General features: G+C 45.6%; 59 protein-coding genes, 2 tRNA genes, 1 pseudogene and 2 riboswitches (1 of these 64 only partly in view). Of the genes and pseudogenes, 29 read left to right on the plus strand and 33 right to left on the minus strand.

All coding sequences use genetic code 11. The features are described from left to right. Positions 1-130: 130 nt before the first annotated feature. From OWN49_RS16270 to OWN49_RS16285, 4 genes are all read right to left on the minus strand, one after another. Positions 131-204: transfer RNA gene (locus OWN49_RS16270), tRNA-Gly, on the minus strand. A gap of 8 nt (positions 205-212) precedes the next feature. Then, positions 213-289 (minus strand) — tRNA-Arg (locus OWN49_RS16275). Positions 290-592: 303 nt separating this feature from the next. After that, positions 593-2,011, minus strand: a complete 1,419-nt coding sequence (locus OWN49_RS16280) for a sugar porter family MFS transporter (RefSeq protein ID WP_172614489.1) — start codon at positions 2,009-2,011, stop codon at positions 593-595. A gap of 430 nt (positions 2,012-2,441) precedes the next feature. Next, a complete protein-coding gene (locus OWN49_RS16285; RefSeq protein ID WP_176283138.1) occupies positions 2,442-3,443 on the minus strand; it encodes an NADPH:quinone oxidoreductase family protein in 1,002 nt (333 codons plus the stop codon). A 127-nt stretch (positions 3,444-3,570) separates the two neighbouring features. Between OWN49_RS16285 and OWN49_RS16290 the strand changes: the two genes are divergently transcribed. From OWN49_RS16290 to OWN49_RS16315, 6 genes are all read left to right on the plus strand, one after another. Then, positions 3,571-4,032 (plus strand): SRPBCC family protein, encoded by a 462-nt coding sequence (locus tag OWN49_RS16290; protein ID WP_176283137.1) that lies wholly within the window; start codon positions 3,571-3,573, stop codon positions 4,030-4,032. A gap of 111 nt (positions 4,033-4,143) precedes the next feature. Then, positions 4,144-4,998, plus strand: a complete 855-nt coding sequence (locus OWN49_RS16295; RefSeq protein WP_040238461.1) for a manganese catalase family protein — start codon at positions 4,144-4,146, stop codon at positions 4,996-4,998. 237 nt (positions 4,999-5,235) lie between these two features. Next, positions 5,236-6,798 (plus strand): APC family permease, encoded by a 1,563-nt coding sequence (locus tag OWN49_RS16300; protein ID WP_007409293.1) that lies wholly within the window; start codon positions 5,236-5,238, stop codon positions 6,796-6,798. Between the two features lie 116 nt (positions 6,799-6,914). After that, positions 6,915-7,496: a TetR family transcriptional regulator gene (locus OWN49_RS16305; RefSeq protein ID WP_014304461.1), complete on the plus strand. Its 582-nt coding sequence runs from the start codon at positions 6,915-6,917 to the stop codon at positions 7,494-7,496. Positions 7,497-7,568: 72 nt separating this feature from the next. Beyond that, positions 7,569-7,898 carry a DMT family transporter gene (locus tag OWN49_RS16310; protein ID WP_003156023.1) on the plus strand — a complete coding sequence of 110 codons (330 nt, stop codon included), beginning with the start codon at positions 7,569-7,571 and terminating at the stop codon, positions 7,896-7,898. Beyond that, a complete protein-coding gene (locus tag OWN49_RS16315) occupies positions 7,898-8,212 on the plus strand; it encodes a DMT family transporter (RefSeq protein ID WP_003156024.1) in 315 nt (104 codons plus the stop codon). The genes OWN49_RS16310 and OWN49_RS16315 overlap by 1 nt, the downstream gene beginning before the upstream one ends. Before the next feature lie 59 nt (positions 8,213-8,271). Here OWN49_RS16315 and OWN49_RS16320 read toward each other — a convergent pair whose 3' ends face one another. The 3 genes from OWN49_RS16320 to OWN49_RS16330 form a co-directional block, all read right to left on the minus strand. After that, positions 8,272-9,486 (minus strand): CynX/NimT family MFS transporter, encoded by a 1,215-nt coding sequence (locus OWN49_RS16320; protein ID WP_015416938.1) that lies wholly within the window; start codon positions 9,484-9,486, stop codon positions 8,272-8,274. Continuing rightward, complete coding sequence (locus tag OWN49_RS16325) at positions 9,476-10,162, minus strand: FadR/GntR family transcriptional regulator (RefSeq protein WP_003156026.1); 687 nt, start codon at positions 10,160-10,162, stop codon at positions 9,476-9,478. The genes OWN49_RS16320 and OWN49_RS16325 overlap by 11 nt, the downstream gene beginning before the upstream one ends. A gap of 121 nt (positions 10,163-10,283) precedes the next feature. Next, positions 10,284-11,000, minus strand: a complete 717-nt coding sequence (locus OWN49_RS16330; RefSeq protein ID WP_007409298.1) for a GntR family transcriptional regulator — start codon at positions 10,998-11,000, stop codon at positions 10,284-10,286. Between the two features lie 177 nt (positions 11,001-11,177). Further along, a riboswitch (purine riboswitch) is annotated at positions 11,178-11,277 on the plus strand. A 54-nt stretch (positions 11,278-11,331) separates the two neighbouring features. Between OWN49_RS16330 and OWN49_RS16335 the strand changes: the two genes are divergently transcribed. Continuing rightward, a complete protein-coding gene (locus tag OWN49_RS16335) occupies positions 11,332-12,492 on the plus strand; it encodes an MFS transporter (protein ID WP_015388619.1) in 1,161 nt (386 codons plus the stop codon). Positions 12,493-12,543: 51 nt separating this feature from the next. Here the strand turns inward: OWN49_RS16335 and OWN49_RS16340 are convergent, their stop codons facing one another. Next, positions 12,544-13,110 (minus strand): YdhK family protein, encoded by a 567-nt coding sequence (locus OWN49_RS16340; RefSeq protein WP_077723137.1) that lies wholly within the window; start codon positions 13,108-13,110, stop codon positions 12,544-12,546. Between the two features lie 196 nt (positions 13,111-13,306). Here OWN49_RS16340 and OWN49_RS16345 point away from each other — a divergent pair, with 196 nt between their 5' ends. Beyond that, positions 13,307-13,480 carry a hypothetical protein gene (locus OWN49_RS16345; RefSeq protein ID WP_003156030.1) on the plus strand — a complete coding sequence of 58 codons (174 nt, stop codon included), beginning with the start codon at positions 13,307-13,309 and terminating at the stop codon, positions 13,478-13,480. 52 nt (positions 13,481-13,532) lie between these two features. Here the strand turns inward: OWN49_RS16345 and OWN49_RS16350 are convergent, their stop codons facing one another. Continuing rightward, positions 13,533-14,891, minus strand: a complete 1,359-nt coding sequence (locus tag OWN49_RS16350) for a serine hydrolase (protein WP_077721876.1) — start codon at positions 14,889-14,891, stop codon at positions 13,533-13,535. Positions 14,892-15,027: 136 nt separating this feature from the next. After that, a complete protein-coding gene (locus OWN49_RS16355; RefSeq protein WP_015416934.1) occupies positions 15,028-15,297 on the minus strand; it encodes a hypothetical protein in 270 nt (89 codons plus the stop codon). Positions 15,298-15,530: 233 nt separating this feature from the next. Between OWN49_RS16355 and OWN49_RS16360 the strand changes: the two genes are divergently transcribed. Beyond that, positions 15,531-15,785 (plus strand): hypothetical protein, encoded by a 255-nt coding sequence (locus OWN49_RS16360; protein WP_015416933.1) that lies wholly within the window; start codon positions 15,531-15,533, stop codon positions 15,783-15,785. Between the two features lie 57 nt (positions 15,786-15,842). Here OWN49_RS16360 and OWN49_RS16365 read toward each other — a convergent pair whose 3' ends face one another. Together OWN49_RS16365 and OWN49_RS16370 are read right to left on the minus strand one after the other, a co-directional pair. Then, entirely contained in the window at positions 15,843-17,036 is a 1,194-nt protein-coding gene (locus tag OWN49_RS16365; RefSeq protein ID WP_077721875.1) for a macrolide family glycosyltransferase, read from the minus strand. Positions 17,037-17,175: 139 nt separating this feature from the next. Further along, positions 17,176-17,862: a GntR family transcriptional regulator gene (locus OWN49_RS16370; RefSeq protein WP_060386780.1), complete on the minus strand. Its 687-nt coding sequence runs from the start codon at positions 17,860-17,862 to the stop codon at positions 17,176-17,178. A gap of 182 nt (positions 17,863-18,044) precedes the next feature. On the opposite strand from OWN49_RS16370, the gene OWN49_RS16375 reads away from it, so the two are divergent. Together OWN49_RS16375 and OWN49_RS16380 are read left to right on the plus strand one after the other, a co-directional pair. Beyond that, positions 18,045-19,100 (plus strand): tartrate dehydrogenase, encoded by a 1,056-nt coding sequence (locus OWN49_RS16375; protein ID WP_077721874.1) that lies wholly within the window; start codon positions 18,045-18,047, stop codon positions 19,098-19,100. 21 nt (positions 19,101-19,121) lie between these two features. Next, positions 19,122-20,027 carry an alpha/beta fold hydrolase gene (locus OWN49_RS16380; protein ID WP_077721873.1) on the plus strand — a complete coding sequence of 302 codons (906 nt, stop codon included), beginning with the start codon at positions 19,122-19,124 and terminating at the stop codon, positions 20,025-20,027. Between the two features lie 131 nt (positions 20,028-20,158). Here OWN49_RS16380 and OWN49_RS16385 read toward each other — a convergent pair whose 3' ends face one another. The 3 genes from OWN49_RS16385 to OWN49_RS16395 all read right to left on the minus strand — a co-directional run bounded on the left by OWN49_RS16385 (position 20,159) and on the right by OWN49_RS16395 (position 22,850). After that, the gene (locus OWN49_RS16385; protein ID WP_176283143.1) at positions 20,159-20,776 is read right to left on the minus strand and encodes an NUDIX hydrolase; all 618 of its coding nucleotides are present in this window, start codon (positions 20,774-20,776) and stop codon (positions 20,159-20,161) included. Between the two features lie 165 nt (positions 20,777-20,941). Beyond that, positions 20,942-21,814, minus strand: coding sequence for a DMT family transporter (locus OWN49_RS16390; RefSeq protein WP_077721872.1), 873 nt, complete (start codon positions 21,812-21,814; stop codon positions 20,942-20,944). Between the two features lie 214 nt (positions 21,815-22,028). Further along, entirely contained in the window at positions 22,029-22,850 is an 822-nt protein-coding gene (locus OWN49_RS16395; RefSeq protein ID WP_077721871.1) for a MerR family transcriptional regulator, read from the minus strand. A 132-nt stretch (positions 22,851-22,982) separates the two neighbouring features. Between OWN49_RS16395 and OWN49_RS16400 the strand changes: the two genes are divergently transcribed. Both OWN49_RS16400 and OWN49_RS16405 read left to right on the plus strand, forming a co-directional pair. Continuing rightward, the gene (locus OWN49_RS16400; RefSeq protein WP_003156050.1) at positions 22,983-23,441 is read left to right on the plus strand and encodes a GNAT family N-acetyltransferase; all 459 of its coding nucleotides are present in this window, start codon (positions 22,983-22,985) and stop codon (positions 23,439-23,441) included. Between the two features lie 158 nt (positions 23,442-23,599). Further along, the gene (locus OWN49_RS16405; RefSeq protein ID WP_044803008.1) at positions 23,600-24,343 is read left to right on the plus strand and encodes a sulfite exporter TauE/SafE family protein; all 744 of its coding nucleotides are present in this window, start codon (positions 23,600-23,602) and stop codon (positions 24,341-24,343) included. Positions 24,344-24,384: 41 nt separating this feature from the next. On the opposite strand, the gene OWN49_RS16410 is transcribed toward OWN49_RS16405, so the two are convergent. Next, on the minus strand, positions 24,385-25,224 hold the full coding sequence (locus tag OWN49_RS16410) for a helix-turn-helix transcriptional regulator (protein ID WP_014417044.1): 840 nt from the start codon (positions 25,222-25,224) through the stop codon (positions 24,385-24,387). Positions 25,225-25,332: 108 nt separating this feature from the next. On the opposite strand from OWN49_RS16410, the gene fabF reads away from it, so the two are divergent. Next, positions 25,333-26,568, plus strand: a complete 1,236-nt coding sequence (gene fabF / locus OWN49_RS16415; RefSeq protein ID WP_043866871.1) for a beta-ketoacyl-ACP synthase II — start codon at positions 25,333-25,335, stop codon at positions 26,566-26,568. A gap of 28 nt (positions 26,569-26,596) precedes the next feature. On the opposite strand, the gene OWN49_RS16420 is transcribed toward fabF, so the two are convergent. Beyond that, positions 26,597-27,808: a Bcr/CflA family efflux MFS transporter gene (locus OWN49_RS16420; RefSeq protein ID WP_025853711.1), complete on the minus strand. Its 1,212-nt coding sequence runs from the start codon at positions 27,806-27,808 to the stop codon at positions 26,597-26,599. Between the two features lie 146 nt (positions 27,809-27,954). Beyond that, positions 27,955-29,088, minus strand: a complete 1,134-nt coding sequence (locus OWN49_RS16425; protein ID WP_014304447.1) for a glycerol dehydrogenase — start codon at positions 29,086-29,088, stop codon at positions 27,955-27,957. A 282-nt stretch (positions 29,089-29,370) separates the two neighbouring features. Between OWN49_RS16425 and OWN49_RS16430 the strand changes: the two genes are divergently transcribed. The 4 genes from OWN49_RS16430 to OWN49_RS16445 all read left to right on the plus strand — a co-directional run bounded on the left by OWN49_RS16430 (position 29,371) and on the right by OWN49_RS16445 (position 33,640). After that, positions 29,371-30,228, plus strand: coding sequence for a YitT family protein (locus OWN49_RS16430; protein WP_003156057.1), 858 nt, complete (start codon positions 29,371-29,373; stop codon positions 30,226-30,228). 118 nt (positions 30,229-30,346) lie between these two features. Beyond that, the gene (locus OWN49_RS16435) at positions 30,347-30,874 is read left to right on the plus strand and encodes a GNAT family N-acetyltransferase (protein WP_176283136.1); all 528 of its coding nucleotides are present in this window, start codon (positions 30,347-30,349) and stop codon (positions 30,872-30,874) included. A gap of 278 nt (positions 30,875-31,152) precedes the next feature. Further along, on the plus strand, positions 31,153-32,781 hold the full coding sequence (abc-f, locus tag OWN49_RS16440; RefSeq protein WP_077721868.1) for a ribosomal protection-like ABC-F family protein: 1,629 nt from the start codon (positions 31,153-31,155) through the stop codon (positions 32,779-32,781). Between the two features lie 136 nt (positions 32,782-32,917). Further along, on the plus strand, positions 32,918-33,640 hold the full coding sequence (locus OWN49_RS16445; RefSeq protein WP_077721867.1) for a gamma-glutamyl-gamma-aminobutyrate hydrolase family protein: 723 nt from the start codon (positions 32,918-32,920) through the stop codon (positions 33,638-33,640). A gap of 33 nt (positions 33,641-33,673) precedes the next feature. On the opposite strand, the gene OWN49_RS16450 is transcribed toward OWN49_RS16445, so the two are convergent. From OWN49_RS16450 to OWN49_RS16460, 3 genes are all read right to left on the minus strand, one after another. After that, entirely contained in the window at positions 33,674-35,827 is a 2,154-nt protein-coding gene (locus tag OWN49_RS16450) for an MMPL family transporter (protein ID WP_077721866.1), read from the minus strand. A gap of 98 nt (positions 35,828-35,925) precedes the next feature. Then, positions 35,926-36,561, minus strand: a complete 636-nt coding sequence (locus OWN49_RS16455; protein ID WP_014304442.1) for a response regulator transcription factor — start codon at positions 36,559-36,561, stop codon at positions 35,926-35,928. Then, positions 36,554-37,714, minus strand: a complete 1,161-nt coding sequence (locus OWN49_RS16460) for a sensor histidine kinase (RefSeq protein ID WP_176283142.1) — start codon at positions 37,712-37,714, stop codon at positions 36,554-36,556. The genes OWN49_RS16455 and OWN49_RS16460 overlap by 8 nt, the downstream gene beginning before the upstream one ends. A 467-nt stretch (positions 37,715-38,181) precedes the next feature. Here OWN49_RS16460 and OWN49_RS16465 point away from each other — a divergent pair, with 467 nt between their 5' ends. From OWN49_RS16465 to OWN49_RS19560, 6 genes and pseudogenes are all read left to right on the plus strand, one after another. After that, positions 38,182-38,427 carry a spore gernimation protein GerQ gene (locus OWN49_RS16465; RefSeq protein ID WP_070081430.1) on the plus strand — a complete coding sequence of 82 codons (246 nt, stop codon included), beginning with the start codon at positions 38,182-38,184 and terminating at the stop codon, positions 38,425-38,427. A gap of 17 nt (positions 38,428-38,444) precedes the next feature. Further along, positions 38,445-38,813 (plus strand): spore coat protein, encoded by a 369-nt coding sequence (locus OWN49_RS16470; RefSeq protein WP_070081429.1) that lies wholly within the window; start codon positions 38,445-38,447, stop codon positions 38,811-38,813. An 18-nt stretch (positions 38,814-38,831) separates the two neighbouring features. After that, entirely contained in the window at positions 38,832-39,968 is a 1,137-nt protein-coding gene (locus OWN49_RS16475) for a zinc-dependent alcohol dehydrogenase (protein WP_077721863.1), read from the plus strand. An 18-nt stretch (positions 39,969-39,986) separates the two neighbouring features. Next, positions 39,987-40,184: a hypothetical protein gene (locus OWN49_RS16480; RefSeq protein WP_003156073.1), complete on the plus strand. Its 198-nt coding sequence runs from the start codon at positions 39,987-39,989 to the stop codon at positions 40,182-40,184. A gap of 14 nt (positions 40,185-40,198) precedes the next feature. After that, positions 40,199-40,498 carry a spore coat protein gene (locus OWN49_RS16485; protein ID WP_016937108.1) on the plus strand — a complete coding sequence of 100 codons (300 nt, stop codon included), beginning with the start codon at positions 40,199-40,201 and terminating at the stop codon, positions 40,496-40,498. Positions 40,499-40,549: 51 nt separating this feature from the next. Beyond that, a pseudogene (locus tag OWN49_RS19560) lies at positions 40,550-40,627 on the plus strand (hypothetical protein); the annotation flags it as partial. A gap of 63 nt (positions 40,628-40,690) precedes the next feature. Here OWN49_RS19560 and OWN49_RS16490 read toward each other — a convergent pair. Continuing rightward, complete coding sequence (locus tag OWN49_RS16490; RefSeq protein ID WP_102422381.1) at positions 40,691-41,269, minus strand: TetR/AcrR family transcriptional regulator; 579 nt, start codon at positions 41,267-41,269, stop codon at positions 40,691-40,693. Between the two features lie 244 nt (positions 41,270-41,513). On the opposite strand from OWN49_RS16490, the gene OWN49_RS16495 reads away from it, so the two are divergent. Together OWN49_RS16495 and OWN49_RS19475 are read left to right on the plus strand one after the other, a co-directional pair. Continuing rightward, on the plus strand, positions 41,514-42,704 hold the full coding sequence (locus OWN49_RS16495; protein ID WP_077721862.1) for an MFS transporter: 1,191 nt from the start codon (positions 41,514-41,516) through the stop codon (positions 42,702-42,704). A 216-nt stretch (positions 42,705-42,920) separates the two neighbouring features. Then, positions 42,921-43,283: a hypothetical protein gene (locus OWN49_RS19475; RefSeq protein WP_077721861.1), complete on the plus strand. Its 363-nt coding sequence runs from the start codon at positions 42,921-42,923 to the stop codon at positions 43,281-43,283. Positions 43,284-43,331: 48 nt separating this feature from the next. Here the strand turns inward: OWN49_RS19475 and OWN49_RS16500 are convergent, their stop codons facing one another. Beyond that, complete coding sequence (locus OWN49_RS16500; protein ID WP_060675340.1) at positions 43,332-43,952, minus strand: FMN-binding negative transcriptional regulator; 621 nt, start codon at positions 43,950-43,952, stop codon at positions 43,332-43,334. A 118-nt stretch (positions 43,953-44,070) separates the two neighbouring features. On the opposite strand from OWN49_RS16500, the gene pdxR reads away from it, so the two are divergent. Next, positions 44,071-45,453, plus strand: coding sequence for a MocR-like pyridoxine biosynthesis transcription factor PdxR (gene pdxR, locus OWN49_RS16505; RefSeq protein WP_176283135.1), 1,383 nt, complete (start codon positions 44,071-44,073; stop codon positions 45,451-45,453). A 37-nt stretch (positions 45,454-45,490) separates the two neighbouring features. On the opposite strand, the gene OWN49_RS16510 is transcribed toward pdxR, so the two are convergent. Together OWN49_RS16510 and OWN49_RS16515 are read right to left on the minus strand one after the other, a co-directional pair. Continuing rightward, on the minus strand, positions 45,491-46,780 hold the full coding sequence (locus OWN49_RS16510) for a Na+/H+ antiporter NhaC family protein (RefSeq protein WP_077721859.1): 1,290 nt from the start codon (positions 46,778-46,780) through the stop codon (positions 45,491-45,493). Positions 46,781-47,003: 223 nt separating this feature from the next. After that, positions 47,004-47,408 (minus strand): MerR family transcriptional regulator, encoded by a 405-nt coding sequence (locus OWN49_RS16515; RefSeq protein ID WP_007409338.1) that lies wholly within the window; start codon positions 47,406-47,408, stop codon positions 47,004-47,006. A 159-nt stretch (positions 47,409-47,567) separates the two neighbouring features. Here OWN49_RS16515 and OWN49_RS16520 point away from each other — a divergent pair, with 159 nt between their 5' ends. Then, positions 47,568-48,617, plus strand: coding sequence for an NAD(P)-dependent alcohol dehydrogenase (locus OWN49_RS16520; protein WP_176283134.1), 1,050 nt, complete (start codon positions 47,568-47,570; stop codon positions 48,615-48,617). Positions 48,618-48,675: 58 nt separating this feature from the next. Here OWN49_RS16520 and OWN49_RS16525 read toward each other — a convergent pair whose 3' ends face one another. The 8 genes from OWN49_RS16525 to OWN49_RS16560 all read right to left on the minus strand — a co-directional run bounded on the left by OWN49_RS16525 (position 48,676) and on the right by OWN49_RS16560 (position 55,409). Continuing rightward, entirely contained in the window at positions 48,676-49,638 is a 963-nt protein-coding gene (locus OWN49_RS16525) for an arsenic resistance protein (RefSeq protein WP_176283133.1), read from the minus strand. 188 nt (positions 49,639-49,826) lie between these two features. Then, positions 49,827-51,062 (minus strand): HAD-IIA family hydrolase, encoded by a 1,236-nt coding sequence (locus OWN49_RS16530; RefSeq protein ID WP_060675336.1) that lies wholly within the window; start codon positions 51,060-51,062, stop codon positions 49,827-49,829. After that, entirely contained in the window at positions 51,043-51,891 is an 849-nt protein-coding gene (gene thiD / locus OWN49_RS16535) for a bifunctional hydroxymethylpyrimidine kinase/phosphomethylpyrimidine kinase (protein ID WP_100261619.1), read from the minus strand. The genes OWN49_RS16530 and thiD overlap by 20 nt, the downstream gene beginning before the upstream one ends. 14 nt (positions 51,892-51,905) lie before the next feature. Continuing rightward, the gene (locus OWN49_RS16540) at positions 51,906-52,664 is read right to left on the minus strand and encodes a class I SAM-dependent methyltransferase (protein WP_014417013.1); all 759 of its coding nucleotides are present in this window, start codon (positions 52,662-52,664) and stop codon (positions 51,906-51,908) included. Beyond that, positions 52,661-53,671 carry a thymidylate synthase gene (locus OWN49_RS16545; protein WP_176283132.1) on the minus strand — a complete coding sequence of 337 codons (1,011 nt, stop codon included), beginning with the start codon at positions 53,669-53,671 and terminating at the stop codon, positions 52,661-52,663. Before OWN49_RS16545 ends, OWN49_RS16540 begins: the two co-directional genes overlap by 4 nt. Further along, entirely contained in the window at positions 53,671-54,132 is a 462-nt protein-coding gene (locus OWN49_RS16550; RefSeq protein WP_077721853.1) for a nucleoside 2-deoxyribosyltransferase, read from the minus strand. Before OWN49_RS16550 ends, OWN49_RS16545 begins: the two co-directional genes overlap by 1 nt. Before the next feature lie 77 nt (positions 54,133-54,209). Next, a riboswitch (TPP riboswitch) is annotated at positions 54,210-54,313 on the minus strand. Positions 54,314-54,430: 117 nt separating this feature from the next. Then, positions 54,431-54,811 carry a hypothetical protein gene (locus OWN49_RS16555; RefSeq protein WP_014417010.1) on the minus strand — a complete coding sequence of 127 codons (381 nt, stop codon included), beginning with the start codon at positions 54,809-54,811 and terminating at the stop codon, positions 54,431-54,433. Between the two features lie 55 nt (positions 54,812-54,866). Further along, complete coding sequence (locus tag OWN49_RS16560) at positions 54,867-55,409, minus strand: dihydrodipicolinate synthase family protein (RefSeq protein WP_229153763.1); 543 nt, start codon at positions 55,407-55,409, stop codon at positions 54,867-54,869. A 97-nt stretch (positions 55,410-55,506) separates the two neighbouring features. On the opposite strand from OWN49_RS16560, the gene OWN49_RS16565 reads away from it, so the two are divergent. Further along, on the plus strand, positions 55,507-55,935 hold the 5' portion of the coding sequence (locus tag OWN49_RS16565) for a DinB family protein (RefSeq protein ID WP_229153753.1). 99 nt of this gene lie beyond the right edge of the window; 429 of the gene's 528 nt are visible here — the first part of the coding sequence; the start codon lies at positions 55,507-55,509; its stop codon lies beyond the right edge, outside the window.

Below are 55,935 nucleotides of genomic sequence, written 5' to 3' on the forward strand. Positions count from 1 at the left end.
AGTAACGTCTGTGTGATCTGCATCGTGCAGACCTTAGTTTGACTGACTACGCACATCGCTGTGCGATTTATTTAAAACTTTGAATTAACAGGTACGTTTTGTCTTGTTTAGTTTTCAAAGATCATTATGATGGAGCGGGTGATGAGAATCGAACTCACGACATCAGCTTGGAAGGCTGAGGTTTTACCACTAAACTACACCCGCATTTGAATTGGCGCGCCCGAGAGGAGTCGAACCCCTAACCTTTTGATCCGTAGTCAAACGCTCTATCCAATTGAGCTACGGGCGCTTATCAGACGACTTAACTATCATACTACCAATCAGTTATGATGTCAAGTGTTTTTTCATTTCTTTTCGAAGTCTTTTTTCTCGACTTCATTTATTATACACGCTTTTGAGAATTTGTAAAGTCTTTTTTCAAAAGATCATTTTCTCATTTGTCGTTATCGCTTAGTTCATCAGCGACGTTTAATAATATACCACGCACTTTAAATTAGGTCAACACTTTTATGAAACTTTTTTTCCCGCTTATTATTCCCTTCTATATAATAAATAAAAAGCAGGATTCCCAGGAACCCCGCGTCTATTCAGATTATCCGCTCACCTCGGCTTCTGCGCTATTACGATCTGTTTTTTCATAGGCACGGAAGTTTTGTTCAAGCTGTTCGAGCGACAGACCTTTCGTTTCCGGAAGGAACCTTTTCACAAATATAACGGACGCTATCCCTAACAGGACAAAAATGAAGAAGGTTGCAGACAATCCGATGTTTGCGAGCAGGATCGGAAAAGTTAAACCAACAATGAAGTTCACGATCCAGAGGCAGAAGACAGTGACCCCCATACCAAGCCCCCGCAATCGCAGCGGGAATATCTCCGACAGCATCAGCCAGGTCACCGGAGAGACAGCCCCCTGCTGAAACGCAAGGAAAGTGACTGTTAATGAAAGAACCACATAAGGAAGAGCAGGCGATCCTTTCAGCACGACAGACAGAACTCCGATCAAAAGCAGCACCGCAGTCGTTCCGATCAGCCCCGTCATAAGCATCGGGCGGCGGCCGACTTTGCCGAGAAGCCATATTCCCACAAAAGTCGCGAGCACTGAAATCACACCGTTAGCGATATTGCCGATTAATGCGGCTTTTGTCTCGAAACCGGCATCTTTTAAAATTTGAGTTCCATAATACATAATTGAATTCACGCCGGTGAGCTGCTGCACTACCGCAATTCCGATCCCGATAAACACAATGCGGCGCACCCACGGAACGGCAAGATCCTTAAAGGTCGCCTGCTCCATCTGAGCTTCCTTATGAAAGGCAGATTCAATCTCAGCGAGCTCAGACTTCGCTTTCTCTTCATTCCTTATTCGCCGGAGAACGTGCAAAGCATCTTCTTTTCTTCCTTTAGAAACCAGCCAGCGCGGACTTTCAGGAACTTTCAGCATACCGAAAAACAAGAATACCGCCGGAAGGGCCGCGATAACGAGCATATAGCGCCAAGCGTGAGAGGTATCACCAAGCACATTGCCGATGATAGCATTACACGTGAAGGCAAGCAGCTGACCCGTTACAATCATCAATTCATTTTGGGTAACCATTCTCCCTCGGCTTTCCGCCGGCGACATTTCAGCCAAATATGCCGGTACGGTTACGGATGCTCCCCCGACGGCAAGCCCCAGCAGAAAACGGGAGATGATCATAACCGATACGTTAGGCGCCAGTGTACATCCAAGCGTCGCTGCAAAGAACAAAACGGCAAGGATAAGGATATTTTTACGTCTGCCGTTATAGTCCGACAATCTCCCTCCGAAAACCGCGCCGATCGCAGCCCCCAAGAGCAGGGAGCTCGCCACCATCCCTTCAGTCAAAGCGGTAAGATTAAGCTGGTCAGCTTCCGCCATAAACGGCAGCGCCCCATTAATCACACCGGTATCGTAGCCGAAAAGAAGCCCCCCGAATGTCGATACTAAAATGATGGTTCTCAAAAATGAATGCTGGCTGCTATTTTTATTCATCTTCAAATCCTCCTAGTTTTTACACAGAGATAATATCGGAATATTCAGTTATCAATATTTACACCTCTAACATCTGCATACAAGTTCTGACCGTCCAAAACAGTTATATAAGAAGAAAATGTTCCGAAAGCGTTATCATTTATAGTGATTATTCGCTCTCCCCCTCTCGTCATATTGTTATTTTATAGTTACTTTGTAGTGAAGTTATAATGATATTATTGGCACTCATGTTATTATCATAATTTTAAAAGCGCTTTCAGTCAATAAATATTTCAGGAAATTTTATAACTCACCTTTATATTACCTATATATAATCAATTTTCGTTTTATATCAATTTATTTCCATAACATACTCAATGAATTACCCCTATTATAATCAATAATTGATTACATATTGAAAACCCCCAACTGCTGATTGGGGGTTTTTGTTTTATTCTTTGTTTATTGTAACAATCGTTCTCCCTCTCGCTTCTCCTTTTAAAAGGGCAGGAAGCGTATCCGGCAGCTCTTCAAGTGTAATTTCCTTTTGAATAAAGGCCTCCAGATCTGCAGGCTTGAAGTCATCAGCTAAACGCTGCCATATTTTCTTTCTTGTCTCCATCGGACAGAATACGGAATCAATTCCCAAGAGACTGACGCCGCGCAATATAAACGGAAAGACTGTAGCCGGGAGTTTCGTTCCCGCTGTCAGTCCGCTCACAGCAACTGATCCGCCGTACTGAATCTGACTGAGAACTGAAGCAAGCGGCTCACCTCCGACCGGATCGACGGCCGCTGCCCATTTTTGTTTTTGCATCGGTTTTAACGTGCCGTTATACACTTCGTCACGGTGAATGACCGTCTTTGCTCCGAGGCTCTTCAAATAGCCGCTTTCTTCTTCTTTTCCCGTACTGGCCTCGACCTCATAACCTAAGGTTGAAAGAATGGAGACGGCAAAGCTTCCGACGCCGCCTGTCGCTCCCGTCACCAGCACCTTCCCTTTTTCAGGAGCGGCATGGTTTTCTTCAAGACGCTGGACGGACAATGCGGCAGTGAAGCCGGCGGTTCCGATCGTCATGGCTTCTTTAAGTGTCAGACCTTCAGGCAGCGGCACGATCCAATCTGCCGGAATGCGGGCCATCCCGCTATAGCCGCCAAAATGGGAAACGCCTATGCCGTAGCTTGTCGCAATGACTTTGTCCCCTTCTTTAAAACGGGCGTCCTCTGAAGAAACGACGATTCCCGCTAAATCAATTCCCGGCACGAAAGGATACGAGGTTACGATCTTGCCGTCAGGAATGGCAGCCAAGCTGTCTTTATAATTCACCCCTGAGTAGCAAACCTTAATCAGCACTTCACCCTCGGGAAGGTCCTGAACCGCCAGCTCCCGTACGCTGACTGAAAACCGGTCTTCATGTTGATCGACTACTAACGCTTTAAATTGATCTGTCATCACTACGTCTCCTTAAAATGAATTGAATGGCTTTGGAAAAGCATAAAATAAGTTTGATTTGTTTTCAAATGTCCTGCCCTGTGTAGTATGATCAAAAGTAAAAACAGCGAAAGAGTGGTTACGCATCATGTCTGATAAACAAAACAAAGATAACAAAAACAACAGCAATCAGCCATTACCGGACATTATTCATACCGCCGTTTTCAAGGCGCCGATACAAGTTGTCTGGGATACGGTCTCTACGGCGGACGGCCTGTCTCTCTGGTTTATGCCGAATGATTTCACACCTCAAGAAGACAGTGAGTTTCAGCTGGAATCTCCGTTCGGTCCGTCTCCGTGCAAGCTGCTGGATATTGAAGCGCCGTACCGCCTTTCTTTTTCATGGGATACGGAAGGCTGGATCGTTTCTTTTGTCTTAAAGGAAACGGAAAGCGGGGATACGGAATTCACTCTCATTCACGGCGGATGGAAAGAGCCGGAAGCCGTCATCAATAAAGTCAATCGGAAAAGCTCCGAGATTCACAGTACGATGGATCAAGGATGGAACGGGCTTGTCAACACGAAACTTCGCGGGGCGGTTGAGGCTTAACACAAAAGGACGGACACGCTTTCCGTCCTTTTTTTGATGCCGATACATAAAAACTGAATTTGCAAAGACACTAACAGAAGAACCGAAAACTTCTTTCAGGGGGCGCTGTTTATGTATTATTACAAAGAAGAGCTGATCAATATCATTAAACCGGACAAGCCGGACCCGGCCGCGGCCAAGGTGCTTCAGGAAATTTTAGGCGGGCATTACGGGGAAATGCGGACGATGATGCAATACTTTTTCCAAAGCTCTAATTTCAGAGGAAAAGAAAAACAGTTCCGTGACCTGCTTCGCGGTGTATTTTTAGAAGAGATCGCACACGTTGAGCTCGTCCAGCATACGATTAATGCGCTGCTCGATGAAAGCGGCGCTGAGGGCGCCGGAAATCAGGCAGCAGATCAGGCGCCGCTTGACGAAGCAGTTAAACACGCCAATCCGCACCATTTTATCATCGGGGCGCAAAGTTCTCTTCCTGTAGACGCCGGCGGCAATCCATGGAACGGGTCTTGGGTATACAACCACGGGAATCTGATTTCCGATCTATTGGACAATGTCGTGCTGGAATCAACCGGCGTGCTGCAAAAGACGCGCATTTATGAAATGAGTTCAAATCAGACGTTCAGAGAAACACTCGGTTTTCTGATCGTCCGTGACAACGCCCATCAAAATGCATTTACAAAAGCGCTGGAAACACTGGGTGTCGAATGGGGCAAATTATTTCCCGTGCCGAATTATGATATTGAAAAATACCCGGAATGCCGGAAATTCGTTGAAATGGGTTATCATAATACCCAATTTAATTTCAGACTGGATCCGACACGGATCGGAGAAATTCTGCAGGGAACGACGCCGAGCCGAAACGGCGGCGAATTAAGTGTGTCCGAGCCTCCTAAAGGTTTCCCCGTCCCGGAACTTCCCGAGCTTCCGAATGAGCACAGCCCCGGACTGAAAGATATGAACTTGTAACAAAAAACGCCTGTTTCGGGCGTTTTTTGTTTTTCTGAATATGAGGTTTGAATGTGTTCAAAACGGGGAATATAAGCCGGGAGATCTTGCCATACGGCCGTTATTTTGATGTGAGCACATTTCTGTACATACTTCGTTTCGAAAGTTGTCCTAATTTTCCAGCCGGCCGGCTGGGTATGTTTGAATGATAATGGGAATTATGTAAAGAGAACAATGTCTTTTTTAAGGAGGCAGCGAATGTCTAAGCAAGGAAACTTCCAGAAAACTATGTCACTTTTTGATCTTATTTTAATCGGCATGGGAGCCATATTCGGTTCGGCATGGCTGTTTGCCGTCAGTAACGTCGCCTCTAAAGCGGGCCCGTCAGGCGTTTTTTCCTGGCTGATCGGCGGGGGAATCATCTTATTGATCGGCTTAGTTTATGCGGAACTGGGCGCCGCGCTGCCGCGGACCGGGGGAATTATCCGGTATCCCGTATATTCACACGGACACCTGGTCGGATATTTAATTTCCTTTGTCACCATTGTGGCATACACGAGTCTTATTTCAATAGAAGTCACGGCAGTCCGCCAATACGTAGCGTATTGGTTTCCCGGTTTGACCGTAAAAGGCTCTGATTCGCCGACAATTGCCGGATGGATATTGCAATTTGCGCTGCTTTGCCTGTTCTTCCTCCTCAATTACTGGAGTGTCAAAACCTTTGCGAAAGCAAACTTCATTATTTCGATTTTTAAATATGTCGTACCGATTACGGTAATTGTTGTACTGATTTTTCATTTTCACCCGGGCAATATGACCGTTCACGGATTCGCGCCTTTTGGTTTCACCGGAATTCAGGCCGCGATTTCCACAGGCGGCGTCATGTTTGCATACCTTGGGCTGCATCCGATTGTGGCTGTCGCGAGTGAAGTGCAGAATCCGAAGCGGAACATTCCGATTGCATTGATTGTTTGTATTATCGTTTCTACTATTATTTACACCGTGCTGCAGCTCACTTTTATCGGGGCGATCCCGGCGGATACCCTGAAGCACGGATGGCCGGCTATCGGGACTGAATTCTCCCTTCCGTTCAAAGATATCGCCGTTTTGCTCGGTTTGGGGTGGCTGGCGACATTGGTTATTTTAGATGCGATTTTATCACCGGGCGGTAACGGAAATATCTTTATGAATACGACTTCACGTCTCGTCTATGCCTGGGCCAGAAACGGAACATTATTCAGCATTTTTTCTAAAGTCAATAAAGAAACCGGGACACCGCGCGCCTCCCTTTGGCTTTCGTTCGGTCTGGCTGTTTTTTGGACGCTTCCGTTCCCTTCTTGGAACGCTCTTGTCAACGTATGCTCCGTCGCATTGATTCTGTCTTATGCGATTGCGCCGATTTCTTCTGCGGCGCTGAGAGTCAACGCGAAGAACATTAACAGACCGTTTTATTTAAAAGGGATGAGCATCATCGGGCCGCTGTCGTTTATTTTTACCTCTTATATTGTATATTGGTCCGGATGGCGCACCGTATCCTGGCTTCTCGGTTCTCAAATTGTCATGTTTCTGATCTATCTCTGTTTCAGTAAATATGCTCCCAAAGATGATGTCAGCATACGCCAGCAGCTGAAATCAGCATGGTGGATCGTCGGCTTTTATGTCATGATGCTGATTTTCTCCTATCTCGGCTCGTTCGGCCACGGATTGGGCATTATCAGCAATCCGCTTGACCTGATTCTGATCGCCATCGGTTCGCTCGGTATTTATTACTGGGCAAAATATACAGGTCTGCCGAAGGCTATGATCGACAGTGATAAATGACGAATGCCGGAAAGAAGTATGGTCTTCTTTCCGGTATTTTTATGTTAAGGGGTGACAAAAAAGCGAATATGCGATAAAATGAATGACAGTCATTCATAAAAGGAGGAACCCCTCTATTGGCAAAACAAAGCTCGGGAAAATACGAAAAGATCCTGCAAGCCGCGATTGAAGTCATTTCTGAAAAAGGATTAGACAAAGCATCCATTTCAGAAATCGTCAAAAAAGCCGGAACGGCCCAAGGTACGTTTTATTTATATTTTTCTTCTAAAAACGCACTGATATCCGCGATTGCAGAAAACCTGCTCGACACTACGCTGGACAGAATAAAAGGGAAAACGGACGGTTCTGAAGATTTTTGGACGTTGCTGGACATTTTGGTAGATGAGACATTTCACATCACCCGGCTTCATAAAGATATTATCGTCCTCTGTTATTCCGGTCTTGCCATCGATCATTCAATGGAGAAATGGGAAGCCATTTATCAGCCTTATTATTCCTGGCTGGAAGGCGTGATCAATACGGCCATTGAACAGGGTGAGGTCATCAGCGGCATTCATGTCAGATGGACGGCCAGAACGATTATCAACGTTGTCGAGAACGCGGCTGAACGGTTTTATATCGGCTGTGAACAGGATGTCGATCTCGAAGTATATAAAAAAGAAATATTCAGCTTTCTCAAAAGAAGCTTGCAGAAATGATTGGCGGAGACCGATCATTTTTGACCGCCGTAAAAATGACTGACATTCATTCATAACTGAGGTGACTGTATCATGTATTGGCTGCTTGTATTGATAGCCGGACTGTTAGAAGTAGTTTGGGCGTCCGCCCTGAAGCATGCGGACTCGCTCTTTGATTGGATTGGTATTTTCCTTTTGATTGCCGTCAGCTTTCTGATGCTGATCCGCTCTTATAAAAAAATTCCGATGGCTGCCGCATATACCGTTTTTGTCGGAATAGGCACCGTCGGCACATATGTAACGGGCGTCATTTTAGGCGAATCGTTTTCAATCGGGCAAATATTCTTTTTGGCTTTGCTGTTGTCCGGCATTTTAGGAATGAAGGTATTTACGAAAGAAACTGAAACAAGGGGTGAACATTAATGGCATGGCTGCTGTTATTTATTGCCGGAGCGGAGGAAGTTGTAGCGGCCGTTGCCATGAAACATATTGACGGTTTTAAAAAAAAGTGGCCGCTGATTGTCATGGTAACAGGCTTTATGCTTTCATTCTTTTGCCTTTCCGGAGCGATGCAGGTTCTTCCCACAGGTGTCGCGTATGCGGCTTGGACCGGCATGGGAAGCATCGGCGTTTCGGCCGTGGGCATACTTTGGTTTAAAGAAAAATTCAATCTGTCACAATTGGTGTCTCTGGGGCTTATCCTCATCGGTGTCATCGGCTTAAAACTGACAGCGTGACGGCCTGAGACAGCTTTTTAAACAAAAAACAAAGGACCCTAAACGGGCCCTTTGTTTTTTTATGCTGTTTTGATCTGTTCCGCTTTTCCCGCTCCGACTCCGAAAATGAAAATCAGAACGGAGACTGCGATCAGCATGAATAACGGAACCGTCCAGCCGTGCGTGATGTCATGCAGCAAACCGAATACAAGCGGTCCGAACGCGGCAAGCAGGTATCCGAATGACTGGGCCATGCCGGAAAGCGCCGCGGCTTCATGAACATGCCGGGTCCGCAGGCTGAAGAACATCATCGCCAGACTGAACGCACAGCCTCCCGCAATTCCGATCAAAATGACCCATAGCGGAGTGAGAGCCGGGCTTCCGAAAAGAACGCCGGCAATGCCGATAAGGAAAAATAAAGCCGTCAGTCCGGCGAGTGCGCGCTGATTTTTCATTTTAGCGGCAGCGATCGGCACGATAAAAGTAATAGGCAGGACTGAGAATTGCATTAATGAAAGCATCCATCCCGCCTTACTTGAGCTGAGTCCATTCTGCTGAAGAATTTCCGGCAGCCAGGCGATGACGGTGTAAAAAATAAGGGATTGCAGCCCCATGAACATCGTCACCTTCCAAGCCAGCGGAGACCGCATCAGACTGTTTTTCTTCTCTCCGTTTGTCCCAGTCGTGCGGACGGGCAGTTCACGTCCTCGCATTTGCGGAATCCACATGACGAACGCAATAAAAGAAAGGATAGCCCAGCAGCCGAGCGCGCCTTTCCAGCCTAACCCCGCTGAAGAGGCGATCGGCACGCTGATGCCGGATGCAATCGCACCGCACAGATTCATAGAAACCGAGTAGACGCCGGTCATGATGCCTAAATTTCCGGGAAACTTATGTTTAATGAGACTCGGCAGCAGGACATTGCATACGGCGATCGACAATCCCAACAGGATCGTTCCGAAAAAGAGAGTGCCGATTCCGGCGATGGAGCGCAGCAGAGTTCCGGCTGTCAGGACAATTAATGATGACAGTAAGACAATCTCGGTCCCGAAGCGCCGGGACAATAAAGGAACAAACGGCGACAGACATGCAAAGGCCAAAAGCGGCACTGTCGTAATGGTGCCGGCAGCCGCATTGGTCATGCCGAGGCTGTCCCGAATTGAGGAAACGAGCGGCCCGACCGATGTCAAAGGCGCTCTGAGGTTGGCCCCTATCAATATGACTCCGATGACCAGCAATATCAGTTTTTTACGATGACTTGCTTGCAGAATTTGATGTTCGTCTTCAATTTTCATGTTCATCCTCCATGTGTATTGTATCTTTAAATACTGTGATGTATTGGTTGACGGCCTCCATGGCCTGATCCGGTTTCTGTCCGATAATCGCGGCGGCAAGCTGGGTGTGGATCCGGATAGCAGGGGTGATTTCCAACAGGTTATGGACTGACGCACAAAGCGCCTCCGTCATATGCTCGTATAGATCAGAAAGCATGTTGTTATGGGCCGCCTGTACAATTGTTTTGTGCAGCTTAATGTCGGCTTCGGCATACCGTTTTCGATCTTCATTTTGCAAGGCCGCTTCACATTCATCCAAGCATGCCTTCAGTGCTTTCAGGTCTTCGTCATTACGCCTTTCCGCCGCCAATCGTGCAGCTTCTCTTTCGAGTGCGTATCTGACTTCTAATGTTTCAAGCAAATTTGATTTTTTAATATGGCGGTAAAATGCCGCGCCGAGAACACTGGATGAGCTGACATACGTACCGCTCCCCTGCCTTGTCTGCAGCAGGCCGGCATGTACGAGCGCCCGAATGGCCTCACGCAACGTGTTTCGGCTCACATCAAATTGCTTCATTAAATCCAGCTCAGGGGGAATGCGCGTCCCGACCGGCCATTTATCCGATTGAATTAACGATTCAATTTGCGCCACCACTTGTTCTACGAGCGACAGTCTGCTTGTTTTGGATATCTCCATCAAAACACCTCTGAAATTTGTAGGATGATTCTATCATTGGGTAATATAACATAAAAGAAGCGACGATGTAAATCAGCGGCAACAAAAAAAGAGTGAGTTTTTCTCTCACTCTTCGGCGCTTTTATGAACGTTTTATATTGACTGAGGTCACGACAAACTTGTCATGACGGTGGCGGGAAAATGAATATTCAAAGGGAGTGCCGTTGTCCAAAAAGCCTACATGCTCGACTTCAAGTATCGGGTCATCCGGCCGGCAGCCGAGATATTGCTGATCCATGTCATCCGACTTGCACGCTCTGATTTTTCTGTGTGAGCCCGCGATTTTGAGCTGCAGTTCCCGCGTAATATGATCGTAGATGGAATGGTTGAGCACCTCGTCATTAATGCCGGGTATAAGGCTCGCCGGCATGTATGTTTTTTCAAGAACGTACGGTTCGCCTTCAACAATTCTGAGCCTCACTACATAATAGACGGGAGTCTTTTCATCGATGGCCAAATGTGCGGCGACATCTTGAGACGGAAACTGCACTTCAAACCGGATGACCTTGCTCTTGATATTTTTGCCTTTTAACAAATTGCTCAAGCCGAGAATTTCGTTGCTGACTACGTGAACGTGCTCATCCTGCATGGCTGATTGGATGATAAATGTGCCGTGCCCTCTTTTTCTGAAAAGCATCCCTTCAGCCGCAAGTGTATCAAGCGCCCGCTTCATCGTCATCCGGCTGCACCCGAACTCCGCAGCGAGCGTCTTTTCATCCGGGATCGGCTGATCTATGTCATATACACTGCTTTTAATCCTCTTTCTCATTTCGTTGGCGATTTTTTCGTACTTATTCATCGGTTTCCTCCGGCTGTATAATGTTTGATCTGTATAGACTCCTTACGGTTATCATAAATTTTTTTCCCTGCTTCATCAATGACGTTACAGCCGCCGATATTGAAATTGAAAGGATTTCCTCGAATTTTCTATGGAATCTCCCTCACTATTATGGTAGAATTTTTTGCAGAAACGGACACAGCCGAATATTGCATACATTGTATAACCTCAATGATATGGTTTGAGGGTGTCTACCAGGAACCGTAAAATCCTGATTACAAAAATTGTCCCGTACACTTTTTGTAATCAGGATTTTTTATTTTCTAAAAAATAAAAAAAGGAGTATCTGTACATGAATTTCAAAGTATTTCTGCTTGCAGCATCTACCATCGCAGTCGGATTGGTTGAATTAATTGTGGGCGGTATTCTTCCGCAAATCGCTTCCGACTTAGATATATCCATCGTCAGCGCGGGGCAGCTGATCAGCGTGTTTGCGCTCGGTTACGCGGTATCCGGCCCGCTGCTTTTGGCAGTGACGGCAAAGGCTGAACGAAAGCGGCTTTATTTAATCGCACTGTTTATTTTCTTCCTAAGTAATCTGGTCGCTTATTTCAGTCCCAATTTCGCCGTTCTTATGGTGTCACGGGTGCTCGCTTCCATGAGCACAGGGCTGATTGTCGTCCTTTCTTTAACGATTGCTCCTAAAATCGTGGCGCCTGAATACAGAGCGCGGGCGATCGGCATCATTTTCATGGGGTTCAGCTCCGCAATCGCTTTAGGCGTGCCTGTCGGCATTATCATCAGCAATGCCTTCGGTTGGCGTGTTCTGTTCTTGGGAATCGGCGTATTATCTCTCATTTCCATGCTGATTATCAGCGTCTTTTTTGAAAAAATACCTGCTGAAAAAATGATTCCGTTTCGTGAGCAGATCAAGACGATCGGGACCGCCAAAATTGCCAGCGCACACCTTGTCACCTTGTTTACATTGGCGGGGCATTACACACTCTATGCCTACTTTGCGCCTTTTTTGGAAAGAACGCTTCATTTGAGTTCCGTTTGGGTCAGTGTATGCTACTTTTTGTTCGGTCTGTCAGCGGTATGCGGCGGCCCGTTCGGAGGCTGGCTGTATGACCGTTTAGGAGCATTTAAAAGCATCATGCTTGTGACCGTTTCTTTCGCTCTGATCCTGTTTATTCTTCCGCTGACAACGGTTTCTTTAATCATTTTCCTGCCTGCGATGGTGATCTGGGGATTGCTCAGCTGGAGCCTTGCGCCGGCGCAGCAAAGCTATTTAATCAAAATTGCGCCTGAGTCTTCCGATATTCAGCAAAGCTTCAACACGTCCGCTTTGCAGATCGGCATCGCGCTCGGGTCAGCCATCGGCGGCGGCGTGATCGGACAAACCGGTTCTGTCACAGCAACAGCCTGGTGCGGCGGTTTGATTGTCATTATCGCTGTCGCTTTAGCTGTATTCTCTTTAACGAGACCTGCCTTGAAAAGAAAATCCGCATAAATGTGAGACCGCAAAAAAGCCAAAGGAGTTCCTTCGGCTTTGGCGGTCTTTTTATTTTGCGGCAGCAAGCTCGTCTTCTGTCACCCATTTATGATTGGTTACTTTTTGGCCGCCGTCAGTCGGTGTATAGTCGACCATATAAACGGTTGTCTTTTTGGCTGAATCAATAACGGCTTCGGCACCCTTCATGCCTTTCATATGGGATGCCTCGATCACGGCCTTGTCACCCGGTTTTAACGTTTGATCACCGGTGCCCTTCAGCTCTTCCTGAATGACCCATTTGTGATCTTCGACGCGCTTTCCTCCCGTTTCCGGAGTGTAAGATACACTGTAAACCGTTGTATCATAAGCACCTTTTACGGTTCCTTGCGCATTTTTCATGCCTTTCATATGAGAAGCTAAAATCATGACGTCACTGCCGACTTTATAAGTCGGATTTTCGGCCTTCTTTAAACCTTTCGGCACCTCGGATGAACCTGAGTGATTCATGTCTTCGTGAGAGTGCGTTTCTTTGTCTTTCGCTTTTTCGCTTCCTCCTGAAGATTGGCTGTTGCATCCGGCAAGCGCCAGAACGGGGATCAGGAGAAACATGCTGAATAAAAATAGTCTCGCTTTCATTTCAAGAACTCCTTTGCCTTTTTGATTTTTCATTTTCCCTTTCGTTTCTTCGGTAAAACAAAAAGATGGCCTGTCATTTCTCCTAATTCTTCAACTCTCTCTTTATTGCCTTTTATCAGGTGAAATTGTTCACAAAATGTACACATTAATAGAGATGCAGTATAATTCAATTATCAGATAATAGGGGGAACTCATCATGAAAACGAAGGTTTTTGCGGTGGTATTGGGCGCTGTTTTAATGATTGCGGGGTTGGTTTTGGCAGAAGTTTCGCTTTATATGGAATACATCACAATGGTCGGAGCTATGATTTTTTCTTCTATATTTATGTCAGAGCCGAAAAGAAAATTTCGCGTCATCAAAGGGGTTTGACTTCTCTATTACCGCCGTCTTCTCAGGACGGCGGTTTTGTTTTGCATGTCACTCAGTCTATCCGCAAAGCCGTTTCTTCTGTGCCGTCCTGATATAAAACGAAATGCGGGGCTGTTTGTGCTTTATCACCTGCAAATTCAATTTCAAGCGGCAGCGCCCTGACAAAATAACGGGTTTCCGTCATTGGGAATAATTCGAATGGTGTCTGCCCGTCTATTGTAAGATACAATCGGTTTTCTTTTACCGTCACCGATGCATGTGTGTCATCCTGAAATGAGTAATTGCCGGTAAATCTGCTGTAAATCGCAGGATCGATATCTGCTTTTTTCTGATCCGCCGGACGTTTCGGAATCACGTATGGCTGATCAAATAAGATGTTTACGGCCGCGGCAATCACAGCTTGTTCAAATTGATACGATTGTTCCATATTGCTGAGATAAATCAGTGTTTTGTTCTGGTCAATATACCGGATCATCAGAGTTGAATAGCCCGGCCAGCCTCCGTCGTGACTGATAACCTTCCCTTTTTGGCGGCTGTTTTGAATCATCCAGCCAAATCCGTATCCGAATTGCTCTTCTTCATTCCAATAGCCCGGCGTAAACGCTTGATCTTTAGACTCTTTGCCGATGATTTCTTCCGTATAAAGAGCCTGATCAAACAGATATAAATCTCTAATAGTGGAGTTAACGGTTCCGTCACCTTGAATCCCGTCAAGAAAGACGACATAATCGGTTTCCTCAAGTTCATCCGGCAGCACATATTCTCCGGAATGAACATCATACACATAGCCATATGCATAGTTCGGAATGTTTTCTTTACTCAGCCTTCTGTTATAAATCCGCGTATCGTGCATACGAAGCGGATGAAATACGGCTTGTTTCATAAATTCAGCAAAACTCATGCCTGATACAATTTCTATAATAACCGCTAACACCGCATACCCCGTATTACTGTAAAGCCAATCCTTGCCCGGCGGGAAATAAGCATCCGGTTTATGCTGCTTAAGCATATCGATCACATCTTGATTAACGGCAATTCTGTCCCGGTCCCAATGTGTTAAAAATAACTCCATATAGTCCGGCAATCCTGACGTATGATGGAGTAGTTGCCGAATGGTAATGCCCGGATAAGGAAAATCAGGAAGCCACCGCTCTATCATATCGTCATAACGCAGCTTCCCTTGCTGCTCTAAAATGATAACGCCTAAAGCTGTAAACGGCTTCGATACTGAGGCCAATTCAAAGACCGATTGGTCATTCAGCATCCTCTTTGTTTTCAGTTCTGCAGCGCCGAATGAACCCTGATATAAGATGCGGCCGTTTTCCGCTGCCAATACAGCTCCGTTTATTTCATGTCTTCCGTCTAAAGTGCTGAAAAGCTGTTCAAAAGCTTGTTTTTTCTTATCGTTCATTTCACGAACCTCCATATACAAGCTGATTTACTCTTTTATACGAACAGCCGCTTTAGAAGTTTCAATATTTTTCCTTACTGGAACACCAGTCAGTAAACTGCCGTTCAGGCAGCCGCGGGGGTTTGATGAAGGTCTTTTATTCGCACCATACTGTGCAGGCTTCGAACTCAACATGCTTCTCGTCTTTTTTTGCACCGGCAATTTCCATAGTCGAAAACATCGCACAGACGACGGCTTTGTATTCGTTCATGACGGTTTGAATTTCAATCAGAAACCGTTCGGATGAAGCCGCGTATTCCGTTACGTATTCTTTCATTTTGCCGATAATATCATCTGCCTGACGGATGAAGCCGGCCGCCTCCAAGTCACTCTCAAACTGGTTTTTGTTGATCATATGAATATGCATTTTTCAAGGCCCCTTTCAGCAGCGTTTTGTGGTTATATCCACTGTAAAGGACAGGCTTGGATAAACTTTTAATAAAATATGAACAAAATATGAATTGGCTCATCGGCCTGACCGGCGGGCTTTCGGCTGTGCTCCGTTTCATTTGGACTACCTGAAATAATGACTTCTTTACTCTATGAAAAACAGCTCATATATGATCTAATACCAGTAAAATGAACGTTAGGAGGCGGCCTATGTCAGCAGCAGGAAATCGGCAAAAATTTTGGGTCATGGCGATGCTTATAGCGGTCTTTGCCGTGTTTGTTTTCTCTTTTTCTGAGAATCATTCACAAAAGAACTGGCACACGGCGGTTGACCAGGCGTCAGTGAATGTCTTCGGCCAGCAGATCTTTGAAAAAGACCGTCTGGCAAAAACACTCGACGCACGTGAGGCAGAATCTCTTCTGACTCTTGTGAAACTTGCAAATGAAGAACATCACATCATCTAAAAGCCATTATAAAAAGCCTGTTTCCCTTTGGCAGAGGAAACAGGCTTTTTCCATGTATTATTGAGCATGTTTTTGTTCAATAAACCGGTCGATCCGGGCCAGAACATCCTTCATGTCCATACATTCTTTAAAGCTTTCATTAATGGCTTGAATGCCTTGTTTGTATTTTCCGTTATGCAGCACTTCTTCCGCGGCAAGCTTTACCTTTTCAGCGCTCACTTCATCTTTTTGCACTGTATAGCCTGCATCCAATTCAGTCAGGCGGCGCGCAACCATCGGCTGGTCTTTATCATGCGGAATAACGACCAGCGGCACTTGATAATGAATGCCTTCATTTACACTGTTCATTCCGCCATGCGTGACAAACACGTCGGCCTGCTCCAGCACTTCAAGCTGCGGCACGTACGGGGCGATGATAAAGTTTTCGGGCGCCTGTTTGATTTTCGACATATCGGCTTTTTCCCCGGCGGCAATGACTACTTTTCCTTCAAAATCTGAGAACGCGTCTATGCACAGATTGAAAAACGCTTCCGTGTCCCCGAGCACCGTTCCCATTGAGATATAAATGACTTTTTCATTCTTTAATGAGTCAATCGGGAAGTCGACGCGCCCTTTTCTCTTCGGAAAACTCGGACCGATAAATAAATACTCATCTCCGAATGTCTCACTTTCGGGCTGAAAATATCTGCTTGTATAGACGACGTTCAATTCACCTGTGTTGTTCATAAATTGAACCATGCTGTCAGGGGCGACACCGTATTTGTCTTTCATCTCGGCCAACAGCTCTTCACATTCCCTGTCCGGCTGAAACGGCACGCCCGATTCCGGATGGAGCGGCAGTATTTTCAGACGGTCTTCATTGAACAGGAAGGATGCTGAAGAAGAGATGCCGGGAATGTTGAGATAATCCCGCACCAGCTCTCCCGCACCGAATTTATCATAATAGACGGCGTCGAATTGAATGTCCTCTGCCAGCCGCTGCACAATATGTAAAATCTCCAGTGACGTTTTGATATGAACCTTTAAAAATGCAAGTATGCCGGACGGACTGCCGGGATCAATGGGTGTCATTCTGAGCAGATCGCTGTGAAGATGAACTTTCGCTCCTACTCCTTCCAGTCTGCTTTTGTATTTTTCCGTTGAGATATAATGAACGTGATCGCCCCGTTCGCTGAAGGCCTTTGTCATACCCAAAGTCGGGTTTACGTGTCCTTCTGCGGGAAAATTGATCATCAGAATATGTTTCGCCATTTTTCAAACTCCTTTGCCTTTTTTGCGTCTCTTCCATATCCATCATAAATGACGCGGAAAAAATCATGCAAGGAACATCCGTCAGGTCTTTATGACGGTTCGATGACATCGGCAAAAAAGACAAGGCTTTTCACCTTGTCTATCGTGATGATTCGTCTGTTTCTCCCGCTTTGAGCACGCCTTTCAGATGTTCTTCATCATGCTTGAGATGCTCCGTCATATATTGCACGGCTTTTGTTTTATCGCCCTTTTTTATTTCTTCAAAGACTTTCCGATGCTCATGCAGGATAACCTCCGCACGGTCATCTCCTTTAAAATTAAGAACTCTGCAAAAATGAATCAGCACATTGACATGCTCAAGCAGCATGGCCAGCCGGCTGTTGCGGCTGAAATCCACAAGAAGCCGATGAAACGACTCGTTTAAGGAAATAATCTCAGTCTCTTTGACGCCTTTATTGATGGCTTCTTCCGTCTCCCGCAGCTGTTTTTCAATGAGGTCAATTTCACTCTCAGCCGCTTCATCAATAACCAGTTCGACCGCCAGTGATTCAAGTGACATTCTGATTTGATAAATCTCTTCAACATCCTTAACGGACAAAGAATAAATGACAAAGCCGTTTCGATCGTCTGCTGTCAGAAGCCCGTCCTTTTCAAGGAGCCGCATGGCTTCTCTGACCGGCGACCGGCTGACTCCGAAATCCTTAGCCAGCTGAGTCTCATTCAGCCGTTCACCCGGTTTAAAAATCCCGTCAAATATCATTTTTTTCAATTGGGAATAAAATTGCAGATAATACGGGATTGGCTTATCTAATTTAAAATTATCCATCTTTCCTACCTCTTCATACAATTTAGGCCTTATTGTTACCAAGATCATATAACAGTTTATCTATGGAAGCAACATTCCCGAGCTTGTCAGCATATCGGATGTGGCGTAATATGGAATTATAGCGAACGACGGTCGACGGTCTGCCGTAAACCGAAAACAATTCATTCAGAGGTGACGGAAACATGAAAACATACAAGATTGCCAGCATACCGGGGGACGGTGTGGGGAAAGAAGTCGTTCCGCAAGCGGAGCGGGTGTTGAACGCGATCGCCGAATTACATGGAGGCATTGCCTTTGATTTCACTTCTTTTCCGTGGAGCTGCGAGTATTATTTGGAGCACGGGACTATGATGCCGGATGATGGACTAGAAACGTTACAGCACTTTGATGCTTTGTTTTTGGGAGCGGTGGGGAATCAAAAACTCGTCCCCGATCATGTTTCGCTGTGGGGGCTGCTCATCAAGATACGCCGGGAATTTGAACAGGTGATTAATGTGCGGCCGGCGAAGCTCCTGCCGGGAATCACTTCCCCCCTCGTTAACCCGAAGGATTTTGATCTGATAGTCGTCCGCGAAAACAGTGAGGGCGAGTACAGCTCTGTCGGCGGCAGAATCTATCAGGGTGAGGACGAAATCGCCATACAAAACGCGGTCTTTTCCCGACGGGGTACAGAAAGAGTGATGCGGTATGCTTTCGAACTGGCGGCAAGTCGGCGGAAACACGTCACAAGCGCGACGAAATCAAACGGTATTGTTCACTCGATGCCGTTCTGGGATGACATCTTTAAAGAGGTCAGCCGGGAGTACGCCGGGATTGAGACGGATTCCCAGCACATCGATGCACTGGCGGCCTTCTTTGTCACGCAGCCGGAACGCTTTGATGTCATTGTCGCTTCGAATCTGTTCGGAGATGTGCTGACAGATATCGGCGCGGCGATTATGGGAAGCGTCGGAATCGCTCCCGCAGCCAACATCAATGTAAACGGCAAATATCCTTCTATGTTTGAGCCTGTTCACGGCTCCGCCCCGGATATTGTCGGAAAAGGAATTGCCAATCCTATAGGCCAAATATGGACGGCGAAATTAATGCTCGATTCATTCGGAGAAGAGGAACTGGGCCATCTCCTCTTACAATCTATTGAAACGGTCACAAACAGCGGCATTCTGACTCCTGATGCCGGCGGAAAACATTCAACGGAAGATGTCACTTCCGCTATTATTTCTCAAATAAACAAATAACATTTTATGAGGAGAGAGAAAATGGATTCTTTTCGTGAACAATTTGAAAAGCATGTGACCCATGATTCAATTAAGGTAAATGGCATCCGCCTTCATTACGTCTTTACGGGAAAGGAGGATGCTCCCCCCGTCATTCTCCTGCACGGCTTTCCGCAAAGCTGGGTGACGTGGCGTTATGTGATTCCGACGCTTGCCGCTTCTCATAGAGTCATCGCAGTTGATCTGAGGGGCTACGGCGATTCTGAAAAGCCGAGCGGCATAAACGGCTATGATAACAAAACGATGGCAGGCGATATACAAGGTCTGATGCGCCGCCTGCATATACAAAAAGCGTTAATTGCCGGGCATGACAGAGGCGCAAGAGTAGCAAGGCGGCTCGCTTTAGATGCGCCGGAGCTGGCGGCAGGCCTTGTGCTCATTGACATTATGCCGACTGAATACGTCTATGATTCTTTGACGGCAGCTGAAGCGGCAAAAAAATACTGGCACTGGACATTTCAGGTCGTTCCCCATCTGCCGGAAGAATTAATAAAAGGAAAAGAAGAGGAATATCTTAGATTTTTATTAAGCAGAGGTGACGGGCTTTTTGACCTGCTGGCATCAGACGGCGCCTGGGACCGGTACTTAGCCGCCTGGAAGCAGCCCGGCGCTGTTCAAGCTGCGCTTAATGACTACAGAGCCGCTTATCAAATTGATTTGCCGAGATATCGTTCAGAAAAGGAATCACAGAAAAAACTGGATGTTCCCACGCTTTTGCTGTGGGGAGAAAAAGGGAACTTAGCCGGCCTTCCCGTGCTTGACACATGGAGAGAATCAATTCGTGAAGTCAGCGGATATGAGGTAAAAGGCTGCGGCCATTATGTCCCCGAGGAAAAACCGACAGAAGCTGCCCGCAGGATTATCGACTTTTCAAAAACGGTTTTTTAAGGGGTGCACCACACCGAAACAGACAGACTCTTAAAACCCGGCCTGATGATTTACCCTTCTCTATCACAGGCCGGATCATTCATAAGTGAAATGGTGCTGAACCAGTTCCTCTCTTTTTCCTGCTTGCTGCCTTAATCAAAATAAACGGGTTCATCCGGATGTTTGAGATATGCAAACATCTTTTCAATCTGACTTACCGTATTGCGGGCGGCAGATAGCGGCGGCAGCTCCGTTTCCGCAAAAAAGCCGGCCGCGCTTGTTTCCGTTCCCTCTCTGAGCCGGCCGCCGATGATCTCGCATTTGATAAACACTTTGTAAACGTGGGCGGCGGACGGCGGATGGGAATGGCATTTCTTATCCATTACAGCTAACAGTTTAACGGGCTTTACGTCGATTCCCGACTCCTCTTTTACTTCTTTGACAGCGGTCTCGCCCGGTGAAATCCCGATATCAGCCCACCCGCCCGGCAGCGCCCATCTGCCGTCGCTTTTCTCTCTTACCATTAATATGCTCTGATCTTTAAAAACTGCCGCTCTGATATCAACTTTCGGAGTGGGATAGCCCGTGTCACCGGCGAATACGTCTTTGATGATCCTTTTGTCGATCCCGGTATGTTGCGCCATGATATCCACGCTTATTTTTCTTATTTCTTCAAATCTCTCAATATCATATATGTCTTTGGAATAAGCCAGCCCCGCTTGCGCCGCGGATTGAAGCTGTTTTGCCCATTCAAGCCATTTTGGCTCCATTTTTTCACCGCCCGTTATGTTAATTGACGAAACCCCGAATTGCACCTTGAGAGTACCGGTGCCCATGATCCGTTTCTGCTCCTTGTTTTCTGTTTATGGCGGAGCGAATCCTGCCGGGAAATCAGAAAAAAGCCATTCATTTGCTGAATGGCTTTTTTTCATTTTCTATTTTTCTTTCATGACGAGAACGACGCCTGAAACAATAAGGGCCGCCCCGATCCAGAAGGTTCCTCCGATCGACTCTCCCAACAGCAGCCAGCCGAGCAATGTCCCGGAAAGCGGCTGAAAGAAGAAAAACAGACCGCCGCTTGCCGCATTCAGCAATTGCAATCCGCGATTCCAAAGCATGAACGCGCAGGCGGTTGAGATCACACCCAGATATAAAAGTCCGCCCCATATCTCAGGCCGGGCAAGCTGAGACAAAGGAATCTCCCGAAGCGGGCCCGCTGTAAACGGGGTCAGGATGACAAATGCGACGCAAATAGAATACGTTGTGACGACAAGCGGTGAGTAATGGCCGGGAACCCGTTTCATCAGCACGGACATCAAAGCCCATGTCAGCGCCGCAGCCAGAAGCGAGAGACCGCCGAGCTGGCTCGACATATCGAGATCTCCGTTCCCCACAATGAGCAATACTCCGATCGTCGCCAGCCCTGTCGATATTCCTTTTTTCAGCGTTAACCGTTCTTTCAGCATCAGCCGGGCAAATACAACCATAAATGCGGGAGTGGATGCCGTAATAATCGCACCCATCTGCGCGGTTGATAATTTCGTGCCGATTTCCTGCGTGACGATCGAAACCGTGTTGCCGATCAATCCGATCGCAGCGATCAGTAATAAATCACGTTTATGAACTTTCCAGGATTGGCGTGTAAATAAACTGAGAATCAAAAGCGAAAGAAGCGCCACCGCATATCTCAGCCATACCAGTTCAAGCGGCGGAATGACCGCTACCACTACTTTTACGACGACATACATACCGCCCCAGATACTGGCGGCCAATGCCAAATAAATCGAACCGAACAATGTATTTTTCAATTTGATGCACCCTCCGTTATCATATTAGGTCACGTCATATGCCCTAACGGAGAGAAGCGCAGTCACTTTCCTCCATTAAGGGCGGAGAAGTGCTGCCGGTACATCATGTTCAAATAAGGGCGCTAGAAACATATCGTTTTTCACCTCAATTGCAATCTGATTTTCTCATTATACAAGGTTTGTCAGAAGACGTAAACGAACGGCGGCATCGGCTTTATCGATTGCGGACTTGCAGCTGGATTCTTGTGATCTGATTGTCAAACCCGTCCGCCACAACCTCATCAAGCATATATTCTTCATATGCATAATCGCCCATTTCCAGCCCATACTCTTCAATAAACTGCATGATGCTGCGGTACGCCGATTCCGCTTCATCCCCTATTTGGTACCCGACGGCATAAAGCCCTTTCGGCTTGATATGGAGGTCTCTATTCTCTATGCCTCCTTCTGTCTTCATATAAAAATGGGTGTAGTTGTAGAATTCTTTTTTCAGAATCTGCTCCCGCGCAAACAGTCCGCCGACCGGATGTCCCTGATCGAGTTCATGTACCCGCATATAGCGGATCAATTCGGAAATGGCGGCAGTGTATTGCCGTTCTGGCAAATGGAGTACGGGTCGTCCTATCATAAGTGTCTCTTCATCTAATCGTTGCAATGAGACGGAGGAGAAGTCTGTCTCCAAAGCTTGTTCGGTCAGCTTCACCTTTGTCTGAATCATTCTTTGCAGGTGCTCCAGCTTTTTGATTTTGCTTTCGATTTCTGAAGATTTCTCTTTTAAAAGCGTGATGATACCTTCGGGGGTTTTGTCTGTTAAGAGCGGTTTGATCTGCTTCAAGGACACCCCGACCTCCTTAAACAGACCGATGACCTGGAACAGTTCGAATTTATGATAGGAATAGTATCTGTATCCGTTCGCTTTTTTGATTTCCGGAGAAAGCAGGCCGATCTCGTCATAATGGAACAGGGTTTGTTTTTTTACGTGGCACAGTTTTGCAAATTCACCCGTTGTGAAGTATTTTCTGACGTCTTCGCTCATAATGCCTCCTTGACTATACGGTAACCATATCCTTTATGATGATCATTGTATCCGAGAGAAGGCTGATTCACAAATGGCTTACGAAATGAAAGCTTTACCGTCTCAGAAAAAAGCGGAAGAGGAGTATCAAGTATGACGATTGAAATCAGAGCAGTCACGGAAGAGAACCGTGCCGATATACTGGCGCTTCATGTAAGGGAAAGCCAGACTTCATTTATTGAAACCGCGGAAGAGTGCTTACAAGATGCTGAGGATTGCCGGCATTATCAGCCGGCCGGTCTTTATGTTAACGGGGAATTGGTCGGCTTTGCCATGTACGGATGGTTTCCGGAATATGATGAGGAAAATGAAAACGGCAGAGTGTGGCTTGACCGTTTTTTTATTGATGAACGTTATCAGGGACGTGGATTGGGCAGGCTGTTGCTTGATGCCCTTATCCGCCATCTCGTTCGAATATATGAGTGCAGACGGATTTATTTAAGTCTGTTTGAAGATAACGTGCACGCATTGCGGCTTTATCAAAAATTCGGCTTCTTATTCAATGGAGAGCTGGACTCAAACGGGGAAAAAGTGATGGTGAAAGAGCTGTAAACCCTCTGTATAAAAGCGATTCGGCTTCTTGCCAATCCCTCAAATTTGAGGTAACATAAAGATAATGGACGACGGTCGACGGACGACGATCGATTGTTAAAAACCTGATAAAGCGGATCTGAACATGGTGATCAGGCATCTAAATGGAGGAGAAGATTGTGCTTATTATACTCGTTATGTTTCTTCTCGGGATTATTCTCGGGTTTATCGGCGCGGGGGGAGCCGGTTTTGTCATTGCACTTTTAACTATACTGTTTCACGTACCGATTCATACGGCTTTGGGCACCTCCCTCGCCGGAATGGCTTTCACAAGTTTATCGGGGGCTTTCAGCCACTACCGTGAAGGCAATATTCAGATGAAAATCGGCCTCATCGTCGGCGTTTTTGCGGCATTCGGTTCGTTTTTCGGGGCAAGGCTTACTTCCCTTATCCCCGCAGATTTGCTGCATTACTTGACGGCCGGCATGCTGTTTTTATCTGCTCTGCTTATTTTAGTCCGGTTATTTATTGTAAAAGAAACACAAGAAGATTCCGGACGGCAAAGCAACCTGAACATATGGGTGAAAGCCGTTGTACTCGGTATCATCGCAGGAATCTTGTCCGGAACGTTCGGTATCGGCTCTGCTCCTTTTATCCAAATCGGCTTAATGATTCTTTTGCGCTTATCCATCCGCCAGTCGGTCGGCACCACCATGCTTGTCATTATCCCGCTTGCGGTCGGCGGAGGACTCGGTTATGTGACGGAAGGATTTGTCGATTATATGCTGTTGGTCAAAGTGCTGATCGGAACGATGTGCGGCGCATATGTCGGAGCAAAATTCACCAACCTCGTGCCGAAAGTCATTCTGAAATCAGCCATCTTTTTAACACCGGCCATCGCCGGTTTGATGCTTTTATTTTAAACTGAAACGGGAGGCGGCCGCCTCCCCTTTTTTTCTGTTCTTCACCTGTTTTCGAAGAGCTTTTTCAGCTTTGCTTCCGTTTCGGTATGATCTACCGGCGTATACACACTGCAGCGCAGATCACTGTTGCCCTGAACCTGAAATGAAGTCAGGTTAAAGACCATTTTTCCCGCCTTCGCGTGGCGGAACTCAATTAATACTTCGGGTGCCGAGCTGACTTCGCTCTCATTCCACAGCGTATGAAATTCCGAATACGTTTTCTCCATTTCTTCTATAAACTGAGAATACCACGTATCAGCTACATACTGGCCGTAATACGTTCTGAAAATGGCGATGAATCCTTTCACAAAGTGCTCCCAGTTCACGGCTAAACTTCTTAATTCTTTTCTGGAAAACAATAGCTCTATGAGATTCCGTTTTTCAGGAGGAATTTGTTCAAAATCTAAAAACACGTGAGCCGCGGCCTGATTCCATCCTACGATATGACACCGCCTGTCCGAGATAATGGTGGGGCAATAACGGAGCTCCTGCAGGATTTTTGAAAGCGACGGGCTGATAACCGCTTCTTCCTCCGCGGTAAACGGCTGCTTCACGCCCTCCTCAATGGCAAGCGCGTATAAATAATTTCTCTCATCTTTATTGAGCTGCAGCGCATCGGAAACCGCGTCCAACACGGCTGCGGACACTTTAATGTCTCTGCCCTGCTCCAGCCACGTATACCACGTGGTGCTTACGCCGGCTAATTGCGCGACCTCTTCTCTTCGGAGTCCGGGCGTTCTTCTCCGTGTGCCCATCGGCAGCCCGGCCATCTGCGGAGAAATTTTGGCCCGCTGCGTTTTTAAAAACTCTGAGAGCGCCTGCAATCTTCCTTCTGGTATCATACCGAATCTCTCCTCTCTTACCCTGGTATTTATTATACTAGGATAACCAACAACTTGTAATAGGATAATTGCGAGTTACAATAAATACATACCGAAGGAGGAATGACCATGAAAAGAGTTGTGATCACCGGAATGGGAGTGATTTCACCTCTCGGCAATGATGTGCATACATTTTGGAAACACCTGACGGAAGGAACATCGGGAATCTCTCTCATCGATTCGTTTGATGTCTCCGGCTCCAAGACAAAAATAGCCGGCACCGTCCGTGATTTTGACGCAGAAGAAAGATGGGGCAGAAAAGAAGCGAGACGGCTTGACCGTTTCAGCCAGTTTGCTTTAGCGGCAGCGGAACAGGCGCTTGAAAGCTCCGGGATTCAGCTCGATCAGATTGACCGTGAACGCCTCGGCGTGTACGTCGGCTCGGGAATCGGCGGCATCACGACTTTGATTGATAACGTTCATACTTTAAATGAACGGGGAGCGCGAAAAGTGAGCCCGAGCCTTGTCCCCATGATGATCTCAAACGCGGCCGCCGCTCAAATCAGCATCAGATTAGGCGCGCTCGGCCCCTCACTTTCGCCCGTCACCGCGTGTTCCATCGGCAATACGTCGATCGGGGAAGCATTCAACGCCATTCGGAATGATGACGCAGATATCATGTTTGCCGGGGGAGCGGAAGCGGCGATTACGAATTTGTCATTAGCCAGCTTCGGCAATGCCCACGCGCTGTCAGCGAGAAACGAAGACCCCGCCGCGGCAAGCCGGCCGTTTGACGCGGATCGCGATGGGTTTGTCATGAGTGAAGGCGCAGGCATCTTAGTATTGGAATCATTGGATAGCGCAATCGGCAGAAATGCCCCGATCCTTTGTGAAGTGCTCGGCTACGGCGCAAGCTCTGACGCGTATCATATGGTGGCCTCCCATCCGGAAGGGACGGGTGCATACCTGGCGATGAAAAATGCTTTGAAAAAGGCAAACGTTTCAGCGGAAGACATTGATGTCGTAAGCGCCCACGCGACAAGCACAAAAGCCGGAGATCTTTCTGAAACATTGGCCATCAAGACATTATTCGGAGAGCTTGCGTATGACATTCCGGTTACGGCCAACAAATCAATGCTCGGCCACATGCTTGGCGCGGCAGGCGGCGTTGAAGCCATCGCTCTGACAGAAAGCCTGAGACACGGCATCATCCCGCCGACGATCAATCTGCAGCACCCTGATTCGGCATGTGATTTGGACTATGTGTCAGACGGGCCCCGCCATCAATCGTTAACGATCGGCCTTTCCAACTCATTCGGCTTTGGCGGACATAATTCGGCGATCGTGCTGAAGAAATATGAATAGCGGGCATCAAAAAAAGGAGTGAATCATTTCACTCCTTTTTTGCTTTCTCCGGTTTTGTTGTTAAGGCGAAAAAAGCGATGGAACCGATAACGGATGTCGTGAACATAATTGCCCCCATCGGCACGGCCGTCGCTTCATTCATCCCCACAAGCGGCGACACGATGGAACCGAGAAGAAGCGGAAGCATGCCGAGCAGTGCGCTTGCGCTTCCCGCGCGGTGTCCCTGCTTTTCCATCGCCAATGTAAAGGTGCTTGTCAGCGTCATGCCGATCGTAATCATATAAATAAAAATAGAAATCACCAGTGCCGCCAGCGGCCCGTGAATGATCGTCATGACGAGCAGAACGGCAGTCGCCGTCATCGCTGTAATCACGCCGATTCTCAGCAGGCTTTTTTCGTGAATGATCCCGCCGAAACGGCCGATGATAAAGCTTCCGGTAATGATCGCCAGACCGTTTATGCCGAATAAAACACTGAATACCTGAGGCGATACTCCGTAAATATCCTGATACACAAAAGGCGTTCCGGAGACATACGCAAAGCTCCCGCCGTGAATAAAACCGACCGTCAGCGCATAGCCGATAAATGACCGATCCTTCAGCAGGCTTCCCATTGTCCGCACGGAATTTCCGATGGAGCTCGGAATCCGCTTTTCCGGCGGCAGGGTTTCTGTCAACTTGAGCGCAATGATGAGAACAAGCAAAAACCCGATAAAGGTTAAAAACAGAAAAATCGTATGCCATGATGCAAACGGAAGCAATAAAATCGCGCCTCCCGTCATCGGCGCCACCATCGGCGCGACGGCGGTAATAACCATCAGCAGCGAGAAAAATTTAGAAAGCTCTCTCCCCGTAAACACATCTCTGACGATTGCACGGGATAAAACGAGTCCCGCCGAAGCGGTGAATCCTTGAAGAAAACGGGCAATCACCAGTGTTGAAATGTTCGGTGCAAGCGCGCAAAACAGAGAAAACAAAGCAAATAAAAAAATACATAGCAATAACGGTTTTCTTCTTCCCTTCGCGTCACTTAACGGGCCGACAACAACCTGTCCGATTGTCAGTCCGATCAGACAAGCGGTTAAACTGAGCTGGACAAGCGAAGCGCGGGCGCTTAAATCTTCGGCGATTTCAGGGAAGCTCGGCAGATACATATCTATATTGAGCGGCCCCAGTATCGCAAGCATTCCGAGTAGAAAAGCCAGCGCAAGCCGCTCCTTACCGGTCGGATTATGCAGCATATCGTTCCCACCTTTCCTTTGTCAATCTCTCAAAACATTTGTATATTGTATCATAATTTTTTCTTTATTTTTAAAAGTTTTCAAAGGGCATAAAAAAAACCAAGGGCTGTAACAGCCCTTGGTTCCGGGTCACGCGGTAAAAGGTTTTACGCGTGTTTTTCTTTAAATGCTTTTGCGTATTGATCAGCCGCTATAATGGCATCCGCCACGTCGTCAGCCGTCACGTCAAAAGCGGCATGAATCGTTTCTTCTTCAATCGTCGCGGCTTCTGCCACTTTCATAATGTCCTCTTTAGATGCGTCTTTCAATTTGATGTCTTCAAGTGTGACAGGCAGCCCCAAGCTGATATAAAACGCGATATACCGCTCAATTTCCTCAAGCGAACGTTTTTCCAGCGCCAATTGAACGAGCGTGCCGAATGCCACTTTTTCACCGTGGGTCAAGTGATGGATTTCACCTTCAAGCGCGGTAAATCCGTTATGAATGGCATGCGCCGCAGCTAAGCCGCCGCTTTCAAATCCCAGTCCGCTCAGAAGTGTATTGGCTTCAACCACCGCTTCCAATGCAGGCGTAACGGCTTTCGCTTTCACAGACTCATAAGCGAGACGGCCGTATTTGAATAATACCGCTTCACATTTTTCCGCGATAGCCTCTCCGGCGATTGTCGGAATTCCGCCTGCCATCGTTTTACCGCCATTGGCGATGACACTGCGCGCCTCTATCCACGTCGCCATCGCATCGGCAATCCCTGATGCTAAAAAGCGCGGCGGAGCTTCCGCGACGATTTTCGTATCGACCAGAACCAAGTCAGGATTCTTATGATAAAAACGATAGTTTTCGAACGCGCCTTGTTCAGAATACACGACAGACAGCCCGCTTGTCGGAGCATCCGTTGAAGCGGCCGTCGGCACGATAACGGTGTAGCCGTTTATTTCATCTGATACGGCTTTGGCCGTATCAAGCGTTTTACCGCCGCCGACTCCGATGACAATAGTCGCCCCTGCTTTTTCTGCGATGCCGGCAATTCTTTTCATTTCTTCCTGGGAGGCTTCGCCGTTGAAAACCGCCTCTTCAGAAGAGATATTGCTTTTCTTTAATTCAGCCGTCACTTTATGGCCCGCGATATCCCATACGGTTTTGTCCGCGATGACGACGGCTTTTTCACCAACACCCTCCAGATGTCCGCCGATTGTTTCAATGGCGTTTTTTCCCTGCACGTATTTGGCCGGACTGATAAAAATTCGTTCCAATGTCATCATCCCTTCTTCGTTGTCTCTCATTACATTTCTCTTATTGATAGAGCAGAAATGAAAACTCTTCTGATATCATTCCTCGTTTTGGTTTGATTCAAACCTCATATACACTGCTGAAAAATCAATTTTCACGGCATTGACAAGATGTGAAGGTGTCTATATAATCTTCGATATTGAAGCTGATCATTCTTTACTGAATGAACAAACGAGATTGTGAATGATTCGTCTTAAAAATTATTTAGTTCTGCTGGATAATTTTTGAGGCGTTTTTGTTTTTTATATATTTTTGACTGCGGAGGAGGTTTGCATATGAAGAACATTTGCAAGGATATACTGATGATTATGGCCGGAGCCTTTCTTATCGCGGCGTCCGTGGAATTTTTCGTCATCCCGAATCATTTAGGGGACGGCAGCACCGTGGGAATCGCTCTCGTTTTATATTATCTTTTCCATATACCTGCAAGTATTACGACTCTGGTTGTAAATTTGATTTTTATCGGGTTGGCTTATAAATTTTTAACGAAAAAAACGATTTTATACACGATACTCGGTACGGGAATGACTTCTGTTTTTCTCAGCATCGTCAGCTTTATTCCATTCGGCGTGCACGACATGGTGCTCGGGATCGTATTCGGCGCTCTGCTGATGGGAGCGGGGCTGGCATTGATCTTTATCGCTGACGGATCTACCGGCGGGACCACGCTTTTGGCGTATTTATTGAATTACACAAAGGGCTTTAACATCTCCAAAAGCATGTTTTATATGGATTGTGTCATCATTTTCGCATCCGTTTTAGCGATCGGAATCAATCATATGCTGTATACGTTTATATTCGTTTATCTGTGCGCCAAAATCGTCGATATTGTCATTGAGGGTTTCCATAATAAAAAAGCCCTCACCATTATGTCTGACCAATACGAAGAAATCGCCAAAGCCATCACCTCCGAGTACGGCAACGCGGCGACGATTTTTTACGGATACGGGTATTACGGCAGCAAAGACAAGCGCATTATCTATGTTGTCATTAAAAAGAACGAATTGCTGAAAATCAAAAAACATGTTCAAAAAATTGATCCGAAATCATTTATCGTTATTCATGAAGTAAAAGAAGCTGTCGGAGGGCAATTCGGGTTTACAAACCTGCCTGCCGCCGCAAATGAAAAATAACCGCCTGCAGTGTATAGCTGCAGGCTTTTTTTATTCGGCTCTTCCCCGCTCAAAGGTTTTTTACATCTTTCAATCGAAGTAGTAAATGAAACCTTTTTTGATGGAGGAACATAAAAAAATGAATATCAAAACTGAAAGGCTCGTCATTCGGACATTTGAACCGGAAGATTGGCAGGATGTCTATGCGTACACCTCAAATCCGAGTGTCATGAAATATATACCAGAGGGTGTCTTTACCGAAGAAGATGCCAGGAAATTCGTTACTGAAAACAGCGGTGAACATGCCGGGAAGTTTCCCGTTTTATTGAAGGATGAGAAAACGGTCATTGGCCACATTGCTTTTTTTCAGTATTTTGGCGATCATACGTATGTAATCGGCTGGGTGTTTCACCCGGAATACCAGGGCAAAGGATATGCTTCAGAGGCGGCGCGCGCCGTGCTGGCTTTCGGGTTTAAAAAGATGAAATTACACCGGATCATTGCGACATGTCAGCCGGAAAACATGGCTTCGCACCGGGTAATGGAAAAGATCGGGATGAGGCGGGAAGGCTTTTTTAAAAAATGCATCCCCCATGATAATGAATGGTGGGATGAATATTATTATGCCGTTTTAGAAGAAGAGTGGGAAGCCCCCAATCTGGAATAAAAAGGCTTATACCCTTTGCTTTTACAGATAAGTGTATGCTACACTGTTCGTAACAAATACGAAGGGATGATGGGTGGACAATGATTAACTAATCTTATTTTGACCGTTTGAAATCAAATATTTCAAATCAGAAAAAATAGGATTAGTCTGCCCATTTTCTATACGATACGAGAAAGCTATGTAAAAATAGCTTATTTGATCATGCACAGGTACGGCTAATCCTTCCAAATCAATTGGGAGGATTTTTTTGTCCTCCCTTTAAAGCGAGGGATTGACATATGAAAGAAATGTTAAAGTTAAGCGGCATCAGTTATGAAATCAACAGCGTTCCCCTTTTTGAACAGATCAGCGCGAGTGTCCAGCAAGGCGACATCATCGGCGTTATCGGTAAAAACGGCGCCGGCAAATCTTTATTGCTGCAATTGATCTGCAATCAAAAAGCGCCGTCACAAGGACAGATCCAGATGATGCAAGATGTGAACATATATATGGTGGAACAAGAAACGGAAGCTTATAATTCCGGCCACCCGGAGCCTGCGGAGGCAGCCCTGTTAGAAAAGTGGAACGTGCCCGCACGCGCCTTTTCGCAATTAAGCGGCGGAGAAAAATTGAAAGCCCGTCTTGCCAAAGGTTTCTCCTCCTCAAGCGGCCTTTTGTTATTAGATGAGCCGACGAACCACCTCGATCAGCACAGTTTAGAAATACTGCTGAATCAGATCAGGAATTACAAAGGCACCATTATTTTCGTTTCACATGATCGTGCTTTTATAGATGCGGCGGCGACAAAAATCTGGGCCATCGAAGGAAAGAAACTCATTGAACATAAAGGGAATTATTCAAGCTATATGGAGGTCCGCAAACAGAGAAGGCTGACACAGCAGCGGGAATATGAGAATCAGCAGCATATGATCAGACGGATTGAAGCTCAAATGAACGAGCTGAGCGCCTGGTCAAAAAAAGCCCACGCCCAATCAACGAAAATAGAAGGCTTTAAAGAATATCACCGCGTAAAAGCAAAACGCACGGACGCCCAGATTAAATCAAAGCAGAAGCGTCTTGAAAAAGAGCTTGAAAAAGCGAAAGCAGAACCGGTTGAAGCGGAGTATGAAGTCCGTTTTTCCATTGAGCACCGCAAAAAAGCGGGAAAGCGTTTTTTAGAAGTAAGTGATGTCACAAAGTCATATGAAGGCCGAACGCTTTTTAAAAACGTGAATTTCACTGTGATGCACGGTGAAAAGATCGCGATTACAGGCCCGAACGGCAGCGGGAAAACAACATTATTGAAGGTCATCCTCGGTCAGGAAAAAGCGCAGGGCGGCATATGGATTTCTCCGTCTGCAAACGTCGGCTATTTAACCCAGGAAGTATTCGACCTTCCGCTTGATAAAACCCCCGAACAGCTTTTTTACAAAGAAACGTTCGAAGCAAGGGGAAATGTTCAATCCCTCATGAAGCATTTAGGATTTACCGCAGCGCAATGGACGGAACCCATCGGCAAGATGAGCATGGGAGAGCGGGTCAAATGCAAGCTGATGGCGTTTATTCTGGAGGAGAAAGATGTGCTGATTCTGGATGAGCCGACAAACCACCTTGATCTGCCGTCACGCGAGCAGCTTGAAGACACTTTGGCCCGATACGACGGAACGCTCATCATCGTATCGCATGATCGTTACTTTGTCGAAAAGACGACGGACATCCGGCTTGATATCTCAAACGGCAGCGTCCGAAAACAATGGAAAGAATCTCCCTCCGTCAGGGATGATGCTGAAGAACTGCGATTAAAGCTTGAAACCGAACGGCAGGAAGTCCTCGGAAAACTCAGCTTCATGACTCCGGCTGATAAACAATATCGTGAGCTTGATCAAAAGTTCAAAGAGCTGACGGAAGAAATCAAGAAGTTGAAATGAATGTAAAAACCCGTGATTGTCACGGGTTTTTTTGAAAAGTTCACATATCATGAAGAATAATTTCAAACTGATTTGTACAACCTACGTTCAGATTTATACGAGAAGGTTCAGAAAGAAAGGTTCAGGTGAACGCAGGATGGCCAAACGCATCGGAATTACGGGAAACATTATGGCTGATCAATCCGGCCCTTTCCCGGGTTATAATCGGGCATATGTCAATAATGATTATATTCAGTCTGTTTCTGAGGCCGGCGGTGTGCCATTTATATTGCCGGTGATTCAAGAGATGGCGCTTTTAAAGGAACAGGTCTCTCATGTTGACGGCATCATTCTGTCCGGCGGCCAGGATATAGACCCGCTGTTTTACGGCGAAGAACCTTTACAGGCTTTAAGAAAGACCTTTCCTGATCGGGATGCCTACGAGAAGGAGCTGATTCTCACGGCGGTTGCTTTAGAAAAGCCGATTCTGGCAATCTGCCGGGGGATGCATATGTTAAACGTCACTTACGGGGGAACTTTATATCAAGACCTGACACACGCTTCGTTTGCTGACATTAAGCACGATCAAGAAAAAGATCCGCCGTTAAAAACCCATCATGTTTCTTTTGAAAAAGGGACACGTCTCCATTCCTTGTTTGGCGATTCAGCGCGGGTGAATTCATTCCATCACCAGATCATAAAAGAGACGGCGCCTTCATTTAAAGCCGCGGCTTATGCGAAAGACGGGGCCATTGAAGCGATTGAACGAACGGGTGAATTATTTGTCGTCGGCGTGCAATGGCATCCCGAAATGCTGACAAAAAAACATGAAGACATGAAAAAGCTTTTTTCTCTGTTCATGAATGCGGTCAGCACATAAAAAAAGCAGATCATAACGATCTGCTTTTTCATTTTATTCTTCCGGTTTCTCCGGTGTTTTGCCTTGTGTCAGCTTATGGCCTTCGATATCCACGTTCGGAATGATTTTATCCAGCCACTTCGGCAAGTACCAGGCCGCATGTCCCATCAGCTTCATGACACTCGGAATGATGGTCATTCTTACAATGAACGCATCGAAAAGAACACCGAAGGTCATTGCCAACCCCATGGATTTGATCGTAGAGTCCCCCGCGAAGATGAATCCCGCAAAGACGAAAATCATGATCAGTCCCGCCGCTGTTACGACAGGTCCGCTATGTTTCAATCCGGCATGGATGGCTTGTACCGGATTTTTTGTTTTGACATATTCTTCTCTCATTCTGCTGACAAGGAATACTTGATAGTCCATCGCCAGCCCGAAAAGAATACCGATGGCTAAAATAGGCAGGAAGGCGAGAATCGGACCTTTTTCCGGAATGCTGAGCAAGCCGGTGAAATTCCCATCCTGCAGAACGAATACCGATAACCCGAGTGTAGCGGTCATCGTCAGCAAAAAGCCGACGACGGCGGCAAGCGGCACGAGAAGCGAGCGGAAAACAACGGTCAGCAATACAAACGCAAACCCGACAATAAGAATGGCGAATTCCGGAATCGCATCGTTTAACCGGTCTGAAATATCAATATTCACCGCTGTTGACCCGGTGACGAGCAGGCGGGTGCCGTTTTTGTCTGATCGTTTCCGTATATCCTGCACTAACTCTTTCGTTGCCTTATCATTCGGCCCGGTTTCAGGCACTGCCGTAATGATGGCATAATCCCCTTTTTGATTCGGCATGGCAGGTGTGACGCTCGCCACATTGTGCAAGTCCTTTATTTCTTTCACGGCGTCTTGAAATGCTTCACTTTTGTTTCCCTTGACCCCTTTTGCATCGGCAACAATTGTCAGCTTGCCGTTAAAGCCCTCGCCGAATCCTTTAGACAACAGATCATAGGCGCGGCGGTCCGGGCTGTCTTTCGCTTTCATTCCCGCATCAGGCAGCCCCAGCTCTAAATGCATGGCCGGCAGACTGATGACGGCTAAAAGAATAATGCTGAAAATGCTTAACAGAATAGGCTTCTTTGTAACGAAGCGTCCCCAGGCATTCGTGTCGGCGCTTTTCTTTTCTTTCTTCTTGTTTGATTTCGGAATCATCCGTTTTCCTGCAATTGACAACACCGCAGGCACCAGCGTTACTGATGCCAATACAGCCATCAGCACACTGAGTGCCGCAGTCAATCCCATCGCAGACATGAACGGAATGCCGACAACGGTCAATCCGCAAAGCGCGACGATCACGGTCAGTCCCGCAAAAACGACGGCGCTGCCAGCCGTTCCCGCAGCTTTAGCGATCGATTCATTTTTTTGTACACCTTCGCCCAAAAACTGACGATGCTTCGTAAAGATAAACAGCGCATAATCAATCCCGACGGCCAGGCCGATCATTCCTGATAATGAGAGACTGACGGAGGCTATCGTAAAGATCTGTGTCCCAATTAACGTCAGCGCGACGCTTACACCTAACCCGATCAGGGCCGTGACAATCGGCAGCCCCGCTATGACTAATGAACCAAATGTAATGGCCAGAACGACGAAAGCCAGCACAACGCCGACAATTTCAGATACACCGCCGGCTTCAACACCGGCCCCCGGCACATCGCCGCTGAGCTCCGTCTGCAGGCCCTTGTCTCCGGCGGCGGACAGACTGTGTTTAATATGTGAAACAGACGCATCCGTAATGTCATCCGCCGCTTTTTTGTACGTAATATCGGCATATGCCACTGATCCGTCTTTAGAAATGGTTCCTGTTTCAAAAGGACTTGCAATCGAAGCGACTGAATGATCTGTTTTGATCTTCTTTAATGTCTCTTCAATCGCTTGTTTTTCCGGTTTTGACGTCAATTTCTTCCCGTCTTCAGCTCCGAAAATAACCCGTATGCTTCCTTTATCGGGCCCCTTTGAAAATTCTTTTTGAATCACATCCATCGCCTTTTCAGAAGGTGTGTCGGGAATTGACATATCCTCAGAAAAAGCAGGTTTTAACGAGATGGCGATCACAATCGAAGCGATCAGTATCACGAGCCACGCACTGATCATTTTGAATCGGTTGCGGGCAGACCATCCCCCTAATTTATATAAAAAACCAGACATCGAATACTCCTCTCCAATCATTACTTTCTGCCTAATTGTAGTTCACATTCACATAAAAAAAACGTACATAGGGGCATGTACGTTTGGGCAGTTTTTCATTATATATTCAGTTTCAGAATGCCTTTTTGCATGGCAATGGTGACGGCTTCCGTCCGCGAATCAGCGCCTAATTTGTTATAAATCGATGTTAATCTCGCTTTTACCGTCCGCTCAGAGATTCCTAAATCGAAGGCGATCGCTTTGCTTTTATGTCCTTTCGCCACGGCTTGCAGAACTATGATTTCCTTGTCCGTCAGCTGTGTTTCATTGGCATTTGCCCGTTCCATTTTCATTTCCCGGAAACGGCGCAAGATGTCCGGCTGCAGAAGCACTTCTCCCCTCACCGCCGCATCCATCGTATGAAATAAGGTTTCTGAGCTTGTGTCCTTCAGCAGATAACCGTTCGCGCCTGATTCGATGCCTTCTATCATCAGATGATCTTCATTATAGGTCGTCAAAATAATGATCGGCACATCAGAATGCTCTTTTATCTGTTTAATGGCTTCCAGCCCGCTCATTTCCGGCATGTACAGATCCATGAGAATGACATCGGGCTTTAGTTCCTCTGCAAGGCGGACGGCGGTTTTCCCGTTTTCCGCCTCTCCCGTTATGGTGTAATGGTCATTTGTTTCTATCAAAAGCTTCAGACCTTCTCTGACGACAAGATGGTCATCTGCTATTAACACTTTATACATGTTCCGCTTCTCCTTGAATTGGTATGATGATCTCAATTTGAGTTCCCGCTGCTCTGGCGCTTGTTATACGGAAAGTGCCATTCATCATATTGACGCGTTCTTGTATCCCAAGCAGCCCGTAATGTCCGCTTTTTCTCATTTCTGTTCCGGCATCAAAGCCTTTCCCGTCATCTTTGACGGTTATGCGGATCTGTCCCTCTTCTTCCTGAACGGACACCCAGACATTCTTGGCTTCTGCATGCTTGGCGGCGTTAGTCAGGCCTTCGCCAATCATGTAAAGGCAATTCTCCGCCGTATGAACGTCAAGCACATGATGCACGCTGTAATCTAAAAAACAAGACAGCCCGGAGGCTTCTGTAAAATGGTTGATTTGTTCAGTGATGCTTTCTTTTAAGAACCCGATCTCTTCTGATTTGCTGCGAAGGTTGTCAATGGCCGAGCGCGCATCAGCCAATGTGCCCTTCACTCTATCCATTGACTGGCTGATGATGTCTTTCGCTCTGTCAGTGTTACCCTTTGAAAGATGAACATGCACCGCTTCAAGCTGCATATGCAAGCTGACCAGCCCTTGTGCAAGTGTATCGTGCAAGTCTCTCGCCATCCGCTGCCTTTCGTTTTGAAGCGTCAGCTGTTTCACTTGCCGGTGAGCGAGCTCTAATTTTTCAAGCGTCATCTGTGTTTTGATTTTTTCATCAACTTGCGCGAAAAATGTTGCCGCATACGTGATAATCACGATCATGATGGGAGCGGCGATAACGATGAAACGAAGCAGATGATGCGGATGCTCCTGGTGCAGGGCTGCTATGGACATTAAAATGAAAAGATAGAGTATGAGCAGCGTTTTGCCCTTATCCGCCATTCCGATAATCTGCCCGATTAAAAAGGCATAGAGACCGATGACCGCCGCGATATAGCCGCCGGTCATCAAGTTAGCCGATGTATATATGATTAATCCCTGTATGATGAAATAAAGAAACGTTTTTTTCTTGACCCAGCGATAGGAATGCCAGTGCAGCACGGCAAAAATGACGATCAATATCGTGAATAACAGCAGCAATAAAACCGTCCAGCTTTCATAAATGTACTGCAAAGAGACTGATGCGGCATATACCATAAAAATAAACGCCAGACCGGGCACCCGAAGCGCAAGCATATGCAATGAGCGTCTGTCACGGGAGACATAGTCTTCTTGATGTTTTGTACCAAACAATCTCTGTCCACTTCCTTTTAGCCGACCGGCCTCACGATGTTTTATTCTATTTGTCATCATACCATAATCGCCTGCTTCTCACCTTCCCCTTCTGTCCTGCATGACGGGTGAAAGAAAAAACAGCCTGCGGGATTGTTCGCGGGCTGCTTTTGTTCATATCTTTTTTATGACCTTTCCCGGGTTTCAGCGGTCTCGTCTCCCGCGCGGCAAAACCGCCCGCGCATCAGAAAAACGTTCAGGACACCGACAGCCATTCCATGTGAACAAGAGGAAGCGATTGTGCTTCCTCTTTTTTAATGTACCGTCAGATTTCTTCTCTCTTTTTTTATAAACAAAATTTGTAAGACTAGAGCTCTTTTCTCAGGGGAAATTAATTATGTAATTGAGAAGAGGAGGTTTAAAAAACGATTATGGAAAAGCGTGAATTAGCGGCTCACGAGTCGCTGGACTTACATGAAATCATTAACTTCAAGACGCTTTGTGTAGCGAAATCCAAGCTCATGCAAGGGCTTGTGTTTGATCAGGATCTGAAAACGTTAATGGAAAAAGACGTTCAGCAAGCCTCGCAAAACCTTGCTGATCTGCAGGCGGTTTATGAACGGGCATCTTTTCAGGCTCCTGTTCCTCAAAACCGGCCGACTTCGATCATTAATTGAAAGGAAGGTAAGCATCATTGAATCATGACTATTTAGATCCAATCAATTCATTACACGTCCCTGAACTCGCAGATATGACATTCGCAATGGATTTTCTTTTACGGGCAAAAGAAGGCGTCAGAAATACCGCCGTCGCTTTAACAGAAACCGCTTCACCTGATGTAAGAGCTTTGCTGCGCAAACAGCTCATGCAGGGAATCGCGATGCATCAGGAAATTACCGACTTGATGGTCAGCAAAAAGTGGTTTCACCCGCATGATCTGAGCGAACAGTATAAACTGGACCAGCTCTCTGCGAAAAATACCCTCATGGTCGGAAACATGAATCTGTTTCCCGTTGAAACGAACAGAAAAGGGATGTTTGACCGCACACCTGATGAACACTAACACTGGAGGTATTACAGCATGAAGGCCGTAACGTATCAAGGAGTGAAAAACGTCGTAGTCAAAGACGTGCCTGATCCGAAGATTGAAAAACACGATGACATGATTATAAAAGTCACAAGTACGGCAATTTGCGGATCAGATTTACATTTAATCCACGGACTCATTCCGAACTTGCAGGAAGACTATATTATCGGGCATGAACCGATGGGCATTGTGGAAGAAACCGGTCCCGGCGTGACGAAAGTCAAAAAAGGCGACCGCGTCATTATTCCTTTTAATATCGCCTGCGGAGAATGCACTTATTGTAAAAATCACCTGGAAAGCCAATGTGATCAATCAAATGAAAACGGCGATATGGGCGCTTATTTCGGCTATTCAGGGAGTACCGGCGGCTATCCGGGCGGCCAGGCCGAATATTTACGCGTCCCTTTTGCGAACTTCACCCATTTTAAAGTCCCCGAAACATGCGAAGAACCGGATGAGAAATTGAGTGTTATTGCCGATGCGATGACAACCGGTTTTTGGAGCGTTGACAATGCCGGCGTAAAAGCAGGCGATACGGTCATCGTTCTCGGCTGCGGGCCCGTGGGCCTTTTCGCTCAAAAATTCTGCTGGTTAAAGGGAGCGAAACGCGTCATAGCCGTAGACTATGTCAACTACCGTCTCCAGCATGCGAAACGGACGAATAAAGTGGAAATCGTGAACTTCGAAGACCACGAAAATACGGGCAGCTACCTGAAGGAAATCACCAAAGGCGGCGCCGACGTTGTCATTGACGCCGTCGGCATGGACGGAAAAATGACAGATCTGGAGTTCCTCGCCAGCGGATTAAAACTTCAAGGCGGGGCCATGAGCGCATTGGTCATCGCGTCCCAAGCGGTGCGAAAAGGCGGAACGATTCAGATTACGGGTGTGTACGGCGGCAGATACAACGGGTTTCCCCTTGGCGATATCATGCAGCGGAACGTCAATATCCGATCAGGACAAGCTCCGGTTATCCATTATATGCCGTATATGTTTGAACTGGTGTCAACCGGCAAAATTGATCCGAGCGATGTTGTAAGCCATGTCATTCCGCTCAGTGAAGCGAAGCACGGCTATGAGATGTTTGACACGAAAACAGATGATTGTATTAAAGTTGTACTCAAACCTTAGAGAACGGAGGCTACAGAAATGGCCAGCGCCTTACATGAATTACTCGAAATTCAGGAGATGGCTTCTTTTAAGTCACTTTGTCTGACGAAATCCAAAACCATGAAAGCGCTCGTATCCGATCCGCAGCTGAAAGAAATCATGCAGCAGGATGCGGATACATCAACAAGGCAATTGCAGGAATTTGCCTCGATTTTATCTGATGCAAAGCACGAATAGGAGATGAATAACGAATGAATCCGATTATGGAATACTTGACGGGGATGGATGCACTGACAGACCAAATTGTCGCTATGGATTTATTGAATTCGGCAAAAAGCGGAGTCAGAAACTATGCGATGGCGGCGACGGAAGCCGGAACGCCTGAAGTGAAAGCGATCCTCACCCGTCACTTAGAAGAAGCCATCGACATGCACGAGCAAATCTCACGCTATATGATGGAAAAAGGCTGGTATCATCCGTGGAACACAGATGAACAAGTCCGGTTTAATTTACAAAATATTGATACGGCGCTCCGCCTGCCCGTCCTATAAATGTTTTGCTGCTGAGACAGCACCTCTGGCTCAAGCTTCAACGAAACAGCTCTGCAGCTTCTCCAGCCTTTCTTCGGGCTGTTATTGGGGCTTGCAGCGGTGAATGCGTGCGTGGCAGCTGCCGGGCGTTCGCAAGAGAAGGCAGAACAATTTGTTCTGCCTTTTCATTATCTGCCCCATTCGAGCGATTATTCACGTAGCTTGAACTCCCTTAAACGCACTCATCACAAGATCATGCACATAGGAATCATTCACCTCATCACCTGTGATCAACAGGCGATAGAAAATCGGTCCGTAAATGAGATCGATGCTTACTTCAATATCAAGATTCTCTCTTAATTCACCTTTCTGAATTCCCTTTTCCAGAAGGCCTTTCGCTTGGAGGCGGCGGGGCTGGAAAAATCGCGTGCGATATTCTTCCGCCAATTTTGCATCCAGCTGTCCCGCACCGATTAATTCCTTAATAACGGTTCCTTCCCGGCTTGTCAAAAACTTTGCTAAATTCGCGGCGTGGATCAATATATCTTGCACTGTTGATCCTGTATCGGGCACAGGCAGTCTGTCCGTAGCGGTCGAAAGAAAGCTGTCCATGATAACGGCAGCCTTGTTTGACCACCATTTATAAATCGTTGCCTTACTCACTTTGGCACGCTCTGCAATTTTATCGACTGTCACCGCGTCAAAGCCATTTTCCAACAATAGGTCATAGGCAGCAGAAAGAATCGCCTTATGTGTTCCTTCATCACGCGGCCGTCCTCGTTTACTCTGCACATGAATCATTCCTTCCCGAATTATAAACGATACGTTCAGTATACTTAACATGATAAAAAAATAAAACAGAAGCCTATTTACAAAACTGAACGTTCAGTATATTATTTACTTATAAAAACTAAACGTACAGTTTAGTAAATGCTCAACACTCCGCAAACCTTAGCACTAAAAATCTATGGAGAGGAGATGAATCAGCAAAATATTTATCAAACCTCATAAAATCATTAAAAAGGAGTTCATTCACATGGCTACGTTAAACAAACAAAAAGCAGATCAGAGAATCTCAACCAGTTTAACCCTTCTTCTCGCAACGGCATGCGGTATCATTGTCGCTAATCTTTATTATGCACAGCCCTTGGCAGGATTCATTAGTGCGGCAATCGGGCTTTCTCCAAGCAGTGCCGGATTGATTGTCACGCTGACTCAAATCGGATACGTTGCCGGCCTACTGTTTCTCGTCCCTTTGGGAGATATTATCGAAAACAGAAAACTTGTCGTGGTATCGCTCCTACTAAGCGCAGCCGCTCTAACTCTGACAGCATGTGTGAAGCATGGAACACTGTTTTTAGCCGCTGCGTTTTTCATCGGACTGGGATCCATCGCAGCCCAAGTGCTAGTTCCGTTCGCATCATACCTTGCACCAGATGCCGCACGAGGCCGGGTTGTCGGCAATGTGATGAGCGGCCTGCTTCTCGGTATTATGCTTTCCCGTCCGATATCCAGTCTGGTCGCTGATATATGGGGGTGGAATGCCATATTTGCTTTATCCGCCGCGTTAAGTGTTGTCCTGGCAATCGTCTTATCAAAAGTGCTTCCTGCCAGAAAACCAACAGCAAACACAAGCTACACCGTCTTACTCGGTTCAATGTGGAAGCTGCTGCGCACGACTCCGGTCTTACGCCGCCGTGCCATTTATCATGCGTTTGTATTTGGAGCTTTCAGCTTATTCTGGACGACTGTACCTTTATTATTGTCCGGTCCTGCTTTTCATTTTTCTCAAAAGGCAATCGCGCTGTATGCATTAGCGGGCATTGCGGGTGCAGCGGCTGCACCGATAGGCGGCCGTCTGGCTGATCGCGGCTTGACCCGGCTTGCCACCGGAATCGCTCTCGGTGTTGTCATCGTTTCTTTATTACTCCCGCTCATGATTCAGAGCAGCTCCCCCGTCGGAATAGCAGTTCTGGTGGCCGCAGCTATCCTGTTGGATATGGGGGTATCTGCCAATCTCGTACTCAGTCAGCGTGCCATTTTTTCGTTGGCACCTGAATTTCGCAGCCGATTAAACGGATTATTTATGGCAATCTTCTTTCTGGGCGGCGCTGCAGGCTCATCAATCGGAGGATGGGCATACGCCTCAGGCGGGTGGAGTATCACATTATGGATTGGAATCGCTTTTCCTGTCATAGCATTGCTTTATTTCACCACGGAGAAATAAGCCTTTCCCAAAAAATAAGCCGTCAGGACCAAGCTGACAGCTTTTTTTTTGGTGTATTCTTCTTTACATCCATCCGAACAAAACATCCGGATTCATGAAAAGATGATATTGATTCTTTACGCCCCGCTCATATAGCCGGACTTCCAATTCTTTCAGCAGCGGTAAAACCATGTCATAATATGTTAAGAAATAATTGCGCCATAGGCAGGTGAACACATGAAGAAGTATTTATATAAACACCTTTTGTTAGCTCTCGTTTCGTCCGTTTGCTTTTTATTGGTCTTTTATGTGGGTTTAAAAATGACACAGGAAGACACACCTCCGTTGTCTTCTTACCCGTTTTACCTTTTTATTTATCTTTACATAGCAGCCATATATTTGACGGTCGGCCTTGTTTTAGCTTGTATGACTGATATCTTGAAAAACCGCTGGACATTGAATAAAACGTCTTCCATTCTATTGAAACTTATCGTTTACTTACTCATACCGTATGCTATTTTTCATTCTTTCTTCATTTTAATGGCGCCGTTGATTTATGTGCTGTTCGAGTCGTTATTCATCCTGAGAAAAGCTTCATAATCAGAAAAAAACATACCGCATGCTGCCGGTATGTTTTTAACATGCTTGTCAGTTGTCCGCGGTGATCCGTTTGATGTTTTCTTCCATCAAGCCGGAAATGAGCTGTTCGTTTGTATGAGGAATCTGTTTGAGCTGTTGTACGACCAGCCCTTGTCTTGCGGCTGAATGATTTTGACTAAGCTTCGCTTGCCCCTCTATTTTGCTGATTTTGATTTTAAAACCTTTTACCCCTTTGTTCATGCCTGCCAGCAATTTCGCATCGACATCCTCTAATTTGTACGGGCTGTCGGGGCTTTCGTATTTCAAGACGAGATCACTCATCGACTGCACGGTTTCTTCCTCATCCAAAAGCTCCGCCTCTCCGTAAACATGAACCGCCACGTAATTCCATGTGGGAACAGCCTGATTCGTCTCATACCATTTAGGCGAGATATAACAATGAGGCCCTTGAAAAACAGCTAACACGTTTTGGCCATCAATCTCTTTCCATTGGGGATTCGGCAATGCAAAATGACCGTATAAGCATTCGTTATCCTTACTCATCATCAATGGCAGGTGGGTTGCATACGGCATGCCTCCCGCCGTTGAAAACAATGCTGCGAAACCATACTCTTTGATTACATCGCACGCTTCAGCTTCACTCAGCTGAAATGGAGCCGGAATATACATACAAAACTCTCCTCTCTGAACATGGATTGATAAAGCGCTTTCCGCTATAATAAGATATCAACTGACATTTAAAAAGATACAGTTTCAAACAAATACACATGTCAGAGGAGAATATCTGATGAAAAATATGATTTTCGCTTTCAGAAGCGGCACCCCGAAATACAAACAAATTTACGAGCAATTTAAAACATTGATTGAGCAGGGAAATATTCAGGCAGATGAGCGGCTGCCTTCGATTCGGGAGCTGGCGGATTCCCTGCGGGTAAGCCGCAATACAACGCTGATGGCTTATGATCTTCTTTTAGCGGAGGGATACATTCGCGGGGAAACACGCAAAGGTTATTTTGCAAATGAAGTAGAACCTTCTTTATTTCAAAAAGAAAACGATGTTGTTTACGCTAAGAAAACCGAATCAACTCAGCCGGCCCTGATTGATTTTCGCGCCGGAGCCGTCGATCAAAAGCATTTTCCTCTGAAAACATGGAGAAAATTATACAATCAAGTTTTGGCATCAGAGAAAAGCTTCCTTTACGGTGAACCGTTCGGCGAGAGAGACCTGCGTGAACAAATTGCCGCTTATCTCTTGGAATCACGCGGAGTGAAAACAGATGCGGATTCGGTTATCATCGGCAGCAGCACCCAGCAGATGCTGATATATCTCAGCCGGATTCTGAAAGAGGATTTTTCCGGAATTATCGTTGAAGACCCTGGGTTTGACGGGGCCAGAGCGGCATTTCAATTTCACGGGCTATCTCTGGAAACGATGCCTGTCTATGAAAACGGAGCTGATTTTTCTCAATTGCATGCAATGAAAGAAAAATTAATCTATGTGACCCCATCCCATCACAGCCCTTACGGCGTAAGCATGTCCATTCAGCAGCGCCAAACACTGATCAATTGGGTGAATCATAGAGAGGGTTATATTCTTGAAGATGATTATGACAGTGAATTCCGTTATACACAGCAGCCGTTTCCCGCTCTTGCTTCCATTCAATCAGACCGGGTGATTTATTTAGGGAATTTCTCAAAATCCTTTCTACCGGGCATCCGCATAAGCTATATGGTTTTGCCGCAGCGCCTTTTGCACCGGTATAAAAAACGGTTTATTCATTTCGAAAGCACCGCTTCTTCGCTTAACCAGCTGACCATGGCTGAATTGATGAAGGCCGGTGAATGGACCCGCCATATTAAGCGCATGCGCACTGTCTACAAGCGTAAGATGCAGCACTTGACTTCACATATCAAGCAGCAGTTCGGCGATCAGGTGACGATCATCGGCGAGCAGTCGGGATTGTATATATTGGTGAGAGTTCACCTGAACTATACAGAAGAAACATTAATCGAACGCGCTTTTCAGTACGGAGTGAAAGTATATCCTACCGCCGTTTATTTCGTTGCCGGAAAGCCTGAACCGCCGATCATAAAGTTAGGTTTCGCCCATCTCGATACGGATCAGATCGCACAGGGCGTACAGCTTTTGAGAAATGCTTGGCTGTCATGAAAGAAAAAAGGCGCCGAACGGCGCCTTTTTTTATCTTTTATTTCGTATTTCTTGTGAATTTCGGCAGTCCAAATATAATGGCGGCGATGCCGCAGATTCCGATTAAAACGGGATAGAAAGAGTATGGCAGGATGCTGACGGGTGAAATATTCCCGAATTTCCCGGCTGATAACAGCTGCGCGCCGTAAGGAATCAATCCTTGTATCATACACGAAAAGATATCCAGAATACTTGCCGATTTTCTGTTGTCGATGCTGAATTTATCAGCGATATTCTTTGCAATCGGCCCGGCTGCGATAATCGAGATCGTATTATTGGCCGCAGCCAGATTCGTCACGCTGACCAGTCCGGCAATGCCGGCTTCGGCGCCTTTTTTGGAACGGATTCGTTTCGTGATGAACTCCAGTAAAAAGTCGATCCCGCCGTTTTGTTTCATCACGCCGACCATCCCGCCGATCAGCATGGACAGGATGATCAGATCGCTCATTCCGGCGATTCCATCCGTAATCGCCTTAAAATAAGAGTCAAACGTCAGGCTGCCGCCCGCCAATCCGATGATCCCCGTCAAAACCAATCCGCCGAATATGACAGCCATCACATTAAAACCGATTAACGCAAAAACCAACACGGCGACATAAGGAAGCACCTTAATCCAGCTGTAAGATGCAGCGCCCGCATGGCCCGCGTGGCCTGCCGGAATAAAAAATAAGATAATAACCGTTAAAATAGCAGCGGGCAAAACAATCAGGAAGTTCGTTTTGAATTTATCCATCATTTGTGTTTTTTGCGTCCGGACTGACGCAATGGTCGTATCGGAAATAAAAGAAAGATTATCTCCGAACATAGCTCCGCCGACCACAGCTGCCATCGTAATCGCGCCGGAGATGCCAAGCTCTCCGCTCAGACCCGCGCTGATCGGCGCAACCGCCGCAATCGTGCCCATTGATGTTCCCATCGATATAGAAATAAAACAAGCAATGATAAACAGCCCCGGCAGCAAAAACTGCTGCGGAATAACGCTCAAAGCAAGATTGACAGTTGAATGCACCGCTCCCATCGCCTCAGCCGCTGAAGCAAAGGCACCTGCCAATATAAAAATCATAACCATAATGATAATATCAGGATGTCCCGCACCGGAAGCGAACCATTCTATTTTTTGATTGAGCGATTTCTTCCGGTTAAATAACAGCGCAAAAGCTGACGCAATGATCGCGGCAATCAAGATCGGCAATTTATAAAAATCTCCGGTCACCAGACCAGAGCCGACAAAAAGCCCTACGAATAAGACTAAAGGCAATAACGCCCAAGGATTCTTATGATTGTTCATCTGGGTAAACCACCTCTTTTCAGCATTAAAGTCGCTAATCACAGTCTAAGCAACATTTCACACTTTAAAAGTCTGCAGTAAAAAAGTCAAGCTGAAAAAAGGATAAGTAATGTTTGATAAGATAGAAAAAGCTGTTTTGTTTCCTCTCTTTAGAAAATAAAAAAACCAAGGCTCGTTTCCCTTGGTACATTTCATGCGGCCCGGCGCCCGGGACACCTTCTCTTCATTCAGAAATACATTCAGCTTTCAATCTGTTTTTAAGTTTCGCTTCATTTTCCAGGATATCTTCGTAATCCTCAATCTTCCTGTTTAATCGTTTTATGGTTTCATCAATTTCCCTCTGTTTCTCCGTCAGCCTTTTCCTTTCATTTATAAGGATGTTTTTTCGGGGTTCGATCGTATGATCGGCTCCTTCAATAAATAAAGCGGTATATTCAATCAGCGCCTCAATCGACAGTCCGGCACTTCTCATGCATTTTATAAATTGAATCCAATTCACATCATCTTCGTCATAATCGCGGATGCCGCTTTCATCGCGTTTTACCGGAGGAATCAGTCCTATACTTTCATAATACCTAAGCGTCGCGGCTGATAACTCAACCTGCTTTGCAGCCTGCGCAATCTTCATATTCTTACCACCCATCCTTCATACCTTTCATAAGCGTGCCATTATAGAATATCATTTCATAGAAAAATAAACCAAACCCCTTGACTTAAAGTCCGCTTTAACATTTAAAGTAAAACCGAACAGAGGATTCATCACTTTATCTTGGAAAGGAAGATAACCATGTGCAATAATCATCCGACTCGTGTATTAAGCGCTCCGCATGCAAAAGCTAAATTTGAGCGGACGACGATTGAGAGAAGAGCATTACGGCCGCACGATATCCTGATTGATATTAAGTACAGCGGGATTTGTCACTCAGACATCCACAGCGCATTCGATGAATGGGGCGGCGGAATCTTTCCGATGGTTCCCGGCCATGAAATTGCCGGAGTTGTGGAAGCCGTAGGTGAAGAAGTCACCACATTTGCCGCCGGCGACCGTGTGGGTGTCGGCTGTTTTGTAGACTCCTGCGGAGAATGTGAATACTGCCTGAACGGAGACGAACAATATTGCACAAAAGGCGTTGTTCAGACCTATAATAACCTGGACTACGACGGAAATCCTACGTATGGCGGCTACAGCCAGAAAATAGTTGTCACTGACAGATTCGTTGTCCGTATTCCGGATCAATTGGAATTAGATGCAGCCAGCCCGCTATTGTGCGCGGGCATTACCACCTATTCTCCGCTGAAACACTGGAATGCCGGTCCCGGCAAAAAAGTGGCGATTGTCGGAATGGGCGGGCTCGGACATTTAGCCGTTCAATTCGCGCACGCTTTAGGCGCAGAGGTCACCGTCCTCAGCCGCTCAATGAACAAAAAAGACGAAGCGCTTGAATTTGGAGCTGATCATTACTTTGCGACAAGCGATCCGAATACATTCACTGAGCTGGCCGGACGATTTGATCTTATTTTAAATACAGTATCCGCGAACCTTGACGTAGATGCCTACTTATCCCTGCTTCGCATTGACGGTACATTGGTAAATGTGGGAGCGCCCGCTAAGCCGGACTCATACAGTGTGTTCTCCTTAATCACGGGCCGCCGCAGCATTGCGGGTTCACTCGTCGGCGGTATTCCGCAGACTCAGGAGATGCTTGATTTCGCCGCTGAGCACGGCATTGCTCCTAAAATTGAAGTGATTCCGGCCGATCAAGTTGACGAAGCGTACGAACGGGTTCTCCGAAGCGATGTCCGCTACCGTTTCGTCATTGATATTGCAACTTTATAATTCTCATAAAAAACATACCAATATCTATTGGTATGTTTTTTTCAGCGCAGATTATTTTTTATTTCAGCAGCCATCCGGGCACCGCTTTGATATAAACCAATTCACCTATCAATTCAACAATCGTCTGAGTGACGATAACAGCGGCGGCTAATGAGGCCCAAGCATCCGGCAAGGCCAGTGCTAACGGAAGGACTGCGAGAGAATTTCTTGTGCCCGTGCTGAAGATCAATGCTCTTCCTTCACCTGTATCCAGACGGAACGCATATGCGATAAAACGGGAGACAAACGGCATAATGAGCAGGAATAACAGATAGATCGGAATCACACGTATAATGATGTCAGCATCACTGATGACTTTGCCGATTTGTGTGGCGACGACCGCCAATAAGACCAGAGCCATAAAAGGAACAGGCAGCCACGCCGTCCATTCCAACACCTTTTCTCCCGCCGGCTTCTTATCAGCCCATAGTTGAGTCATCACCGCCGCCAGCAGCGGCACCGCTATTAACAATAAGAATGCTTCCAGAAACGGTCCCGCATGAACAGTCCCTATTACTTCTTTCCCGATAAACAGCCACAGGTATAACGGAAGCAATACCATCTGAACGGCGAACAAAACCGGCGTGGAAGCCAGTATTAATCTCTCATTTCCTTTGCCGAGCTGAGTAAAGACGATGACGTAATCAATACAAGGTGTAAGCAATACCAAACAAACCCCTGATAATATAGGAGGAGATTGAGGAAAAATAGCGGTTAACGCCCATACAACGACAGGTACAGCTAAGAAATTACCGATCAGTAAAGCCGCCATAAACTTGAGATTTGACATGGCTTCCCTCAGCTTCAAGAATGGGATTTGAGCAAACATGGCATACATGAGAACAGCGATAAGCGGTGATATCGTCCATCCCCAGCGAAGTCCTGAATCTTTCCCGGCGATCCCCGCTATTCCGCCGATCACAAGAGTCACACCATATATCCAAATTTGCTGTTTTTCTAATGTCTCTCTGGTTATTTTCATTGGCTGACACCTCTTCTCCGCCCATTATACCTTCTTTTCTGCCGCTCTTGCATTAAGGTCCTGCCGGAATTAAAAAACACCAAGGGTCTGTGACACTTGGTGTTTTTGGAAGGCGGCCGAGAGTTACGGGTTGAGAACCGTTAATTCTTTTAAATAACCCCCAAAAAGTATTTTTGGCGTACTGTTCCTTATCGAATAAAAGCATTCTCTTTCATTTCCAAAGCATCATCCAGCCATCTCGGGTGCATCGGCAAGAGATGTTCAGGTAATTCATGGATATCAAAATATCTGATTTCCATGGCTTCCTCTGTGGACTTTTTCAAAGTGCCGCCGATGACGTCACATTGAAAACAATTGGTAATAAAATGGCTGACTCTGCCGTCAGGGTATATAAAGGTTTGTGAACTCGGATCAGAATAAACGCCTATCATTTTAGAGACTTTCACCACTAATCCAGTTTCCTCTTCTATTTCTCTTATAATTGCTTGTTCTACTGTTTCACCAGGTTCCACATGGCCTGAAGGAATGCCCCATAAACCATTATCAGCACGCTTCATTAATAAAACGGAACTTGATTCTTTAATTATAATTCCAGCGACTCCGGCTTTCACTTGTTCTGTCCATTGGAAATCCGGTTTTTTCCGTACTTCTGCCTTTATTTCATTATCGAACAAGTCTTTCAGATCGCGGATCACAACATCCGGATTTCTAAAATCATGTTTTGCAGGAAATAAAGTATGTTGATCAGAAACTAATACGGAAGTTATGCCTATTTGGTTTGCTCCGACAATATCTGTTTCAGGCGTATCCCCGATCATAACGCATCTCTCTTTATCTTCAAAAGACTCGAGTACTTTTTCAAATATTGAAGACGCCGGTTTTCCAATTATCATCGGCTCTTTAGCAGCTGCTGTTTTAACAGCCGCGACTATAGCGCCTGTCGCGGGAGCTGGTCCGTTAGCGGCAGGAAATGTTTTATCCCCGTTTGCAGCGATAAATAAAGCTCCGCAGCGGATGAGGTTTACTGCCTTATGCACATCCTGAAATGTAATATTTTGATCCCATCCAATGACAACAGCCTCCGCCTGATCTTCCGTAAGATCAATACCGGCCTTTTGAATTTCACTTTTAAGTTGGTCATTTCCCAATATATATGCCTTCTTTATTCCTTCACTGACAAGGTAATCAGCTGTTGCCCACCCCGCAGTAAACACTTCACCAATACTTGCTGAAATCCCCAGTTTATGAAGGCGTTTCACAATCGTTTCTCTTGTAACACAAGGATCATTCGTTAAAAAGCGAATGGCTTTCTTTTCTTCACGGAGTCGTTTTAAAGAGGCCACAGCTCCTGGTAAAGCTTTATCTCCTATATATATCACTCCGTCTAAATCAAATAAAAATACATCATAATTCTTGGAGATCATCGTAACACTCCTTAAGCGGTGTCTCTTGGTTAATAGTTGAGCGATACGCAAAATGATTTGTAGGGCCTTGTCCTTTCCCGATTCCTAAGGGATGTTTAATGGCTGCTGAAATGAATTCCTTTCCAGTTGCCACTGATTCCGGTATGCTGTGCTGCTTTGCCAGCTCTGCAGTTATCACAGCTGAAAATGTACATCCTGTTCCATGAGTATGCTTTGTATCAAAGCGGGGAGAAACAAATTCCTCGAAATCCTCGTCAAAGTACAAAATATCACGGGCTTCTCCGTTCAGGTGCCCCCCTTTTACGACAGCACTTTTTGCCCCGTATACCTCCACTATTTCTTTCGCCGCATCACGCATCTGCTGTACAGTCTCGATTGATTTGCCGATGATTACTTCCGCTTCCGGAATGTTCGGTGTAATAACTGTTGTTTGGGGTATTAATAATTTCTTCAAATGATCAATGGCGTCCTTATGGAGCAGATGATGTCCGCTTTTAGCAATCATAACCGGATCCATCACATACGATTGAATATTTGCGTCTTTTAACTTTTCTGCCAGCAATTCAATAATTCCTATACTTGCAAGCATACCGGTTTTGACAGCATCCGGTTTTATATCATCCATGACACAGTCTATTTGCTGAGATATATTCTGTAGAGACATCTCCTCAAAACTTTTCACACCAAGTGTGTTTTGTGCAACAACTGATGTAATAACAGCCATTCCATATACCTTTTGTTCCTGAAATGTTTTTAAATCCGCATGAATTCCCGCCCCTCCGGAAGGATCAGTCCCAGCAATCGAAAGCGCTTTATAAATATCCTTCAACTTACACTCCTCCTTCAGGCAGGTTTCACTGCTTTAAAAATGACAAAAGGCGGATATTCCTTTTCACATTTCCAATTATTAAATTGAAACTCTTTCTCTATGGCTTTTACATGCTCTTGGTCAATATCGTTTAACGTTGGTTCTGATAAAGTTACATTTTCAAAACCTGCATGAGTTAATAGTTTATAATACATTGACTTCGGCCAATGAAAATCATTTAAAATTAAATCTGCTTGTCCCGGAACATGGAGCCATTCATTTCTTTCTTCTCCGTAAGAATATTCTTTCCCCGGTATTCCATTGCGGAAGGTTGAAAATTCAATTCCGGTTGAATCAGGATTCGTATCGAGTATGACAAATGAAGCTCCTGGTTTTAACACACGAAAAATTTCATTTATGATACCTTTGATACGCTGGTCACTATCCGTATTAATAAAAACATAACAGGCCATTGCAGCATCAACCGAGTGATCTGGTAAGAAGGAAAGATTATCGTGTTCAATTAAATGATAGTCCACATGAGGATGTTGTCTTTTTGCCTTTGCTATATCTAACATCTTCCTTGATTCATCGACTGCGATCACATTGCAGCCTATTCTGTCAGCCAGCCTATAAGCTACCTTTCCCGGACCGCATCCGAAATCCAGCACCTTTTTAATCTCCGCTTTATCAAAAGTACGAAAAACAAACTCAAAACCTAACGTTTGTTCTAAAACGTCATTATAAGCATCGAATTTACCAGCAACACTGTCTTCTTTCCATGAAGTTTTCATTGAATTTCCTCCTTTTGCTCAATTGAGAAATAATGAGACCACTTATTCCTGACGAAAAATTGATATATAGGAAGTAAACTTTGAAATAGAGAATGACCCATATCCCGTTTATATGCAATATGCTGGTATATACTGAAAAGGAAAAGAATCTGTTTCCAGTAATCAGGTAAATCGAGCATTTCAATATCGTTTTTAGTCATAGAAATTTGATCTTTCCTAAGTAATTCTTCATACTTTAAGACTGTTTCAATGGACGGCCAGTTATTTCCCTCAGGCATTTTCGGAAATTCAAATTCCGGAATATCATGGTGATTTTCAGCTTCTTCAAGCACCGTTTTCGCCCATTCATGATCTGAATCATAAATATGGATTGATCCCGCATTATGAAAATATTCTCCGACTTCTAAACGCAGTTCTCTGGCCATTAATTCCTGCATGAAGGTAAATGAGAAAAGATCACTGATCATCCCGCGAAAAGCATCATTTGCACGCATGATAGAAGACATGTATAATTCGCCTTCCCTCACAAAAAACTGCAAACCGATTGTGCAGGAAACATCTATATTTTCTGAAACGAAGAGTTCCGAAGCATCGAATATTTGAATAAATGCCCTTTTTGAATCAATATCTTCTTGTGTCAAAAGATTTTTTATTCTATTCCATTGATTTAGTTTTGCATTTCCGAATTCAAATATTTTAGGCCCATACGCAGTGCCTGTTAATGTTTTTTTATTCATTGAATATGAAGGCATTTTTTTATTGTAATAACTGATAAAATCTAAGTCGTTACTCCCCGATAAATACCATAACACTTCCGCAAAATTAAACACGATATTGGTTTTTCTTGAGGATAAATAAGTGACACGTTCTATTGGATTTTCCAGAGTCAGATGGTAGTTCAATTGTTCTCTGCTTTTTTGTCCGCGCGGTGAATTGAAAAATTCAGGGTTGTGATAGATGTCATACAGCGTTTCCGTATATGCTTCATGAAAAGTTCTCTTTCTCATTAAGATTCCGCCTTATATGCTGCAAAGATATTTTTAATGTTCTCTAATAAATCATCTGTATCTTTATAGCTGATGTACTCAACATCCGCCACTGCATTTAACCCTTGAATTAAGAAAGCATAATCCTTGTCCTTTTCTAGAAATAGCACGATCTTTTTTTTCAAGGCAGAAGCCCATCCAATTTCTATATGTGTTCCGGGAGAAGCGGGTGATCCGGGGAATGCTGCAAAAAGGTCGCAAGTGCTTATTTCATCAAAATCAATTTTAGTGCATTGAAGGGGTGTCATGAAATCTTTCCCCCACCCTTCCCGCTTGTGAGCATTATGAACCAGCCATCCTTCATTCTCAAAAAAGGAAATTAATGATTCCAGCTTTCCTCTCTCATACGTACTCATCAATCCAGTTTTCTCATCTACTAAACTTTTAAAAGGCCCTGCCAGAAAAACTTTTTTCGTCGCCACTTCATATCACCCTTTCAAAATAAATAAAGCCACTTTCCTCTATGGAAAGTGGCTTAAATATAGATAAGATAAAGAATCTCTCTAATTTTTCACTTCCCTACGCTGGTATTAACCAAATCAGGTTCAAAGGGTCAGGACGTATTGTCTCTTCTCAGCTATTAAAGCTCCCCTAGTGACTTTTTATAAATATTTACTTTAATTCTATGCTATTCCATATAAATAGTCAAACAATGACCGGCAAAAAGCGCTGCGGATATCACTGGGATTCCCCTTCAATATTGCAGCTTACCCACTAGTTTTAAAACCTTCCGGCCTCTTTTTTCCTGCCAACGAATAAGGTCACGGCCACACTCGCTGAACTGACCAAAGTCCCCAGAACGGCAGCAAGAATTGTCAAAAAGCCATGGGGAATCAGAAATCCAATCGGAATGAGGCCCGCAAACGTGAGAACGATAAAACATTGATAGACGCCGGATATGATTCTCACAACCAAGCTGCTAAAAAAGGACATGACGAATGGCGGAATGAACAAACATAAAATGATTCCGAGTGAGATCAATAAAATCATAGGCTCGTCAAAAGAAATGACACGATCGCCGGGAGACTCTTCAGCCGCCGCGAATACAGCAAATATAGACATCATCAGCGTAAGAAAAACAAGAAAAAACCTTTTCAGCAACGTTATGACTCCTTTTTATAAAAACGGGTATCCTTTTTCAATCACAATAACCATTTTATGTTATCAAATGAAATAATATGAAGTCAATTGATGAATGAATAATGTAATAAACGGCTTGCTGCTGTGTCGGTCTTATATAAGGAGGAAAAACAATCCGTACAGAATCAATATTGGTTTTCTCGATGTGTTTCATCAGTTTGACGGCATCACTGGTTCTTACGGCTGAAACCCCGAACTTCAGTTCAACATCTTCAAATTTTCGCTGATTAACATACTCAATGATCTGAAGGCGCTCATCCATGCTGAGTGAATGCTGTTCACCAGTCGTGCCGCATATGAGTACCGAATGGATACCGCTGTTTTTCAAATGTTCGACATTAGGATCAAATCCTGCTGAATATAAACGTTCATCTTCATGAAAAGGCGTAGGGATAGCAATAAAATTTGCATGAGAGTGACCTCCAAGTACTATTCTTGAATATCTGCAGAGTATCATATAACACTGTCTGACATTTAAAAAGGACAGTTTCAGATAACTCAACATGTCAGATGTAAAGGCTGACACACAAAAAAGGCAGGCAAAGAGAGCCTGCTTCATTGCTTCATCCTATAGCGATTCATTCTCTGGATTGCTTGACAAATAAGAGTAATAAGGCAAACTAAATATAAAAATTGTACTAATGAGGCGGGGTTTTATGATTTTAGATTTAAAAGGTGAAACGCACATGGATCATCTTGTGGGAATGCTGTATTCTGCCGTTAATGAAAATTACCGTCGCTTAATATCCATTGTGTCAGACATGTCACAGCAGGAGATCGATTATAAAGGACCAAATCAAACATACAATAGTACAGCTCAGCTAATAAGACACTTAGCATATGTTGATCTCAACTGGATATTTAGAATAAAGGGTGAACCGATACCAAAGCAGCTTGAAGAGAAGTATGGACCAATGTTAGATCAGAACAATAAGATCCCTTTCATTTCCGGTGTTTCATTAAAACAAATTCTCACTGATTATGAAGAAGTATTCAGCATGTTTAAGTCTGTTTGTTATCAGTTAACTGACGATCAACTGAATCACACAGTAGATTATGAAGCAGATAAACAAGCAACCATTCAA

Origin of the sequence: Bacillus sp. NEAU-242-2 (assembly GCF_027853835.1) — a bacterium.
Taxonomy (GTDB): Bacteria; Bacillota; Bacilli; order Bacillales; family Bacillaceae; genus Bacillus; species Bacillus velezensis.

Excerpts from the sequence above, each read along its gene's own strand:
- OWN49_RS16280 (WP_172614489.1), bottom strand. The coding sequence starts at position 2,011 with ATGAATAAAAATAGCAGCCAGCATTCATTTTTGAGAACCATCATTTTA.
- OWN49_RS16285 (WP_176283138.1), bottom strand. The coding sequence starts at position 3,443 with ATGACAGATCAATTTAAAGCGTTAGTAGTCGATCAACATGAAGACCGG.
- OWN49_RS16290 (WP_176283137.1), top strand. The coding sequence starts at position 3,571 with ATGTCTGATAAACAAAACAAAGATAACAAAAACAACAGCAATCAGCCA.
- OWN49_RS16295 (WP_040238461.1), top strand. The coding sequence starts at position 4,144 with ATGTATTATTACAAAGAAGAGCTGATCAATATCATTAAACCGGACAAG.
- OWN49_RS16300 (WP_007409293.1), top strand. The coding sequence starts at position 5,236 with ATGTCTAAGCAAGGAAACTTCCAGAAAACTATGTCACTTTTTGATCTT.
- OWN49_RS16310 (WP_003156023.1), top strand. The coding sequence starts at position 7,569 with ATGTATTGGCTGCTTGTATTGATAGCCGGACTGTTAGAAGTAGTTTGG.
- OWN49_RS16315 (WP_003156024.1), top strand. The coding sequence starts at position 7,898 with ATGGCATGGCTGCTGTTATTTATTGCCGGAGCGGAGGAAGTTGTAGCG.
- OWN49_RS16320 (WP_015416938.1), bottom strand. The coding sequence starts at position 9,486 with ATGAAAATTGAAGACGAACATCAAATTCTGCAAGCAAGTCATCGTAAA.
- OWN49_RS16325 (WP_003156026.1), bottom strand. The coding sequence starts at position 10,162 with ATGGAGATATCCAAAACAAGCAGACTGTCGCTCGTAGAACAAGTGGTG.
- OWN49_RS16330 (WP_007409298.1), bottom strand. The coding sequence starts at position 11,000 with ATGAATAAGTACGAAAAAATCGCCAACGAAATGAGAAAGAGGATTAAA.
- OWN49_RS16335 (WP_015388619.1), top strand. The coding sequence starts at position 11,332 with ATGAATTTCAAAGTATTTCTGCTTGCAGCATCTACCATCGCAGTCGGA.
- OWN49_RS16340 (WP_077723137.1), bottom strand. The coding sequence starts at position 13,110 with ATGAAAGCGAGACTATTTTTATTCAGCATGTTTCTCCTGATCCCCGTT.
- OWN49_RS16345 (WP_003156030.1), top strand. The coding sequence starts at position 13,307 with ATGAAAACGAAGGTTTTTGCGGTGGTATTGGGCGCTGTTTTAATGATT.
- OWN49_RS16350 (WP_077721876.1), bottom strand. The coding sequence starts at position 14,891 with ATGAACGATAAGAAAAAACAAGCTTTTGAACAGCTTTTCAGCACTTTA.
- OWN49_RS16355 (WP_015416934.1), bottom strand. The coding sequence starts at position 15,297 with ATGCATATTCATATGATCAACAAAAACCAGTTTGAGAGTGACTTGGAG.
- OWN49_RS16360 (WP_015416933.1), top strand. The coding sequence starts at position 15,531 with ATGTCAGCAGCAGGAAATCGGCAAAAATTTTGGGTCATGGCGATGCTT.
- OWN49_RS16365 (WP_077721875.1), bottom strand. The coding sequence starts at position 17,036 with ATGGCGAAACATATTCTGATGATCAATTTTCCCGCAGAAGGACACGTA.
- OWN49_RS16370 (WP_060386780.1), bottom strand. The coding sequence starts at position 17,862 with ATGGATAATTTTAAATTAGATAAGCCAATCCCGTATTATCTGCAATTT.
- OWN49_RS16375 (WP_077721874.1), top strand. The coding sequence starts at position 18,045 with ATGAAAACATACAAGATTGCCAGCATACCGGGGGACGGTGTGGGGAAA.
- OWN49_RS16380 (WP_077721873.1), top strand. The coding sequence starts at position 19,122 with ATGGATTCTTTTCGTGAACAATTTGAAAAGCATGTGACCCATGATTCA.
- OWN49_RS16385 (WP_176283143.1), bottom strand. The coding sequence starts at position 20,776 with ATGGAGCCAAAATGGCTTGAATGGGCAAAACAGCTTCAATCCGCGGCG.
- OWN49_RS16395 (WP_077721871.1), bottom strand. The coding sequence starts at position 22,850 with ATGAGCGAAGACGTCAGAAAATACTTCACAACGGGTGAATTTGCAAAA.
- OWN49_RS16400 (WP_003156050.1), top strand. The coding sequence starts at position 22,983 with ATGACGATTGAAATCAGAGCAGTCACGGAAGAGAACCGTGCCGATATA.
- OWN49_RS16410 (WP_014417044.1), bottom strand. The coding sequence starts at position 25,224 with ATGATACCAGAAGGAAGATTGCAGGCGCTCTCAGAGTTTTTAAAAACG.
- fabF (WP_043866871.1), top strand. The coding sequence starts at position 25,333 with ATGAAAAGAGTTGTGATCACCGGAATGGGAGTGATTTCACCTCTCGGC.
- OWN49_RS16420 (WP_025853711.1), bottom strand. The coding sequence starts at position 27,808 with ATGCTGCATAATCCGACCGGTAAGGAGCGGCTTGCGCTGGCTTTTCTA.
- OWN49_RS16425 (WP_014304447.1), bottom strand. The coding sequence starts at position 29,088 with ATGAGAGACAACGAAGAAGGGATGATGACATTGGAACGAATTTTTATC.
- OWN49_RS16430 (WP_003156057.1), top strand. The coding sequence starts at position 29,371 with ATGAAGAACATTTGCAAGGATATACTGATGATTATGGCCGGAGCCTTT.
- OWN49_RS16435 (WP_176283136.1), top strand. The coding sequence starts at position 30,347 with ATGAATATCAAAACTGAAAGGCTCGTCATTCGGACATTTGAACCGGAA.
- abc-f (WP_077721868.1), top strand. The coding sequence starts at position 31,153 with ATGAAAGAAATGTTAAAGTTAAGCGGCATCAGTTATGAAATCAACAGC.
- OWN49_RS16445 (WP_077721867.1), top strand. The coding sequence starts at position 32,918 with ATGGCCAAACGCATCGGAATTACGGGAAACATTATGGCTGATCAATCC.
- OWN49_RS16450 (WP_077721866.1), bottom strand. The coding sequence starts at position 35,827 with ATGTCTGGTTTTTTATATAAATTAGGGGGATGGTCTGCCCGCAACCGA.
- OWN49_RS16455 (WP_014304442.1), bottom strand. The coding sequence starts at position 36,561 with ATGTATAAAGTGTTAATAGCAGATGACCATCTTGTCGTCAGAGAAGGT.
- OWN49_RS16460 (WP_176283142.1), bottom strand. The coding sequence starts at position 37,714 with ATGCTTGCGCTTCGGGTGCCCGGTCTGGCGTTTATTTTTATGGTATAT.
- OWN49_RS16465 (WP_070081430.1), top strand. The coding sequence starts at position 38,182 with ATGGAAAAGCGTGAATTAGCGGCTCACGAGTCGCTGGACTTACATGAA.
- OWN49_RS16475 (WP_077721863.1), top strand. The coding sequence starts at position 38,832 with ATGAAGGCCGTAACGTATCAAGGAGTGAAAAACGTCGTAGTCAAAGAC.
- OWN49_RS16480 (WP_003156073.1), top strand. The coding sequence starts at position 39,987 with ATGGCCAGCGCCTTACATGAATTACTCGAAATTCAGGAGATGGCTTCT.
- OWN49_RS16485 (WP_016937108.1), top strand. The coding sequence starts at position 40,199 with ATGAATCCGATTATGGAATACTTGACGGGGATGGATGCACTGACAGAC.
- OWN49_RS16495 (WP_077721862.1), top strand. The coding sequence starts at position 41,514 with ATGGCTACGTTAAACAAACAAAAAGCAGATCAGAGAATCTCAACCAGT.
- OWN49_RS19475 (WP_077721861.1), top strand. The coding sequence starts at position 42,921 with ATGAAGAAGTATTTATATAAACACCTTTTGTTAGCTCTCGTTTCGTCC.
- OWN49_RS16500 (WP_060675340.1), bottom strand. The coding sequence starts at position 43,952 with ATGTATATTCCGGCTCCATTTCAGCTGAGTGAAGCTGAAGCGTGCGAT.
- pdxR (WP_176283135.1), top strand. The coding sequence starts at position 44,071 with ATGAAAAATATGATTTTCGCTTTCAGAAGCGGCACCCCGAAATACAAA.
- OWN49_RS16510 (WP_077721859.1), bottom strand. The coding sequence starts at position 46,780 with ATGAACAATCATAAGAATCCTTGGGCGTTATTGCCTTTAGTCTTATTC.
- OWN49_RS16515 (WP_007409338.1), bottom strand. The coding sequence starts at position 47,408 with ATGAAGATTGCGCAGGCTGCAAAGCAGGTTGAGTTATCAGCCGCGACG.
- OWN49_RS16520 (WP_176283134.1), top strand. The coding sequence starts at position 47,568 with ATGTGCAATAATCATCCGACTCGTGTATTAAGCGCTCCGCATGCAAAA.
- OWN49_RS16525 (WP_176283133.1), bottom strand. The coding sequence starts at position 49,638 with ATGAAAATAACCAGAGAGACATTAGAAAAACAGCAAATTTGGATATAT.
- OWN49_RS16530 (WP_060675336.1), bottom strand. The coding sequence starts at position 51,062 with ATGATCTCCAAGAATTATGATGTATTTTTATTTGATTTAGACGGAGTG.
- OWN49_RS16540 (WP_014417013.1), bottom strand. The coding sequence starts at position 52,664 with ATGAAAACTTCATGGAAAGAAGACAGTGTTGCTGGTAAATTCGATGCT.
- OWN49_RS16545 (WP_176283132.1), bottom strand. The coding sequence starts at position 53,671 with ATGAGAAAGAGAACTTTTCATGAAGCATATACGGAAACGCTGTATGAC.
- OWN49_RS16560 (WP_229153763.1), bottom strand. The coding sequence starts at position 55,409 with ATGAAGCAGGCTCTCTTTGCCTGCCTTTTTTGTGTGTCAGCCTTTACA.